The sequence below is a fragment of the Archangium gephyra genome (genome assembly GCF_049060025.1).
In the GTDB taxonomy this organism is placed as follows: Bacteria; Myxococcota; Myxococcia; order Myxococcales; family Myxococcaceae; genus Archangium; species Archangium gephyra_A.
This window is the reverse complement of the sequence record NZ_JBMEQQ010000002.1, coordinates 7219317-7265000: the sequence shown is the minus strand read 5'-3', so window position 1 is coordinate 7265000 and position 45684 is coordinate 7219317. Positions and strand designations below refer to the sequence as shown.

Below are 45684 nucleotides of genomic sequence, written 5' to 3'. Positions count from 1 at the left end.
TCGCCGAACTCCTGACCCGGTTGCATGACATGGGGCTGGTGTACACGGCCCCTCCCCCCGCAGACACCTTCGTCTCCGAGGACGTGCGCCACACGGAGCTGTGGCTCATCGTCGGCAACAACCTCCCGCCGCCAGCAGCCTTCTACACCCCCAGCTACCACACCCGAGCTCGTCCGCGGCCAACAAGCCACCCTCCACCCCCTCACCGATGCCCATGCCCTCGCGGTGCTCGTCTTCCAGATGCTGAAGTTGGTGCACCCGCTGCTTGGGGACTCCGTGGACGCGGGCGAGCCCGAGCTGCAGGAGCGGGCCCTCGCCGGGGACGAGACGTGCTCCTGGGTGGCGCATCACGAGGTTCGCCGCAACCCGGCTTCACGTGGCCTTGCGCGAGAGCTGGTGCTCACCACCCCGCTGCGCCAGTTGAGCCACGAGGCCCTGGGTCCGGGACTGGGCACACCCTCGAGCAGGCCGAGCGCGGCGCGGTGGGCCGAGGCCCTGCACGACGCGGCCACGCCGCCCCTGGAGTGCGGGCTGCGCACGGGCAGCTTCTATCTCAAGCGGGAGCGCGGCCCCTTCTACAACACGCCCCGGACCGCCTTCGTGCTGATGAAGTTCCGGCGGGAGGAGCCTTCCCGGAGCCAGGCTCCCAAGCGCATGGGGCCACACGTCGCCGTGTACACGCTCCCGGGCGAGGCCCCAGGTGCGTGTACCGCCCGCCTCACCGAGGGAGATACGGGCGGCGCGGGACAGCGGCCCCGCGTGGAGCTGACGAGCGCCGAGCACGGAGCACTCGCACCTGGTGTTTCCGGAAACGGGCCTCGCGCCCGTCACGCCCAGGCCCCGAGCACATCCTCCAGGGCAGCGTGCAACAGAGCCGCCGCGCACGCCGCAACACCGCTGGAGCCGTCCGCCCAGGATGCGTTGCCGGGTTCACCCTCCTACGCACCGTTAAGCGAGGCGCTGGTCCGCATGGAGAGCGCGCCACGGTGAGATCATCCCCCTGCGAGCGCGCGCTGCCCTCCCTGGGAGTTGGAGGGCGTCCTCTTCTGGTGGAGGCACAGAAGGCCGTCGAGCAACTGCTGATGCTGCTGCGCGAGCGACACCCGCCTCACGAGTGCTGGCGGAAGCTCACTGAAGACCGCGAATCAAACGCGCTGCTCTTCGAGGTCGATTACAACCTGGGATTCAAGACGCCGCTGCCCCGCTCGCTAGCCCAGGAGGACAGCGAAAGGTGATATGGGCTGCCCGCAAGGGGGGCAGTCGCTGCTGCCCCACCTGCTGGCCGCCAGCATTGATGGCACGCATCCGATCCATGCTGCGGCCCTCCCCCCCGAGCTGCTCGAGCGGCTTGGTGCGTTGGCGACTGCCCGCGACACAAATGCCGCACATGTCAGACGCCGCCCCGTTCCCCCGCTCACCGCGGAGCAGCTCCTCACCGTGATTTCCACTGTCTACGAAGCCGAGGAGGCGCTCCACGTGATTTCCACTGTCTACGAAGCCGAGGAGGCGCTCCACGGCATGCACCCCTGAACGAGACTTCCCATCCCATGAACAAGAAGAAGAACAACAAGTAAGCACCGCAGCGCGGTGATACGCCTCCGGCGCGCAGCCCGCCTCCACGAGCTAAACGCCTGACCCTTCCGGGAGCAGAATCGCTCCTACTTCTCCGAGTTGTCAGCGCCGTCATCGAGGCCGGCCGCACCGCGACCGAGGAGGCGCGAAGCGTCGCCCCCAGGCTCCCCGCGTCTGCGCCTCCAGAGAACGTGGATCTCGAAGCGGACCTGGCCCGCTGTCTCTGGGAGCCACAGCTCAAGCGAACCCAGGACGAGGAGCGCAAGGCCGATGCCGCACGCAGACGGTCGAGGAGGAGCGGAGCCGGCTCGACGAGCGGGAGCGGCAGCTCGAAGCACGGCGCAAGGAACTCGAGGAGCAGAAGAAGCAGCAGGAGCGGCTCGCTCAGGACGAGTTTGCGAAGCAGAAAGCGGAGGAGGACGCGCTGCAGGCAGAGCGCCGCGAGCTGCTCGCCCGACGAAAGGAATTGCAGTACCAGGAGGTCCAGCCGACCGAGGGGGGAGAACGTCCGGGCGGACTTCGTCGCCCAGCAGGGCTCCGCGCTCGCCGAGCTGCGGCGGCACAAAACCGAGCTGCAAGCCCTGCCCGCGAAACTCTCGGAGGTGCACGTCGGCTGGGTCAAGGACGTGGAGACCCTGCGGCAACGGCTGGGGAGGGGGAGGCGCGTCAGGCCCACGAGCAGCTCGCGACGGAGCTGGCCGATGGGCGCGACACCAAGCCGAACAGGCGCTGGAGCAGGAGCACTAGGAGCAAGACGTGGAGAGGGTGGAGGGCAAGGGCGTGGAGTGCTTTGTCGCCACCGGGCGCAGCAAGCATGGGGAGGAGGCGCCGCCAGCTCCTCGAGGACGCCCGCCAGCGGGACTGAGCTCCAAGGAGCGAATGAAGCGCAAACTGCTGACGAAGCGGGGGCGCCGAGCGTACGCGCGGCGCAAGGTGACAGCCGAGCCTGTGATTCGGCAGGTGAAGAATGGAATCCTGCCCCGCTTCTCGCTGCGGGGCCTCACCAAGGTGCGAGGAGAATTCTCGCTGGCGTGCGCCGTCCACAACCTCAAGAAGCTGTGGAAGCTGGGCTGTAAGCTTCCCAGCCTGGCCGCCCAGGCCCGTAGCAGAGACGCCGTCGCGGCCATGGCTCTACGGCCTCTGCGCATGTGGTGCCATATGGCGCCCGCTACGCACTACTGCACTTCTGGCCGATTCGCCGACAAGCTCCTAGTGCGTCCACAAGTCACTGGAGGCCTGGCGCGAGGACCTGGAGTCGCGCGAGGCCACCCAGGAGAAACAGCGCCAGAAGCTGCGCGAAGAGCGCATCCAACTGCGAGCAGACGAGGAGTTCCTGGAGGATGGGAAGCGGCTGCTGGAGAAGCGGGTGGAGCAGAAGGCCGCGGCGCGGGTGGAGTCGCTGCAAGCGGAGCTGGAGTCCACCCGGCTGCTGCTCGAAGACACGCGCCGGGCTCGAACCTCCTTCAGGAGGAGCTGCGCAAGCAGGAGGAGTCGAACCGCCTGTTCGAGCAGCGCAGTCCGTGCGAGGTACTGGAGCAGCTCCGGAGACTGGAGGAGCAGCGGAGGAAGCTGGAGCAGGAGCTAGCGACGCGGGCCAGCGAGCAGGAGAAATAAAACGCCTGCGGCATTGGACGCCGAGCACGAGCAGCGGGAAGCTGGTGCGGCTGCGGAGGGAGAATTCCGAGCTGAATGACCGCCTGGGAAACCACGCCATCGGCCGTTTCGGAAGCTCGAATCGCTCAAGCGGCAGAAGGAGGCGGCCAAGACCTACAACAAGGCACTGGGCAGCGCGCTCGAGAAATATGAGCGCAAGGTAGGCGAGCTCATCCATCGGGCCAAATCCCAGCCCGCCTTCCCCCGGTGTGCCGAAATGGAGGAGGACGCCGGCCTTCAGCTGGAGGTGTATCCACTCGGTGGAGCGGTGCAGAGGGGCGGCGCAGATGTGATAACGGGTGCGCCGCCCGCCGGTCTGCCGACGGGGATGGGCGGTGCTCAGGTCGCGGCAGAAGAGGTGGAGGGCATCTGCGCGGCAGCCGCGCGCGCGGCCTTCCACATGGGCGGCAGCAGTTCATCGAGACGGCGCTGCGGCCAGCCCTGGGCGAGCTTCTCCAGCACGTCAGCCAGGTACGCCCACGGCTCCACCCCGGCCAGCACGCACGTGGCCACCAGCGTGTACACGCACGCGGCGCGCTCGGCTCCCGCGTCGCTGCCGGCGAACAGGTAGTTCTTCCTGCCGACGGCAATCTCCCGCAGCCGCAGCTCCGAGGCGTTGTTGTGCAGCGGCAGGCGCGCGTCCTCCATGAAGCGCGTCAGCGACTTCCACTGGTTGATGGCGTAGCGGCACGCCCGCGCCAGCGGACTCTTGGGCGGCTCCCGGTTGTAGACTTCGGCCACCCAGCGCCCCAGGTGCTCCGTGACAGCGCGTGAGAGCGTGTCGCGCCTGCGCAGCCGCTCGGCCTCGTCCACCTGTTGCTCGTCGGCTTCGCGCTCCACCTCGAAGAGCCGGCCGATGAGAGAGAGCGGCAGCGCCGCTCGTGTGTCACCAGCGTCCAAGGCCTCGACGAAGTAGCGACGGGCATGGCTCCAGCACCCCACCTCCAGCGCGGTGGCGCCCTGGCGGGTAAACAGCTTGTCGTAGCCCTTGTACCCGTCCACCAGCAGCCAGCCCTCACGCTTGTCCAGGAAGGACAGGGGCCCTTCTTCCTTCCAGTCCGGCGTGTAGACGAAGGCCGCCCAGGTGGTGTCCCCCAAGTACACCCACATGTGCCCGCGCTTGAGGCCGTTGGGGTGCTCTCTGTCGAGCACCTTCAGGTGCGTGTCGTCGCTCTGCAACACGTGCGAGTCCAGCGCCCGCCGGGCCACCTCCCGGGCCAGCGGCTGGAGGGTGTCGGCGCCCGCGGCCACCCAGTCCGAGAGCGTCGAGGTACGCAGCTGCACGCCATGGCGCGCGTACATGCCGCTCAGCCGGTGCAGCGGCAGGTGGTCCTTGAATTTGGAAACGAGGATGTGGGCCACCAGGCCCGGTCCGGGCAATCCCCCCTCAATCACCCTGTCGGCGGGAGGAGCCACCACCAGCCCGTCACCACACGGCCGGCAGGCGTACTTGGGCCGTACCTCCTCAATCACCTTGAAGTGACCGGGCACCCACTCCAATGTCTCGCTCCTCTCCTCGCCACAGCACGTCTTGTCCCGCCCGCATGCCTCGCACCGCAGCGCCTCGGGCGGGGGCTGGTGGACGCGCTGCTCGCGCGGCAGGCTGGAGGGGAGCGGACGGCGCCCGTGCCCCTTGCGCTCCTTCTTTCGCGACTCCTCGTGTGGTGGCTTGGAGGGCGGCGTGGAGCCCGCCGCGACGCCTGCGTCCCTGGCCTCAGGCGCCGCCGCCTCTTGGGCCCCGGCGTTCTCCTGGCCCAGTTGCTCCAGGAACAGCGACAGTTGCTCGGCGGATAGCTTCTCGCTTTGGCGGCCAAACCGCTGGCGCATCTCCTTGCGCAGCCGCAACTCCAACTCGGTGTTCTTCTCCACCAACTGCGAGAGCAGGCCCACCACCAGCTCAATCACCTGCTCGTCCTGGCCCTCGGCCAGCAGCGTGCGCAACAGCGCCGCCACGCCGTGTACGTCCGTCGTCTTCTTGCCGGGGGCCGCGCCGCTCATGTCCCGGGACATGAGCCATGGAGCTGCCCCTGGACGCAAGAGGTATTCTCAAGCAGCCGACTTCAGAGGTGGGGGCTGCCAGCGAGGCCGGCGGACACTGGCCTTCAAATCAATCCCCTCCAGCAGCAGGGTGAGCTCCACCGCGTCCAGGGTGACGGCGCCCGTGTCCTCCGGTAGCGAGCGCGGCAGGCGGAAGCTGCCCTTCTCCAGGCGCTTGGAGAAGAGGCAGAAGCCACCGGAGTGCCACCACAACACCTTCACCATGTCGCGCGTGCGGTTGAAGAAGACGAAGAGGTGTCCACTCAAGGGGTCCTCCCGCAGTACCTGTCGCGTCAGCAAGGAGAGCCCGTCGAAGGACTTGCGCATGTCCACCGGCTGGCTCGCCAGGTGGATGCGCACCGAGGAGGGCAGTGTCAGCATGCTTCCTCCAGCACCCTCACCAGCCGCGCCAGCGCGTCCGCGTCGAAGCCCGGCTCCACACGGATGCGCCGGCCCCTGGCCAGTAGCACCTCCATGCTGGCTGTGCCCGGTGCCCGCTGTGCTTCTGTCGACGGTGGCGCCGCGACGTGCACCGGGACGAACGAGAGCGCCGGGCCCGCCTCCTCGGCCCGCCGCTTCTTCCACCACCTCAGCCGCTGCGGTGTAAGCCCATGGCGGCGGGCGAACTCCGCCACCGACAACCCGCTCTCCTCGTAGGCCTCGAGCACCTCCTGCGCTTCGGCCTCCGTCCAGTAGTTGCTTGCCGCGGCCCTCGCGAGCGTTGCGTCCACTTCTTCCGTGTTGCGTCCCATGTCTACACCTCCTGGAACGCGACGCTGAACGCCTCCTCCCTCACTCGGAAGGTGTGGTCCGCCGAGCGCTTACGTCGAGGAGCGGATGCCCAGGCTGGACGAATTCTGCGAGGATTTGAGGCACCGGCTGGCGTACGACCCACAGACGAAGCAGGAGCTGTACTACTCCGAGCTGGATGTGCGGGCCTTCGTGGCGGAGCTCGCCATGAGTCGGCTGCACCTGCTCCAGGGCATCAGCGGCACGGGCAAGACGAACCTCGCCCGCGCCGTCGGGGGAAACTTCACGCTCATCGAGGTGCAGGCGGGTTGGCGCGACCAGGACGATCTGCTGGGCTACTTCACCGAGGACGAGCGTCGCCAGCCGCGAGAGTTGGATGAGGAAGGGGTGGGCAATGCATGAGCTTTGTCTTCAGAAATCGCATCCACGGGGTGGAGCGTGAATCCATCACCTCGTTGGCCGTGTGGCCGTGCCTGGCCAATGGGTGCTGGAGGCGTCCGGTGACGCCTGTCACAACCGGAAGCTTGCCCGAACCTGGACTACCTGCTGCCGGACGGGCGGCCTGAGCGGAGCGTTCAGGACAACGAGACCCGGCATTCGATCCCGCGCTTCTCCCGAGTGAGCGCGACATCGCCCTGCCGGGGAGAGCAGGCCGGAGGGGTTCATCTGCCTGGGGTTGCCGCGTTTGCCCCAACGACGGCAAGGACTCGGGACAATGCCACCGGTGCAGGGGCTGACAGCGGGGCTTCGCGCTGCGCCGGCATGAGCAGGCGCGCGGGAGCCCGCAAAGGCGAAGGCCCCGAGTCCTCACGTGTGTGAGGACTCGGGGCCTTCAAAAAAATCCGGCAGCGACCTACTCTCCCGCGCGGTTTCCCGCGGAGTACCATCGGCTCTGGAGGGCTTAACTTCCGTGTTCGGGATGGGAACGGGTGGGACCCCTCCGACATTGCCACCGGAAAACTGTGACTTAGTACATACAAAGGGTAGTTTTCAATTTCTAGCTGGAGAAGCTGGTGCCTTCTTCCGGGCCCGGCGCCGCTCTTCGGGAGCGCGCTCGGGGCCTCGACCTTGGACTCGAATCCCTTGTTGCCCCCCCGTTGAGGTGGAGCTCGTGAGAGATTGAGGTAAAGTAAGCCGCACGACCAATTAGTACCGGTTAGCTCAACGCGTTACCGCGCTTACACACCCGGCCTATCAACGTCGTAGTCTTCGACGGGTCTTCAGGGGCTTGCGCCCGGGATACCTGTTCTTGAGGTCGGTTTCCCGCTTAGATGCTTTCAGCGGTTATCCAATCGACACATGGCTACCCAGCGATGCCTCTGGCGAGACAACTGGTACACCAGCGGTGTCTCCAACCCGGTCCTCTCGTACTAAGGTCAGAGCCTCTCAAGTATCCTACGCCCACAGCAGATAGGGACCAAACTGTCTCACGACGTTTTGAACCCAGCTCGCGTACCGCTTTAATTGGCGAACAGCCAAACCCTTGGGACCTGCTCCAGCCCCAGGATGCGATGAGCCGACATCGAGGTGCCAAACCTCCCCGTCGATGTGAACTCTTGGGGGAGATAAGCCTGTTATCCCCGGAGTACCTTTTATCCGTTGAGCGATGGCCCTTCCATTCAGGACCACCGGATCACTATGACCTGCTTTCGCACCTGCTCGACCTGTCGGTCTCGCAGTCAAGCTCCCTTATGCCATTGCACTCGACGCCCGGTTTCCAATCGGGCTGAGGGAACCATCGCGCGCCTCCGTTACATTTTGGGAGGCGACCGCCCCAGTCAAACTACCCACCAGACAGTGTCCCAACTCCCGCTAAAGGAGCATGGTTAGACACCAGAATCCGACAGGGTGGTATTTCACCGTTGCCTCCACCGAACCTAGCGGCCCGGCTTCAAAGGCTCCCACCTATCCTACACAGTCGAACCCTAGTGTCACTGTCAAGTTGTAGTAAAGGTTCACGGGGTCTTTCCGTCTTGCTGCGGGTAAACTGCATCGGCACAGCTATTTCAATTTCGCTGAGTCCCTCTCCGAGACAGTGCGGAAGTCGTTACTCCATTCGTGCAGGTCGGAACTTACCCGACAAGGAATTTCGCTACCTTAGGACCGTTATAGTTACGGCCGCCGTTTACTGGGGCTTCGGATCATCGCTTCGCCTTGCGGCTGACGAATCCCCTTAACCTTCCAGCACCGGGCAGGAGTCAGACCCTATACGTCGGCTTCTTGCCTTCGCAGAGTCCTGTGTTTTTGGTAAACAGTCGCTACCGCCATTTCTCTGCAACCTCTCTCGGCTTCGGCTGTACGCCTACACCTACCAGAGGCCCACCTTCTTCCGAAGTTACGGTGGAAATTTGCCTAGTTCCTTGGAGGAGAGTTCTCTCAAGCGCCTTAGGATTTTCTCCTCACCCACCTGTGTCGGTTTGCGGTACGGACACCCTGTAGACTCCCCGCGGAACTTTTCTTGGAAGCCGAGCATCAACGACTAATCCCTTGCGGGACGCCATGGGGTCTCGGGGATAGCTGCCGCGCCTTTTCATCGTACGCGACACCCCTACGCCTTTGGACTGGCACAACCACCGGCCAGCTCGTCTAGCTTTCTCCGTCCTTCCTCGGTTCAACGTCTACAAGATGGCGCAGGAATATTAACCTGCTTTCCATCACCTACGCCTTTCGGCCTCGGCTTAGGTTCCGGCTAACCCTGGGAAGATTAACTTGACCCAGGAAACCTTGGGTTTACGGCGAGGGGGTTTCTCACCCCCTTTATCGCTACTCATTTCGGCATCAGCACTCGCAACCACTCCAGCAGCCCTTGCGGTCTACCTTCGCCGTAGTTGCAACGCTCCCCTACCACTGCATACGCCTGACGTATGCAATCCGAAGCTTCGGCGCTAGTCTTGAGCCCCGTTACATTTTCGGCGCGGCCTGTCTCGACCAGTGAGCTATTACGCTTTCTTTAAAGGATGGCTGCTTCTAAGCCAACCTCCTGGTTGTCAATGACCTGCCACATCCTTTCTAGTGTTCACTTAGACTAGACTTGGGGGCCTTAGCTGTCGGTCTGGGTTATTCCCCTCTTGCCAATGGACGTTATCACCCACTGACTGCTTCCCGGGCTAACAATTACTGGCATTCGGAGTTTGGTACGGTTTGGTAATCTGGTGAGACCCCTAGCCGTTCCAGTGCTCTACCTCCAGTATTGAATTACCCAAGACGATACCTAAATATCTTTCGGGGAGAACCAGCTATCACGGAGTTTGATTGGCCTTTCACCCCTACACACAGCTCATCCCAGAAATTTTCAACTTTCATGAGTTCGGTCCTCCATGAGGTGTTACCCTCACTTCAACCTGGCCATGTGTAGATCACCCCGCTTCGGGTTATAATGCACGCAACTGTAGTCGCCCATTTAGGACTCGCTTTCGCTCCGGCTCCACCTATCGGCTTAGCCTCGCTACGTACATTAAGTCGCCGAATCATGATGCAAAAGGTACGCCCTCGCACTGGGTTGCCCCGTAGTGCTCGGACTGCTTGTAGACATGCGGTTTCAGGTTCTTTTAATTCCCCTCACTGGGGTTCTTTTCACCTTTCCCTCGCGGTACTAGTCCACTATCGGTCGCCAAGGAGTATTTAGCCTTACCGGATGGTCCCGGCTGATTCAGGCAGGATTGCACGTGTCCCGCCCTACTTGGGTAACCCGCTCGGCCTCCACCAGTTTTCGCGTACGAGACTGTCACTCTCTTTGGTGTACCTTTCCAGGTACTTCCGCTAACCGGCAAAGGTCCTACCGCGGACCCGCAACCCCGCTGCCACTTGCGTGACATCGGTTTAGGCTGTTCCCGTTTCGCTCGCCACTACTCCGGGAATCACTCATTGTTTTCTTTTCCTCAGGGTACTGAGATGTTTCACTTCCCCTGGTTCGCTCCTTCGGCCCTATGTATTCAGGCCGAGGTAATGCGGTTTTCACCGCACTGGGTTTCCCCATTCGGACATCTCCGGCTCAACGTTCGGTTGGCAACTCCCCGGAGCTTTTCGCAGCCACCCACGTCCTTCTTCGCCTCTTGGCACCTAGGCATCCACCGCACGCCCTTAGTAGCTTACTTACCTTAATCTCTCGCAAGCCCGCCTCACGGCGAGACTTCAACTGACTCGAGACCAAGGTCCAGGCCCCAGCTCTTCGCTGCGGACCCGGAAGAATGCATTTGCTTGAGCCCACCTGCTTCCAGCGCGCCTGGCCTCTCGGCTCAGTCTCGCTTTCGGCTGGTGAGTCGAACTTCTCTCAGCAGAAATTGAATTCTACCCTTCGTATGCACTTGTCAAAGAACGCTCTGAGGACTTCTCAGAAACTTGTGGAGCTGATCGGGATCGAACCGACGACATCTAGCTTGCAAAGCTAGCGCTCTCCCAGCTGAGCTACAGCCCCGGAAATGCGTCGTGGTACTCCAACCTGCCGGCTGTCATCGCTTCACCCGTCTTCCCCGCTGGGAAACTGGTGGGCCTAGGTGGACTTGAACCACCGACCTCGCGCTTATCAGGCGCGCGCTCTAGCCAGCTGAGCTATAGGCCCAGTTGGTGAGTTACCCGTTCAGCTACTTCTCTTTCAAAGAGCCAAGTCGCGTGGACTCGGTCCCTCAAAACCAAACAGCAAGCCCAAAACGATTGCGAAACGTTGACCTGGTCGACCTATGGCAGCTTGCGCTGCTGGTGCACCCTGCTGCGCCGAAGCGCGCGCCGTGCACCCGGTCTCCTTAGAAAGGAGGTGATCCAGCCGCAGGTTCCCCTACGGCTACCTTGTTACGACTTCACCCCAGTTACCGACCACTCCTTGGGCACCCCTTGGTGGGATGACTTCTGGAGCAATCGACTCCCATGGTGTGACGGGCGGTGTGTACAAGGCCCGGGAACGTATTCACCGCGGCGTGCTGATCCGCGATTACTAGCGATTCCGCCTTCATGGAGTCGAGTTGCAGACTCCAATCTGAACTGAGACCGGTTTTATGCGATTAGCTCCCCCTCGCGGGTTGGCGACGCGTTGTACCGGCCATTGTAGCACGTGTGTAGCCCTGGTCATAAAGGCCATGAGGACTTGACGTCATCCCCACCTTCCTCCGGTTTAACACCGGCAGTCCCTCTAGAGATCCGCTTGCGCGGCAACTAAAGGCGAGGGTTGCGCTCGTTGCGGGACTTAACCCAACATCTCACGACACGAGCTGACGACAGCCATGCAGCACCTGTCTCTTGGTTCCCTTGCGGGCACTCCCTCATCTCTGAGGGATTCCAAGGATGTCAAGACCAGGTAAGGTTCTGCGCGTTGCGTCGAATTAAACCACATGCTCCACCGCTTGTGCGGGCCCCCGTCAATTCCTTTGAGTTTTAGTCTTGCGACCGTACTTCCCAGGCGGAGAACTTAATGCGTTAGCTACGGCACCGCGGGGGTCAACACCCACGACACCTAGTTCTCATCGTTTACGGCGTGGACTACCAGGGTATCTAATCCTGTTTGCTCCCCACGCTTTCGCGTCTCAGCGTCAGTTACCGTCCAGGTGGCCGCCTTCGCCACCGGTGTTCCTCCCCATATCTACGAATTTCACCTCTACTTGGGGAATTCCGCCACCCTCTCCGGCACTCAAGCTCTGCAGTTTCGGGCGCACTTCCTCAGTTGAGCTGAGGGCTTTCACACCCGACTTGCAAAGCCGCCTACACGCGCTTTACGCCCAATAATTCCGAACAACGCTTGCACCCTCTGTATTACCGCGGCTGCTGGCACAGAGTTAGCCGGTGCTTCTTCTCCCGGTACCGTCAAGCCTGAGGATGTTAGCCTCAGGGTTTTCGTCCCGGTCGAAAGTGCTTTACAATCCGAAGACCTTCATCACACACGCGGCGTTGCTGCGTCAGGCTTTCGCCCATTGCGCAAAATTCCCCACTGCTGCCTCCCGTAGGAGTCTGGACCGTGTCTCAGTTCCAGTGTGGCTGATCGTCCTCTCAGACCAGCTACCCGTCGTTGCCTTGGTGGGCCATTACCCCGCCAACTAGCTGATGGGCCGCGGACTCATCTGGATGTGATAGCTTGTATACAGAGGCCACCTTTTCCCTCAGGAGCCGAAGCTCCCGGGGGCTTATCCGGTATTAGCCAATCTTTCGACTGGTTATCCCAGACACCCAGGCAGATTATCCACGTGTTACGCACCCGTGCGCCGCTCTACTAGGATTGCTCCATTCGCGCTCGACTTGCATGTGTTAGGCACGCCGCCAGCGTTCGTTCTGAGCCAGGATCAAACTCTCCAATTTTAATTTGAAGTGTTTTGAACCGGCATCGTCAGGGTCCGGCTAAGGAACTCCCGACTTCGCTGTTCAGGGCACCCCGGAATCGACTCACGCCGACTCTCTTGAGGTGCCATTTAGAATTGACTGCGGTTTCCGCAATCGTCTTCTTCTTGGGCTTGCTATTTGGTTTTCAAAGACCGAGCCGCTTGTTGCTGTTGCGACTGTGTGCTACCGTCCTGCTTGCTGCTGCGCTGCACCCCATTCAACCCCGGGGGCTGCACTCTTTATTTCGAAGCGGCTTTTCTGTCAAGCGGCCGTTGCCGCTTCGTTTTCACCGCTTCGCCTCGTCTGGATTCAACACCGCGCTTTCGCGCTTTGTTTCTTCCTTTCGAGCGGGGCGCGGAACCTACTTCGCTTCCGCTTCCCGTGTCAACTCGCTTCGTCGACTCCCTGCTTCCGCTTCGTCCCGGTGTGTCGCCTGCGCGACTTCGCCGCTTCGAGGGGAGGCGGCTTCTACCACCACCGCGTTGGGAGTCAACTTCGCTCGCCGACTTTCTATTTCGTCTTTCACTGCTTCGTCCGGGGCCTCCGTCGCCAGTGCGACGCCGCCTTTCCGTCCGAGGGGCGCGGCTTCTACCACCGCCGCGTTGGGAGTCAACCCCGTACTTCCGACTCCGTATTCCTTCTTTCAACCCGTCCGGGGGATCCCACCGCCAGCGCGGCTTCGTCTTCCCGTCCGAGGAGCGGCGTCGAACTTCCCCGCCACTCCAGCCCTTCGGCTCAAGTGGGTGGGCGCCGTTGCGCCAGCCCGTCGTGCGAAGGGAACCGATACCTAACGCCTTGTTGCGTTCCCGTCAAACCTTCTTCTTGAAGATTGATCCCGAGGAGCAGCTCAGCGCCGGGTTTCATTGGGTATAACCCTCCAGTACAGGTCTCCCCTTCCCACAAAGAAGATTTTCGCGGCCTCCACCTTCGATCTCACTGGTGGACCCGGCGACCCTCTTCTCTCAGTGAACCCGAGCGCACAGCAGGTCCATCCACACGGTGGCGCTCCTGGATTCGCTCTGCCCTATCGAGTGCGCCTGCAGTCCGTCGACTGCGGCACGAGCCTCTACCCACGCCTACCTGGTTTCCGGCGTGGTCGGCGGCGGGCCAGCGACATTCCCAGCCCACTCCCCATGAGGAGCTCCACCCTGGCGAAGAGGAAACCGACATCCCCGTCTGGCCCTTTGCCCCCAGGCAGGTCCTCGGCCCTCCCACTCAGCACCATTACCGTCTTCGCCAGGGTCAGACCGGACGGGCGCCGCCTCGCATCGCCCATAGCCCCTCCGCCTTCCGGATCATCGCCTCCCCAGCAGGCAGGGGAGCGACTTCCTCCCCTTCGCCCGAGCCGGTCTCGCGCCTATCGCAGCTCCGGGCTGCCACGGGCCTGCTACTCCTTCTTGAAGACCACGTAGCCCGCCGCCGGGATGTTCACCTTCGTGTTCCCGCCGCTCAGCTTCGCCCCGTAGTTGCCGAAGTTGTCTCCTCCGTACACCGCCGCGTCGCTGTTCAGCACTTCCTTCCAGTTCCCCGGCGGCAACGGCATCGTGTAGCCCTCCAGGTTCTCCCGGTTCAGGCTCCCCACCACCAGGTACTCCTCGCCTCCCGCCTTCCTCGTGAAGGCCATCACCGAGTCCTCATTGTGCGTGTACACCCGGTTCACCTCCGCGTCCGCGCGGAACGCCGGGCTCGAGTGCCTCAGTGCGATCGCGTCCTGGTAGAAGTGGAAGCTCTGCCGACGCGTGATGTCCAGCATCGCCTCCGTCCGCTGCTCCGCCGGCATCGCCGCCAGGCTCTCGAAGACCTTCCGGTCCTCTGCCGACAGCCCCCGGTACTCCCCATCCTTCGCCCGTGCCTCGGACGGCAGAGCGAACAGCCGCTCGTACGACGCCTTCCTCGCGTCGTTGAACGTCACCTTGTCCCAGTTCCAGTCCTTCCCCAGCGACTCCCAGCTCCAATCACTGTCCCACGTGGACGGGTTGCCCCACCGGAAGTCGTTCTGCGCTCCGAACTCGTCTCCCTGGAAGAACATCGGAATGCCCGGCCCCGCCATCCCCATCCCCGCCGCGAACCGTGCCGCGCTCCTCGACCACTGCTCCGGGAACTCCGTCGGCTTGTCCCCTTCCGCCGTGTTCATCGTCCGCTGCGCGTTCCCCACCTCGTCATGGTTCGAGATGATCGTCAGCGCCTTCTTCCACCCGTCCAGCCCCCGCGGGCTCGTCAGCATGGACATGAACGCGTCCATGTCCGTCTTCATCCCGCGCGCCGCCGCCTGGATCAGCCCCGGCTTGCTGTTGTCGTTCACCAGCCGGTGCTGGTACTCCGTGTACCACTGCGCATCGAAGCCCCCTCCCGTCCCGTCCTTCTGCGCCGGCTTCGTGATGCTCGGGTCGTAGTCGAACTGCTCCGCCACCGTCCACACGTCCGGGTTGAAGAAGTGGACCTGCCGGTTGATCTCCCGCAGCAGCTCCCACCCGTCCTTCCCTCCCACTCCCTTGATCGGCTCCGTGAAGTCGAAGCGCAGCCCGTCGAAGTGCAGCTCCTCCACCTGCGCCACCGCGTGGTCCACGAAGAACTGCTTCACCTTCGGGTTCGAATACGCCGGCACCGCTCCCCACGGCGTGTCCCGCTGCTCGAACTTCCCCGGCTCCTTCGACCAGTTGAAGAACGGGTTGTCCGGCCCTCCCAGACCCCACATCCCGTTGTAGTCCCCGTGCACGTGGTTGTAGACCACGTCCGAGATGACGTTCATCCCTCGCGCGTGAGCCTCGTCGATGAAGCGCTTCAACGCCTCCGTCCCGCTCACCCACTTCCCATCCGCATCCTCGAAGCCGAACGAGCTTCTCCACCGCCAAGCTGTTCACACCCAGGTAGCCCCAGTTCCGGTTCCCCTCCACCTCGTTCACCGGCAACAGCTCCAGCGTGTTCACCCCCAGCTTCTTGAAGTAGTCCAGCCTCGCCGTCAGATCCTCCAGCGTCGAGCGGTCCGCGTTCTTCGCCTCGCCCAGGAAGCTCCCCACGTGCAACTGGTACACCACCCACTTGCTCGGGTCCTTCTCCCGCGGCGCATTGTCGTGCTTCCACGTGTGGCTCGCCGGCTCCGTGATCACCGAACCCCGGAACGACACCCCGCTCGCCTCCGTGATGGTGTTGCTCCACGGATCGTTGTTCGGTGACTTCAGGCGCTCGCTCGCGCTCAACTTGCCGTCCCGGTTGCCGTCATCCCGCAGCCGCAGGTTGCCCTTCGCGTCCTTCTCGTAGACCTGGAACTCGTAGTGCAACCCCGTCAGCTTCTTCGGGTCGTTCACCAGCGCCGTCCACGCCCCTCCCGCATTTGTCATCCGGATGCGCCCGTCCGCCTCCACGTTCTTCGACCACAGGTCGTTGAACTTCCCGTCGTGCAGCTTGTCCACCAACGTGGCGTCGAAGTCCCCCAGCCGCGCCAACAGCTCGTCCCGGCTCAACTGCCGCCCACTCGCGTCCCTCAACACCAGGTACGCACTGTGCGCGTCCTCCTCGTCATCCACGTCGAAGCGCATCAGCTCGACGCTCTCCCCCGCGTAGCGGTTCACCTCCTTGCCCGTCTTCGCGTCCAGGTACATCCGCGACAGGCCCCGCTGCTCCCCCATCATCTCCCGCGCGTACGGGTCCGGCCGGTCACTCGTCACCCCCTCCGAGTCCACCACCTCGTAGACGTATGACTTGCCCACCAGGTCCTTCCAGCCCCCCTTCACCTTCGCCGACCAGTTGCCATCCTCTCCCCGCTCCATCGGGAAGCGCTGCACCCGCCCCTCCGCGTCCGTCACCTTCACCTGCACGCTCTTCGCGTTCCCCGCCCAGAACTTGAACGTCGCGTCCGTCCCCGACTTCCTCGAGCCCATCTCGTGGTACGTCGTCGGCGCGTACGTGGACGTCGCCTTCTTCACGTCCAGCTTCAGGTTGCCCTCCCCCATCACCGCCCACACACCCTTGCCCGTCGGGCCATCCGCCAGCACTCCCCACTCCCAGTCGTGGGGCTGGCCGTCGTCCAGCACCTCCACCGTCGCCGCCCACTTGCCGTCCCCCAGCGGCTTCATCGGAATGGTGCGCTCGTTCCACTGCGCGCTGTAGCGGCCCGCCGCGTCCCAGCTCCCCTTGAGCTGCAGATTCGTGAGCTCGGCGTGCGGCCCCGCGTCGTACACCAGCGTCACCGAGCGCTTCACCGGCGCTCCCACCGTCAGCGCATTCGCGCCCACCACTCCCGCGGCCCTCGTACCGAGCACGTTCGCCGCGGCCCCGCCACTCGTGGGCTCGAACGCGGAGCCCGCGCCCCGTGCACCCGCCGGGCGCGCCGCCGTCTCGAACGCCGAGTCCCTGCCCCGCGCCGACCCCGCCCGGGACTTCGTCTCGAAGGCGTCCCGTGCCTCGGGCGCTCCCGCCGGCGGCTTCCGCCCCGCCTCCGCCGCCGCGTCCTCCTTGCGCACCTCGCGGCTGCTCGTGGCGCTCTCGCTCTTCGGCCCGGGAACCGTGCTCTTCGGGGGCTGGTTGATTCGGGAAGTGCTCACGGACGTCTCCATCTGGCGCAGAGCCGGAAGTTGCGATGCCCAGCATTGTCGGGGCACCCACCCTCCGAGTTTCCTTCCACCAGACGTGACGCACTATGCGTCCTGCACTCCAGGCCACCCTCAGTGTGGGCTTTCGTTCATCCAGCCCTCAGGCCGCCGTTCTCAGCCCCAACCCGGCCCCTTCGAGCTCGCCGAGTGCCCCACCTCCGCTCCCCGGAAGTCTCCCCGCTGCACCCTCAGCGCGAACTTCTCCGCGTCGATCTCCTCGCGCGTGCGCAGCTTCCACCGCCGCAAGACCTCCACCGGCGGGCACCACCCCGATACCGCGTGCTGCAGCAGGAAGCCCGCCACCACTCCCGGCACCCAGAGCCACTTCCGGTCCCTCGTCACCCCCAGCACCAGCCCCACCCACGACAGCGTGGCCGCATTCGCCTGCAACACACGCTCGATGTCCCACTCGCGCTCCAGCTCCTCCAGGCGCCGCTCCACCTCGTCCTGCGGACGGTTCGCGTACCAGGCGATGCGCTCCCGCATCTCCCGCAGGATTTCCTCGTTCGCCTTCTCCGGCCCGTGCCGCCTCACCCGGTCATGACGGGGCGCGAGTAGCTGCTCCAGCCTGGCATCCATGCCGAACCTCCCTCGGGACACGTGCGCATCCCGCCGAAAGGTGGGGGCCCCGTCTCAGCGCGCCAAGGCAGTCCCTCCTCCCGGCCCTTCAAAGACAGACGGGCCACGGGGTGTCTCTCCCCGCAGCCCGCCTGACTGCCCTCTCACTCCAGGGCCTCGACGCTCCGCCTACCGCCGCCCCTTCACCTCGTCATCCGCGTCCTTGATGACCCGCTTCGCGTCCTCGATCTTCTCCTTCACCGCTCCCTTGAGCGTGTCCTTCTTCCCCTCCGCCTCCAGCTCACGGTCTCCCGTGGCCGTCCCCACCGTCTCCTTCACACGCCCCTTCAGCTTGTCCGTCCACTCACCCATGGCGTCCCTCCTTCGGTTGGTCGTCCCTGTGTCCAAACACCGACACCCCTGAAGCTACGTATTGGAGGGAGACACGGGCACTCCTCGAGCGCTCGCCCGCTCGGATGCCCTGCACAGGTCACTCCTCGCGCTGCGTGGCTCGTGGAACCGCAACCCGCCCACCGGCTATAAGCTCGTGCGCGTCCGCTTCGACCCGCAGGGCCGTCCGCTCGGCTTCGAGGACTTCGTACTTCGGCCGGCTCGTCGGAACCGCCGTGGCCGCCGATGGCTCGCTGCTGCTCACCGACGACTCCAACGGCGTCATCTCCCGCGTTTCCTACACCGGAAGCTGACCCTCCCCCGGCAACTCCCGTGAAGCCATACGCCGTGCCCGACGGACGGGAAGCCCGACACCTCCCGTCCGCCAGGCCCAGCGCTCCTTCCCCAAGGAGTCTTTTACGACGGTCTCAGCCGCAGACCGTCTCAAGCATGATGCGGCACACCTCGTACGGGTCGCAGTTGGCCGCCGGACGGCGGTCCTCGAAGTAGCCGCGGCCATCGTTCGCCGTGCCCAGCGGAATGCGGATGGACGAGCCGCGGTCGCTCACGCCCCAGCGGAACACCGTGATGGGCGCCGTCTCGTGCTGGCCCGTCAGGCGCTCCACGTTGTGCGCGCCGTACACCTGGATGTGCGCATCGTGCTTCACCCGCAGCTTCTCCATCGCCGCCTCGATGATCTTGAGGCCACCCGCCTCGCGCATCGACTTCGTGCTGAAGTTGGTGTGGCAGCCCGTGCCGTTCCAGTCACCCTTCACCGGCTTGGGGTGCAGCGTCGCGCTGATGCCGTACTCCTCGCCCATCCGGTACAGCAGCCAGCGCGCCAGCCACAGCTCGTCCGCCATCTCCAGCGCCGGCAGGGGGCCAATCTGGAACTCCCACTGCGACGGCATCACCTCGGCGTTCGTTCCACCCAGCTTGATGCCCGCGCGGAGGCACGCCTCGGCGTGCGACTCCACCAGCTTGCGGCCGAACACCTCGTCACTGCCCACGCCGCAGTAATAGCCCCCCTGCGGCGCCGGGAAGCCCTTGTCCGGCCAGCCCAGCGGACGGTTTCCCTCGAAGAGCGTGTACTCCTGCTCCATGCCGAACCACGCCTCCTCGGAAGCATGCTTCTCGGCCACCTGGCGCAGCGGCGCGCGCGTGTTGCTCCAGTGCGGGCTGCCATCCGGGTTCATCACCTCGCACAGCACCAGGATGTCCTTCGTCCCCGGCTTGAGCGGGTTGGAGATGAAGCGCACCGGCCTCAGCATCAGGTCGCTCTTCTTGCCCTCCGCCTGGTAGGTGCTCGAGCCGTCGAAGCTCCAGTCAGGCAAATCAGAGAGACTCCGGACCTCCGCCACCTCCACCACCTTCATCTTCGAGCGCAGCTTCGCAGTCGGCCGCTGCCCGTCGACCCAGATGTACTCCGCCATGACCTTGCTCATCGCCACTTCCTCCAAGGGGCCCCCACCGGGCCGGTTTTCTCGCGGCCCTCACCGGGCCTGACGCCAGGACCCTTTTGCAGATGCGGTGCCAACCGGCCCCCTCCGAGGGGGCCTCGACGGAAACCCTCGAAATGGCTCGGAACGGGCCTCGCACCCCTCGCAAGGGCCTCCCGAGATTCCGACAAATTCGTAGGAGATGAGCGAGCTTCCTACAAATTTGTCAGAATTGGTCCGGCTCCCCCCTGGTCCCGGGGCAGCGTCGGCCGCTCCCGGGCAACGAAGTACCCCCGTTGGGCACGCCAGGCCGCTCTTGATGACCGGAATCCGACGCAGGATGCCGCTCCAAGAGTAGGGCCCTGGACGCTTCGCCGCCTGCCTGCTCTCGGAACACATGACAGCCCCGCCTACAATTTTGTAGGCCTCTGGCCTGGAACCGACAAAAATGTCGGAACCGCCCGGACCCTCTTGGGACCGGCTTCGTGGGAGCACCTTCGCATGGCGAAACGGACGGAAGAGCAGACGGGCAGGCATGCCACCCTCGCCAGCCTCCTGGAGGTGAGCCAGGCCCTCGCCGACGCCCAGGACCTCCGGGCCGCCCTCCACCGCGTCCTGGAGCGGCTCGAGCGCTACCACGGTGTGGTCCGCGGCGCCGTCACGCTCACCGACCCCGACACCGGCGACCTCTACATCGAGGCCTCCATCGGCTTGAGCGCCGACGGCCGCAAGGCCCGCTACAAGCTGGGCGAGGGCATCACCGGCCGCGTCGTCCAGAGCGGCAAGCCCATCGTCGTGCCCGAAATCAGCCGCGAGCCCCTCTTCCTCCACCGCGCCTTCCTCGGCCGGCGCACGGCCAGCCAGGAGCTTCTCCTTCATCTGCGTCCCCATCGTCCTGCACCGCAAGCCCGTGGGCACCCTGGGCGTGGACCTCGCCTACCACAAGGACCGCGACTACCAGGAGGAGAGCCGCCTCTTCGGCGTCGTCGCCTCGATGATCGGCCAGGCCCTCGCCGCCCACCGCCACCTCGAGGACGAGCGCAAGAAGCTCCTCGAGGAGAACACCACCCTGCGCCAGGAGCTGCGCGAGCGCTACGACTTCTCCAACATCATCGGCACCTCCGGCCCCATGCGGCAGGTGTACGAGCAGATCCACCAGGTGGCCCGCACCACCACCACCGTCCTCATCCGCGGCGAGTCCGGCACCGGCAAGGAGCTCATCGCCCACGCCATCCACTACAACTCCACCCGCGCCAAGAAGCCCTTCATCCGGGTCAACTGCGCCGCCCTCCCCGAGACCCTCATCGAGTCCGAGCTCTTCGGCTACGAGAAGGGCGCCTTCACCGGGGCCCAGGCCCGCAAGCGCGGCCGCTTCGAGCTCGCCGAGGGCGGCACCCTCTTCCTGGATGAGATTGGTGAAATCAATCCCTCCACCCAGGTGAAGCTGCTGCGCGTCCTCCAGGAGCGCGAGTTCGAGCGCGTCGGCGGCACCGAGACCCTCAAGGCCAACGTCCGCCTCATCGCCGCCACCAACAAGGACCTGGAGACCGCCATCTCCGAGAAGGCCTTCCGCGAGGACCTCTACTACCGCCTCAACGTCTTCACCCTCTTCATCCCGCCCCTGCGCGAGCGCAAGAGCGATCTCCTCCTGCTCGCCGACCACTTCGTCGCCAAGTACTCTCGCGAGCACGGCAAGAACATCCGCCGCATCTCCACCCCCGCCATCGACATGCTCGTCAGCTACCACTGGCCCGGCAACGTGCGCGAGCTGGAGAACATCATCGAGCGCTCCGTCCTCGTCTGCGACGGCAACGCCATCCACGGCCACCACCTTCCTCCCACCCTCCAGACCGCCGAGGCCTCCGAGACCGTCACGAGCAACTCGCTCACCGACTCCGTCCAGCAGTTCGAGAAGGATTTGATCGCCGATGCCCTGAAGACCACCCGCGGCAATCGCGCCAAGGCCGCCCGGCTCCTCCAGACCACCGAGCGCATCATCAACTACAAGGTCTCCAAGTATGAGATCGACTGCTCACGCTTCCGTGCGTAGGGAGACGGCATGTCCGGCGAGACGAACCTCGGCGTATTGCTGAAGTCCATGCGGCCCGTGCTCCGCGACGGTGAGTTCGTCTTCCTCACCACCCGGCGCTCCCTGCTCGAGGTGGCCTCTCTCGCGCCCCTCGGGCTCTTCCAGGAGGAGGAGGGCCTCACCCTCATCCTCCCCCGGGAGAAGGCCGAGGCCGCCGGGCTGCCGTACACGGCCGTCTTCCGGATGCTCACCCTCTCCGTCCACTCCAGCCTCGAGGCCGTGGGCTTTCTCGCCGCCATCACGAACCGGCTCGCCTCCCGGGGCATCAGCGTGAACCCCGTCTCGGCGTACTTCCATGATCACCTCTTCGTCCCCTCCGCCCGGGCCGAGGAGGCGCTGGCCCTGCTCGTCGAGCTCGCGGGCTACGCCGCGGCCCCGGCCTGACGCCGCTTCACCTTCATCCTCAAGCCCTCGACCCCCAGCGTGATGAGCGCCCTCGGCTTCACCTCCACCCCGGGCGCCAGCTCCAGCTCGTAGCGCTGCGCGATCGCCGCGACGAGCAACTGCGCCTCCATCAGCGCGAAGCGGTTGCCGATGCACAGGTGCGTGCCCCCACCGAATGGCAGGTACGCCGGGAGTTGTCTGTCTTCCACTCCCAGGAAGCGCTCGGGCCAGAAGCGCTCGGGCTGCTCGAAGAAGCGTCCGTCCCGGTGGGTCACGTACACGCTGATGATGATCGGCGCGTGCGCGGGAATCCTGTACCCGCCGAGCTCCGTGTCCTCGAGCGGCGCTCGCTCCGCGTACCAGGCCGGCGGGTAGACACGCAGCGTCTCCCTCACCACGCTCTCCGTGTATTTGAGCTTCGGCAGGTCCGCCACCGACGGCGGGCGCCCGCCCAGCACCCTGTCCACTTCCTCCTGCAGCTTGTGGCGGATGTCCGGGTTGCGCGACAGCAACAGCCACGTCCAGCTCAGCAGGTTCGCCGTCGTCTCGTGCCCCGCGAAGAGCAGCGAGAGCGTCTGCGCCCCCACCTGCTCGTCCGTCATCCCCGTGCCGTCCTCGTCCCTCGCCATCAGCAGCATCGAGAGCAGGTCTCCCCGGTCCGTCTCCGACGCTCGCCGCTCCTGGATGATGGTCCTCGTGATGCCCTTCAGCGCCTCCACCGCCCGCCGGCTCGCTCCCCATCGCTTCACCGGCACCCACGCCGGCAGCACGGTGTAGAGCGGGTACTCCTTGTTGATTGCCCTCATGATCGCCGTGAACGCCTCGCCCACCCGGCTCGCCTCCTCCCCCGTGTCCGCGTCGAACAGCGTCTTCGACACGATCTCGAACGTCAGCCGCATCATGTCGTGCGAGATGTCCCGCGTCTCCCCGTCCTTCCACCCCTCCAGCATCCTCGTGGCGTAGCCCTCCATCACCGCGCCGTAGCCCTCGATGCGCTTGTGGTGGAAGGCCGGCTGCATCAGCCTCCTCTGCCGCAGGTGGTTCTCCCCCTCCTGCGAGAACAAGCCCCTCCCGAGGAACGACTCCATCAGATTCCGCGAGAGCACCGTCCGCACGTAGTTCTGGCTCGTGAGAATCTTCCGGATCAGCTCCGGGTGGTTCACGAAATAGAAGCGCTTGCGGCCCAGGTGGAAGCTGCTGACGTCTCCGTAGCTTCCCAGTCCCGCGAAGAAGTCGAGCTCGCTCTTCGCCACCGACAAGATGTTGCCCAACAGCGCGTTGCCCCGTGGCCCTGGAGGATGCGTGGAAGTCATATGGCCGCGAGATTAGGCCAGGGGGCGCTGGACGTCAGGGTACAACCCGGGGACCGTGGCACCCTCACCCCGTCCCTCTCCCGGGGGGAGAGGGGTATTTGGGGTGGTTGGGTGGTTGGGTGTCATGCGCTCACGGGTTTCGAGTCCTCGCTCCGCTTCATCGGCTGCGCCTTCCCGTATGTCAGCGAACGCCAGACCCACTCCACCGGCCCGAATCGGTACCTCGCCAGCCACCAGTGGCTCCACGCTACCTGCATACAGAACAGGCCCACCGTCAGCGCGATCGTCGCCGCAGGACCCGTTTTTCCCATCAGCCCCAGGCCCACCCCGCTGAACACCAGCACGCCCAGCACCGACTGCGACACATAGTTCGTCGCCGCCATCCGCCCCGCCGGGGCCAGCACCCACAACACCCTTCTCCACTTCTCCCGCTGGAACAGCAGCGCGAGGCTCGTCACGTAGAACGTCGCCAGCCCCACCGCCCCCAGCTCCCTCACCGGCGTCAGCACCAGCGTCCACGGTGCCTGCGAATCCAGCAGCTTCTTCTTCATCAGGACGCTCGCCACCACCGCCAACCCACTCCCCAGCAGCCCCACCCCCAGCCCCCAACCCCACAGCTTCCGCAACAGCCCCCGGTGCTTCTCCACGTCGTGGAAGAGCCCTCTCCTCCCCGCCCACAGCCCCAGCGTGAAGCGCCCCACCGTCGTCGCGATGTGCGAGAACATCATCGGACTGAAGAACAGCAGGAAGTACGCCTCCGTATTCGCTCGCAGCCATCTCAGATAGCCGCCGCTCGACAGGCCCTCGAAGATTCCCGCCTTCGTCTCCGCCATCGCCTTCGCCGCCGCTTTCGCCGCCGCCCTCGCGGCCTCCTGCGCCTCCGGCCCGTGCAGCAGCAGCGTCCCGTACCTCAGCAGCACCTGCGCCACCAGCGCCGGTCCGAACATCAGCACGCCCGCACACACCAGCAGCGTCCGGTCCTTCCGCGCCCGGAACAGCAACAGCAACATCCCCGCCACCGCGTACATGTTCAGCACGTCCCCGTACCAGACGCCGTACAGGTGCACGAGGCCGATCAGGTACATCACCAGCAACCGCCTCGCGTACACCGGCACCACCGTCGTGCCCCGCTTCTCCGCCCTCATCATCTGCACCGAGAAGCCCAGCCCGAACAGGAACGAGAAGATGGGCATGAACCTCCCGTTCACGAAGCCCTGGAAGAGCTCGTTCGCCGCCTGGTTCATCCACGAGGACGCCGTCTGCGCCTGCACCGCCGCCCCCCGCATCAACACCCGGCCGCTCATCCACACGTAGACGTTCGAGACGAACACCCCGCCCAGCGCGAACCCGCGCAGCACGTCCAGCACTTCCAGGCGCTCGCCCGCGTCCACAGGCCGCGCCTCGGGCACCCCTTCCACCGCCGACGGCTGGCTCATGTCAGTTGTTCCGCGCCCGCTCCGCCATCGCCCGCTCCACTTCCCGCTCCAACTCCCCTTCCTCCAGCGCGCCTTCCCTCCGCGGCGCCTCCCAGGGCGTCCGCACCGTCTCGCGCGGCTCCATCCGCTGCTGCCTCATCTGCCCGCTCGTCTCGATGGCCAGCCGCGTCGCCCGCTCCGTCAGCTTCAGGATTCCCTGCGCATCCACCACGTTCGTCGGATCCAACTGGTCCAGCGGCGTCTGCTCCAGCCTCCCCAGCGACATCCGCTCCAGCCGGAAGCCCAGCAGCTCGTTCCCCACCTCCATCATCACGTGGTCGATGAAGAGGCTCCGGTCCGCCACCAGCTCGTCGAAGTTGAACGTGCTCGCCGCGTTCGCCAGCGCGCATGCGAAGCGCTCCTCCAGCAACGCCTGCACCTCCTCCGGCCGGTTCGCCCTCGCGCACCCCACCTCCCTCGCCACCCGCAGCACCGCCGCCTCCACCCGCTCCACCTTCACCAGGAACGTTCCCCTCACGTCCACCCGGATGCCGTCCAGGCACGACAGGCCCAGCTTCCCCCTCCGCTCCACCACCACCTTGCGCACCGACAGGTCCAAGACCTCCCCGCGTTGCACCATCGGCAGCACCAGCCCGCTCCCAAACCGCACCCGCGTCGGCCCCCCTCCCCGCTCAATCACCAGCGCCTCTCCCGGGCCCACCCGGCGGTAGCTCGTCAGCAACACCCCGCCACACACCAGGCAGGCGGCGGCCACTCCAGCAAGCGCGAGCAGGACGGGCATCTCCACGTTGGAACGGCTCCAGTCAGGGGGGGCCGAGACTCCAGCACGCCCCCCACCCCTCACGCCAGGGGCCATCCTCTCCCCCTGGCCCCCTGGTGTAGCCTCTTCACCATGCGTCCTATCGATATCTGCACTGCGGTCCTCGTCACCACCGGCAACCGAGCCCTGCGCGAGCCCTCGAAGACCCGCTGGGATGCCATCGAGGAGCTGCTCGGAATCCGCCTCCGCCCCCACAGCCCCTTCGACTCCCGCGTCACCTTCGTCGACGTCGGCGGCGAGCACGTGTCCTTCGAGGAGTGGTTGGAAAACCGTCCCGCTCCCACCGCCCGCCTATGGCTCGCCCCCTTCCCCCAGGACCCCTCCACCGACTCCAGTCTCCAGGGGCTCCCCGAGGACGTCCGCGAGGCCATCGACAGCGGCGGCCTCGGCTTCCTCGTCTACTCCGACGGCCAGCGCCTCGAGCGGTTCGTCCCCCGCGAGGTGCAGCCCCTGACCTACGAGATTTCCGGCCCCCAGCTCTACGCCTTCATCCTCGGCCGCCGCAACGCCTCCGCCCTCTCCGAGGCCCTCGCCACCGAGCTCGGTGTCCCCCTCGAGCAGCTCGAGCCCCACCTCGCCTCCTGCTCGCCCGATGACATGCAGGACGTCATCCCCCGCTTCATGTCCGCCGGCGCCGACATCGAGCACTCCTCCTCCGGGGAGGACGGGCCCGACGAGGCGGACGTCGACACCTGGAACGCCTTCTTCTCCCCCTCCGCCTCCGACTCCGGCCTCTCCTTCGAGCTCCTCTACGCCGGGCCCGGCTCCGAGGCCGACCTCGAGCGCGACCTCGACTCCGCCCGCGCCTCCCTCGCCTCCGCCCTCGAGGCCATCCACGAGTTCGCCCACGCCCAGGGCCTCCGCTCCTGGGAGAAGCACTTCCGCCGCGCCCTCCTCCGCCTCTCCCTCGAGCCCCAGCCCCTCGAGGACCTCGTCGAGCTCCTCCTCCTCAACGCCCTCCCCACCCCCGCCATCCAGCTCGCCCTCGCCGCCGCCGCTTCCGATGTCTTCGGCGGCATGGGCTCCTGGAATGACATGTCCTTCGACGGCCAGACCGGCGAGCTCTACGTCTCCCTCTCCGATCGCCTCTTCTCCGCTACCCGCTCCGCACTCCGCACCAGCCTCAACCGCTCCGCTCTTTGAGCTGGGGCTGAGTGGGTCCTCACTTGGGGACCCGAGTGGGGTTCAGCTCGAGGCCCGGATACCCTCACCCCGACCCTCTCCCGGGGGGAGAGGGAGTGGATGCGCGGGGTGGATGCGGCAGCGGGGTTGAGCCTCCGCCCTCCGCTACTCCTTCTTCGCGTCCTTCGCTTCCTTGCGCCGGCTCATCATCTTCTGCAGCTTCTTCATCTTCTCCAGGATGAGGCTCCTCTTCAGGTTCGAGAGGTGATCCACGAAGACGTGCCCATCCAGGTGATCGATCTCGTGCTGCAGCACGTGCGCCAGCCGCCCCTCGGCCTCCAGCTCGTGCCACTCCCCCACACGGTCCTGGTACTTCACCTTCACCTTGTGGAAGCGCGGCGTCTTCTCGTACTGGTCCGGCACCGACAGGCACCCCTCCTCCAGCGTCACCGGCCCCGATTTCTCCAGAATCTGCGGGTTGATGATCTCGAAGAACGTCCCGTCCTCCCTCCCCACCCACGAGCACCTCAGCGATACCCCGATCTGGTTCGCCGCGATCCCAATCCCCTCCGCCTCCTTCATCGACTCGAGCATCTCGTCCAGCAGACTGGTGAGCTTCTCGCTGAAGTCCGTCACCGGCTTCGTCGGCGTGTTGAGGACCTTGTTCGGCCAGATGACGATGTCCCGTGCCATTCGGTGTCTCTTCTCCCTGCGTGAGCGCGTGAACCGCCCTTCTACACCGGGCCCGCCCGCTCGCCAGCCCCGAGTGTCACCCTCCTGTCTCCACCTCGACGCCCCACCCCCTTGAGCCCACGGGGTGCGTGTCTGCTACACCCCCGGTATGCACCCCAACGCCCAGCTCCTCACCGACTTCTACGCCGCCTTCGCCCGCCGCGACGGCGACGCCATGGCCACCGCCTACCACCCCGACGCCGAGTTCTCCGACCCCGTCTTCCCCGGCCTGCGCCACGCCCGCACCACCTCCATGTGGCGCATGCTCTGCGAGCGCGGCACCGACCTCGAGCTCACCCTCAAGGACGTCCAGGCCGATGACCGCTCCGGCCGCGCCCAGTGGGAGGCCCGCTACACCTTCAGCACCTCCGGCAGGAAGGTCCTCAACCGCGTCACCTCCGAGTTCGAATTCAAGGACGGCAAGATTCTCCGCCAGACCGACCGCTTCGACTTCTGGACCTGGGCCCGCCAGGCCATCGGCCCCGCGGGCCTCCTCCTCGGCTGGACCCCCCTCGTGCGCAACAAGGTCCAGTCCCAGGCCCGCCGCTCGCTCGACAAATACATGGAACAGCGTGGAATCAAGGGAGCGTAAGGCTTTCCCTAATTCCTTTCATTGTCCTTCCAGAGCCCGACAAGTCTTCTGACCCTGGAGGAACAGCACACCGGCGGCCCGTTGCGTGGAGCGGGCCCCGGTGGCCGGTCACCTGGCACCCACCAGGGTCCTTCCCCACCCCTCACCCGAGGGATTTTCCCTCTGGAAATCCCGCCTCTCCCCCTCCCACCGCCATCGCCCCACAGACCGCCCGGATGCCCGGCATGAGCGTGGAAAGATGTATCAACGCCACACTTCAATGACGAACATCACGTGGTATCAATGCAAGATTTCAGCAGCAACATTCCATTTGTATTTGCCGCTGAGAATTCGTATTGGTTTATCTGCGTGAGTTCACGCGGGCCAGATGGGCCTCGAGCGAAGCGAAATATTTCCGCTCCCGGTGCAGAAACCAGGATGAAAGGAAATGAACCTTCGAGGAGATCCCACCCGGTCCCGTCGTATCAACGTCTCGTGAAGGAGCACTCCAGAGAGAGTGCGGGAGGCATCATGAGGGCAGTGCTGAACCACATCTCCGAGCGTCAGTCCCGAATCGCCGAGCACCACGTGTTCGAGGGTCTTCAGCAGGAGGGGCCGCTGGAGAAGGTGCTCGGGTTCGCCCCTCGCCTGGCCTTCTGGGTGATGAGCTTCCAGGACGTGCTGCGCCTCAACGCCCAGCGGATGCAGGACCCGGAGCTGGCCATGCTCATGCTGCGCCACCGCCAGGAGGAGCGCGGACATGACAACTGGTTCTTCGAGGACGCCGCCCAGCTCATGGGGCGCCCCTTCAAGCTCACCGAGCCGTGGAGCCGCGGCCATGAGGCCATCCGGGACGCCAGCTACTCCATCCTCGCCGAGGTGATGCGTCCGATGGATGACAGGCTGCGCATCGTGCTGGTGCTGACGCTGGAGTCCACCAGCCACGCCTTCTTCAGCCGCACCGCCAACCTCCCGCAGACGCTCAGCCAGGGCAAGCGCCTCAAGTACTTCTCCAACCACCACATGGAGGCCGAGGAGCAGCACGAGGTCTTCGAGGAGCAGATGGAGGCGATGCTGCTGGGCATGGAGCTGAGCCCCGAGCTGCGCGCCGAGGCCATCGCGCTGGTGGACCGCCTCTACGCGGCCTTCCACTCCATGTTCGATGGGTTGAAGGCGGAGCAGCCGCAGGCCGCGGTCCAGCCCGAGCTCCACAAGCGTCCGGCCGTCACCGCCAAGCGGGCCCTGGCCGCCGCCGCTCCCTGAGCGCTCGCTTCCCGCGCTCCACGCCGTTCCGCGTCACGTCGTTCCGGGTGCTCCCGAGCACCCCCTTCTTCAACGGCCGCCGGCAGCTCGTCGCGCCGGCCACTCCCGGGGGCCCTACGGGGCCTCGACGGTGTTGAAGAAGGACTTGATGACCTCCTTGCCCTTCACCTCCCACACGATGACCTGGCCCTGGCGGATGAAGTAGCTGTCCCCGGCCTTGTACTTGTGGGTGTTGCCCGCCTCGTCCGTCAGCGTGACCTCGCCCTCGAGGATGGTGGCGTGCTCGGTGAAGGGGAAGTGGATGCGGATCTTGCCCTTCGTCGCCTTGAAGAGGCCCGCCGCCACGGGGCCCCGGGCGTAGTCGATGCGGGCGAAAATCTGGGGGTTGCCCTCCAGCACCCTGCCCCCCAGCCCCTCCGGCGCGCCCAGCGACACGAAACCGTCCTCGCTCACCTTGCCCTTGAGCGAGTAGACGATCATCGCCTTCGCGGAGGCCCCGGCGCTGTCCGCGCCCTCCAACGCCGCCGAGGTGCTCCCGAAACCGTCCGCCTGCTGCTCCGCCCCACCACACGCCGTCAGGAAGCCCGCGAGAACGACAGCGCCGAGGTTCAGCATGCGGTGGAGGCAAGCGCGACGGAACATGAACACTCCCGGTTTCGTTGTTCGCAAAGATTTATGCCACCCCCTGAATCCAATGTCTATGCAAATTCAGCGTGGGACGCGAAAAACAAACCGGAAGTCGCTCTTTTGACTCTCACCCTCAGCGCTGTCTGTCTACCATTGGCTCCGTCTGTCTACCATTGGCCCCGTCTGCCTTACCACTTGAGGTGGTAGGTGCAGACGCGGCCTCCCTTGGTGCGGCAGGACGAAGCGTCGTGGTCGATGCGCAGGCGGATGGAGCCCTTGGGCTGGAAGCGGTCGTAGAGGGCTTCCATGATTCCCTGGTCGAACTCGCAGGGGTACGGGTTGTCGGCCATCATGCGGGCGGAGCGGTCCCCCTCGGGGGTGAAGCGGTAGCTGCCGATGTCGCCCTTGCCGCGGTGGTTCATCCGGTAGGCCACGTCCAGCGAGCCCAGCGCCGAGCCGAACGAGTCGATTCCCGGAGGGAAAACCGCGCTCTTGGGCACCGCGCGGCCGATGGCCCGGGTGGTGTTGGGCCCCACCTGCTTGAGGATGTCGTCGAAGCTGTCGAGGACGCTGGGCATCGGGTACCACTTCTCCGGATCCAACGGCTCGATGCCGTGAGAGGCCAGCACCCGTTGCGCCTTGAGCTTGAGGAACTCCATGGCGTTGATCAGTGCCTGTACGCTCTTCCCATACACTTCGACATGACCTGAAAGTGCGTTGCGCGTCATGAACACTCCTTACTCTGGCTCTCGCGAGCATTACCCAAACACGAGGCAGCGGGGATTCTCCCTCAAGCGCCCGCCCTCAGGCGAGACGCGTCGGCGCTTGATTCGAGAATTCCACCTCAATCAATTATTTTCCGCGCGGCTGTCCAAACCCAGCCGTGTGTCACACATTGCGCGGGAAATTCCATGGCAATCCATTATTTTCCGTGTGGCTGTCCAACCTCTGGCGTCGGATTGCCATTGCGCAGTGCGTCCATGAGCAAGGTGTGTGCATTCAGCTCCGTGCGGCGCACGTTGCCCGCCAAAGACAGCGCTTCCTTGTAGCCGCCGGCCACGAACGCCTGGAAATCCAGCGTCGCCACCCGGTACACCGCCTCGGGTTTCACCGGCTCGTCCCCCGCCGCCGGGTGGGAGGGCTCCTTCAACACCCGCAGGCGCACCGGCCTCCCGTCCTCCACCTCATAGCGGATGCCACTGCGCTGGCTGTAGCCGTCCGTCCCCCGCTTGGACTCGCTCAGGGCCACCCAGTCCGCGAGCTGCGCTCCCGTCAGCTCCGCCGTCACCAGGAAGTTGCGGTACGGCACCGCTCCATGGAAGTCCTCCACCGTCACCTCCCCCGCGGGCAACCCGCCCCGGAAGCTCGCCGACAGCGCGAAGAAGGCGTGCGCCCCGGCCGCCCGGCGCCACACCTCCGTGGCCCACGTGCCCACCTCCGCCGCCCCCTCCGTGAGGCCCTCGTCCCGCAGCGGCCTGTCCAGACGCCCCAGCACCTCGAAGCGCTCCGGCCTCTTCGCCACCAGCTCGCGCTGCAGCCGCGCCACCTCCGCCGCCGCCTCCGGCTCCTCCCGCTTCGTGCCGTCCAGCTTCACCAGCCCTCCCTCCACCCGCTCCAGCCGCCGGCCCCGGAAACGCAGCCGCACCTCCGAGAGGTAGGCGAGGTACTGGTACGGCGAGAGGTACCAGGTGCGCGTTCCCGGCAGCACGCCCAGCTCCACCTTCTGGTGCGAGTGCGAGCCCATGATGAGGTCGATGCCTGACACCTCCCGCGCCAGCGCCTCGTCGTCCTCGCGCAACTGGTGCCCCAGCAGCACCACCGCGTCCACGTGCTCCTCCTCGCGCAGGGCCTTCACCACCGCGCGCGCCGCCTCCGTCGCGTCCGTCCACCGCGTCCCGGGCGGCAGGTGCTCCGCCTTCACCAGCCGCTGCATGTCCGGCCCCGCCACCGCGAAGAAGCCCAGGCGCACGCCCCCCACCTCCTTCACCAGGTACGGTCTTCCCTCCACCCGCAGGTAGGGTGCGCCGTCCGCCCCCACCAGGTTCGCGCTCAGCACGGGGTAGTCCGCGCCCGCACGGCACCGCTCGAAGGCCACCGCCCCGTAGTCCAGGTCGTGGTTGCCCAACGCCATCACGTCCAGCACGCCGTTGAACCACGGCCACTCCACGCACCCGTACTCGTCACTCCACGTGGGCACGCCCTTGTTCAACGTGTCCCCACCCGACACCACCAGCGTGTCCGGCTTCGCCTTCGCGTCCCGGAGGTACGCCAGGGCCCGCGCCACCCCGCCCTGCCCGGGCTCTCCCTCCGAATAGAAGGGCACCGCGTGCGAGTGGTAGTCCGTCATCCCCACCAGCGTCACCGTACGCGTCGTCTGGCAGGCGGGAAGCAACAGCAGGCTCGTGACAAGGGCGAAAGGCTTCTTCATGTGCGAGGGGCTCCTGCTCCAGCCCTTCACACTCCCCGACTCGGGACGTCAAGCCGGGCTCCACGCCCCTCCCGGGCGCGGTCTCAAGCAACTGGTCCGATTGTTGGACCAGCCGGGCCGCGCACCTGTCTGCCTGCCCCCCGGCCTGACGGGGGCCGTGGTTCGTGCCGCTCCGGCACGCAAGCCGCACCATCGCCAACCTTCCGAGCGAGACAGTTGAAGGGGAGGAAGGCATGGGAATGGATGCCATCGCGCTCTTGAAGGCGGACCACAAAACCGTGGAGACGCTCTTCCGCAAGTTCGAGCAGGCCGGCCGCAACGCGAAGAAGCTCAAGCGCAAGCTCGTGGATCAGATCGTCCGCGAGCTCGCCGTCCACGCCGTCATCGAGGAACAGGTCCTCTATCCGTCCATTCGCGCCAAGGCCACGGCGCTCGAGGACCAGGTGCTCGAGGCCCTCGAGGAACACCACGTGGCCAAGTGGCTCCTCAAGGAGCTGGAGAACCTCCCCCCCGAGGCCGAGCGCTTCGAGGCCAAGGTGAAGGTCCTCATCGAGAACGTCCGCACCCACGTCCGGGAAGAGGAGCGCGAGCTCTTTCCCCAGGTGCGCAAGGCCTTCAGCCCCCAGGAGCTCCGCGACATGGCCGAGGCCCTGGTGCTCGCCAGGCGCGCCGCGCCCACCCGGCCCCATCCTCGCGCTCCGGATACTCCGCCCGGCAACCTCGTCGCGGGCGCCATGTCCGCCGTGCTCGACATGGGCAAGGACGCCCTGCGCGCCGCCCGCCGCAAGGCCGAGGGTCTGTCTCCCTCTCCCGCTCCTCGCGCCGGCAAGCGCTCGCGCAAGACGCGCGACATCCAGCAGGAAGGCAATGGCTCCGTGGAGGACATGGCCACCGAGTCCTCCTACCTGATGTGAGCCGGGTGTTGAGCCCCGGCCCTCGGGGAGTCGGGTCCCCCCAGGCTCCCCGGGGCCTCCCTCACGGGAACGCGGGCAGCGGGGAGACGTCCGGCGCCACCCACTCGCGCCGCGCCGCCTCCCCCTCCAGTGTTTCCTTGCGGTAGTGCCGCTCCAGCAGCTTGCCGTCCCTCAGCCCCGGGTGCGCCTCCTGGAAGGCCGTGAAGGGCTCCAGCTCCGGCGTCTCCTTCAGGGCGCGGTACACGTGCGCGCTCCACGCCCGCGTCACCGTCTCGTGGTACTTGCCCGCCGCTCCCAGCGCCGTCGCGTAGCGCTGGATGGTGCCGCGGATCCGCTCGTACCCCTCCTCCGGCCCGTGGCGGCGCAGGTACAGCCACGCCAACCTCACGTGCTCCCGGTGCCCGAAGCGCTCTCCCGGCCACTCCGCCCGCTCCACCGCCGACTGGAATTCGTCGTCTCCCGCTGTCTCCGGATTCATGTCCGCGTCTCCTGGCCCTCGGGGCGGGAAGCCTACTCCCAGGCGAACGCGAACCCTCCATCCAACCCCTCCACCCACTCGCGCTTCACCCAGACGCGCCGTCCTCCCGTCGCGCCCAGCAGCGCCTCCAGCGCTCCCTCCTGGCACGCCGCGGGCAGGAAGTCTCCCCGCCTCACCACCAGGCCACTGCTCAACCCCGTCCACTCCACCGACACCGCTCCGAAGCTCATCGTCTGCCGGTGGATGTCCGGGGCGCTCTCCATCATCCGCCGCGGGCTCCCGTGCGTCAGCACCTTCACCGCCCGGCCCAGCGGCGACGCCAGGTAGTCCGCGTTCGCCCGCCGGCCCAGTGCCCTCAGCGCCTGCTCTCCGCTTCCGTACCTCGGCGCCAACTGCCTCGCCGCGCACGCCAGCATCTTCAGCAACGAGCGGATGGGATAGCTGAAGACATCCACGAAATGCGTCTCGCCACTCGCTTCCATGCAGCCGCGCACCGCCGACTCGTCTCCCAGCCCGCGCACCGCCTCCAGCGTTCCCTTGAACAGCACCCCTCGCGCCGTGTCCTCCGCTCCCGCCAGGGACAGCCTCCACTCCAGGTCCCGCTCCCAATCGCCCGGCGAATCCTTCAGCGCCACCGCCTGCATGCTCATTGGCCGTACCTCGGTGCTGTGAAGTCCGCGAAGACCTGTCGGCGTCATGGGTGACCCAGGCTGCACCGCCCATGCCGTGAGGGCCTCCGCCCACCCCTTCCGTCCGCCACGCCACACTTGCTCGTCCCCCAGTACGACGGCCTCGCTCCCACCGTCCGCTGGCCGACACGCCCCGCTCCTTCGACGCGCAAACCCTGCGTGGTCCCCATCGACCCGCGGGCGCAAAACCTGCGCCTCTCACTCCCAGGTGACAAGGTACTCGCTGTCGAGCACCTCCAGGCGCGAGCAACTCACCCGCACCGCACGCGCCTTCATCCCCTCGAGCGCCGCCAGCAGCACGCCCTCGTGCCAGGCGCACGGCATGAAGTCGCGCCTCATCAGGATGCGGCCCCGCGTGGGCCCCTCCAACGTCACCGTGCGCTCACCGAAGTTCACCGCCGCCCGGTACGCCGAGGGCATGTTCGTCAGCAGCCGCCACGTCTCGCCCTTGGACAACATCAGCAGCGCCTTGCCCGCCGCCGACTTCAGCATGTCCGCCGTGGCCCGCCGCCCCAACTGCCGCTGCGCCTCCGCCCAGCTCCCGCACCGGCGCTCCAGCAGCCCCGCCGCCGCCTCGCTCACCTTCAGCCAGGCCCCCACCGGATAGTTGAAGAACTCCACGAAGCGCGGCTCGCCCCCCGCCTCCACGCACTGGCGCACCCCTTCCTCCCCCTCCAACGCCCGCACCGCCTCCAACGCGCCCAGGAAGAACGTGCCCCGCACCGTGTCCGTGGGCGTCGCCAGCGCCAGCCGCTGCTCCAGGTCCTCGCGCAAATCCTGCGCTTCCTCCACTTCGGCCTCGCACGTGCTCATGCTCATGGCACCGCCCCTCCACGTCATCCACCCTAACCACGGCCTCCCAGACCCCCCGCCCCCGCCTCCCCACGCGTCGGCTGGCCGACGTCTCCCCTTTCCCCGACTGCTCGCTCCCTCACAGTGACGCCCCCTCGCAACCCCCATGCCCGCGCGACGCCTACAATCGCCGTCACTGTATGCCCCGCCTCCCTCCGCCCCTCCCCCCGCGCCTTGCTTCGAAAATGAAGCAGCGTGCCTCGCCGCCCCACGAGCCGGCAACCCCCCTCCCCTCGCTCCCCCCTCTGGACCAGAGGCCACTTTCTTGATTTCTCTGGAAATCCTACAAGGCTTCACGAGTGAAGCGGAAGCGCATCAGAGATGACGGTCACCCTGGACAGCCCCACCCTCCCGCGTAGCGAACGCAAGCCCCTGTACGTACAGGTGGTCACCCAGCCCGCCCTCCACGGGTGCTGGGCCGTCAACATCAGCGAGACGGGCATCGGGCTGATCGCCACCCCGAGCGGGCCGGCCGAAGGGCCCCGGGAGGGCGAGGACCTGGAGATGGCCTTCACGCTGCCGGACACGCGCACGCGCATCCGGGTGCGCGGCGTGGTGCGCTGGAGGCACGACCCGGAGGAGCAGGACGAGGGCGCGGTGACGGCCCTGGGCGTGAGCTTCCACGGCTTCGAGGGCTCCGACGGGGTGACGCTCAAGCGCTACCTGCTGGACCACCAGCTCTACGTGGCGGTGGTGTACGCCGAGGAGTCGGAGCTGCGAGGCCTGCGCGAGGCGCTGGAGAGCCACGTGCGGCTGCGCTTCATGCCCGCCCCCGAGGACATGGACGCGCTGCTGGGCCGCGGGGACATCAGCGCGCTGCTGGTGTGCGGACGCGACGAGGCCCGCGCCGTGGCCCTGGTGGAGCGGCTGGCCGCCCGGCGCGCCGAGGCGGACCCCACCGGCGCGGGGCCCGCGAGCGACCTGTCTCCCCGCATCCTTTATTGCGCCCCGGCCGTGCCCACGCGGCTGGTGGAGCTGTTCAACCAGGGGAAGATATTCAGGGCGCTCGTGCCGCCCTTCGAGCCGGTGGCGCTGCGCCAGGCGGTGCTCCAGGCCAGCCGCGAGCTGGGCCTGCGCACCGAGCAGCGCCGGGCCGCCCTGGAGCTCGAGCGCAACCTGCTGCGCGAGCGCGCCCGGGAAGCGCCCTCGCGCCCCCCCGGCGCGGGCGTGGGCAACGAGCCCGGCTTCCGCAGCCCCGTCATGCGCCAGGTGCTGGAGATGGTGCGCGTGGCCGCTCCCCACCGCGTCGCCGTGCTGCTCCAGGGCGAGACGGGCACCGGCAAGGAGGTGCTCGCCCGCGTCATCCACCGGCTGAGCGGACGCAGCGACCAGGCCCTCGTGGTGCAGGACTGCGGCGCCCTCACCGAGACCCTCCTGGAGAGCGAGCTCTTCGGCCACGTGAAGGGCGCATTCACCGGCGCCGTGGCCGATCACCCCGGCCTCTTCGTGCTCGCCGACGGCGGCACCATCTTCCTGGATGAGATCGAGAACACCACCCCCAACCTCCAGTCCAAGCTGCTGCGCGTGCTGGAGAGCGGGGATGTGCGGCCGGTGGGTGGCACGCAAATCCGCCGGGTGGACGTGCGCATCATCGCCGCCAGCAACCGCGACCTCGCCGAGGAGGTGCGCGCCGGACGCTTCCGCAGCGATCTCTTCTACCGGCTCAACAGCTTCACCATCGACCTGCCCCCGCTGCGCGAGCGCCCCGAGGACATCCTCGACCTGGCGCGCTACTTCCTCGGCCACTTCAACCGCATCCTGCGGCGCTCGGCCAGCGGGCTGTCCGCGGAGGCCGAGCAACTGCTCCTGGCGGCCAGGTGGCCGGGCAACGTGCGCGAGCTGCGCAACTGCATCGAGCGCGCCGTGCTGCTGTCCTCGGACGAGGAGTTGGTGACCCGGCGCCACCTGCCTCCGGCCCTCGTGAGCAGCACGGAGAGCACGCGGCCGCCCGTGCGCGTGAGCGGCGGCGGCGCGGGCTCCCTGAGGGACAGGCTGGAGCAGATGGAGAAGGAGATCATCCGCGAGGCGCTCGAGCGCCACGGCGGCGTGGTCCGGCGCGCGGCCGCCGCCCTGGAGATGGACCCGGTGACGCTCGGCCGCCGGGTGCGCCGTCACGGACTGCTCAGCAAGGAGCAGTGAGGCGAGCCGTGAGGGCCCGCCTCAAATCTCGTGCGCCGTCTGCTCGTAGACGATGACCTTGTACGAGCGGGGGAACAGGATGACGTGCAGCGTGCGCCAGTTGTCCCCGTTCGGGCCCGTCGAGAACTGGCGGGCGTAGCGCTTCACCTGCACGTTCTCGAGGGGGCTGCCGTACGCGGCCAGGATGTCCGCGTGCAGCGGCTGGTAGTTCCAGTACATGCTCGACTTGAACTGCTCCCAGGTGAGCACCGCGGGCGCGGGGTCCGCGCGGTAGCCCTCGTAGAGGCCCTGGGAGAGCACCGCCGAGGCCGCCGCGTCCAACGACGCCTCGGTCGAGTACGGCCAGAGGAAGTCGAACCGGCGCAGGTAGGAGTAGAGCATCTCGTACTGGGCGTTGCCCGTGTCCAGCGTCGACTGGAGCCCCGGGGTGATGCGCTGCTCCACCAGCCCGAGCGCGTACACGGACGGGGCCGGCTGCGGCTGCGACACGCACGTGCCTCCCACGCAGTCCACCTGCACCCGGTAGTGCTTCTGCGCCGCGTTCCCCCAGCCCACCACCACCAGGTACTCGCCACCCTTCGACAGCGTCGCGAACTCAATCTTGCTCAGCTCGCCGTAGCCCGAGTCGTCGTCCTGGGCCAGCACCTGGGAGCCGTAGTTGCCGCTGGCGTCCTTCGGGCCGTAGATGAACAGCCCCGTGTCCAGGTACATGGAGCTGCCCAGGTGCGTCACCTCCACCTTCACCTGCGCGCCCGCCGGCACCTGCACCTTGTAGCCGTCATACCCGGGCCGGGTGCCACACTCCGACTGCATCGAGCCGCCCAGCGCCAGGGGCCTCGCATAGGTGCTGATGCCGCTCATGGCCGGAGCCGCCGGCGGAGAGGTCCAGGCGCCCAGCACGGACACCGGCAGCAGCCACAGCAACGCCTTCAGCAGATTGCGACGCATCGTCTCGTCCTCACGGCAGGAGGACGGCGGCCCACGAGCCGGCCACCGCCCCGGATTGGTGTGCTCCACCCTGTGCCACCCCGAGGCGGGTAATTCAAGCAAACATGGAGAAACGAAATGGGGCCTAGTGAACCCCGAGCTGTCGATCCCAGGCATAGAGCAGCGCGAGCAGTTCCGACGTGCAAGCACCGGACACCCGCTCGAAAGCCCGCGGCTCGAGCGCGACGATGCGCTGACGCTGGAGCGTGGGATCCGCCACCACGTCCTGGTGCTTCAGGCCGCGCGCGGAGGTGAGGGCACGGGGCATCTGCCGGAGGATGGCCTCAATGCTGTCCTCCCGGGTCGCGCGGGCCATGCGCGCCGCCGCCATCTCCAGGCGCGCGCGCACCGGGCCTTCGCCCACCGGACACCACGCCTCCATGACCCAGGCACAGGAATCCCTCATCAGCTCCTCCAGGGTGAGCGCGGCGCTCGGAGCGCTGAAGAGGTAGCGCACGGACTGGAGCGGCTCCCAGAAGCGCAGCACCGCCTGGAGGCGCTGCGCCATGCGCTCCGCGCTCTTCGGCGCTGTTCGCGCAGTCGCGAAGTACAGCGCGCCCCAGGCTGTTTCACGGCAGAACGCCTCGTAGGCATCCCTCGCGGGAAAGGTGTTCTGCCCTTCCATGGCTTCGGACAGACCGCGCATGACGGCCGACACCATGTACAACCGCCAGGCCGGGCGCTCGCGCTGGAAGTCGACCACCTCGTGCGCTACCACCACTTCACCGTGCGGCACCTCCAGCAGCTGCCGCACAGCGGGGAAGGAGCCGTCCTCACGGTACTGCGCGCCGCACCGCAGTCCCTCCGTCCTCGCCTTCTGGTCGACCGCTGGGTAGCTGCCATGCAGGAAGGATGGCAGTCGCAGCGAAGAAGCGTGTCCAGGCGCCATGGAGCGCGTCCTATCAAAGCGAGCCCTCATCGAGAAAGGGATGTGCCCGCTGCGGCGGGAACGTGTGCCGGGGGCACGGTGGGTGGAGGCCGCGCAGGGAAGGGGATGACCTGTCCACCTCCCTGTGCAGGGGGTTTCTTTGCCCCCGGGCCCGAGCCCATTCGACCGAAGATCGCCCCCGAGAAGAAGACCGTCGCGGCTCTACCCACCACCTCGATGCCGATGCCAACGGCTCCGCTGAGGGTGGCGAGCCGCTCGCGCCGGGCGATCATCCCGTCCACGGCCTGGCCCACCCATCCACCGTACTGCCGCATCTCCTGCTCGGTGAGATCCACCCACTGGCCAGCCGTATATGCCGCGGCCTCCGATGCGAAGCGCTGCTGACTGCGGGTCCATCTGTACTGGATCACTCCTGGCTCGTGGGTCTTCCACTCCAGGCGCCAGATGAACTGGCCCTGGGCGAAGCGGATCAAGATTTCTCCATGGAAGTCCGTCCCCCCCAGGAAGCTCATTTCCGGCGCTACCGCCCGATTCAGCGCCAACAGGTAGAGTTGCACTTCCCGTCGGCCCTCCTCGAGGCCCTGGTCATTCCAGGGTTTGATCTCGAAGACGTACAGCGCAGCAACATCCGTGATGTCCGGGCGCCGATTGCGCTCGTTCGGAAGAAGACGAGATGGTTCTCCGAGCCTCGCGTCCTCGAGGATGGAGAAGAGGGTCTCGGTGTTGTAATAGACTTGGTGATGCGGGTGGTTCACCTTGTACATGTATGCAATCAGCCGGTGCGCGGCGTTGCCGAGGAAGAACTCCCAGGGCATCCGCGAGTCCGGCTTCCGGCCGGGAACGGTGTAGCCCCGCACCGCCGGGCCGCCAGGCTCCCCACCCATTGCTGGACCGTCACTCATGGCCAACAGTCTTCGCGGCGCTGGAGTGGGGGTGGATGCCAGGCTGAATCTGCTCGCCGGGGACGTGCTACAGCCCGCGAGGACCCACGAGAGCAGCAGGACCCCCCACCACCGTGCGGCCCGAAATATGGACAGACCTCCGGCGGCAACACGCACGGACACCTCCCACTCCGCTCACCCAGGCGGGTTCGAAGTCAGGACGCAGTAGAGGCCAGCGGTCGCGGGAAGACGAGGCCCCCTGAAGTCCGGTAGTGCGAGACGCCCCGCCCTCGAGAGGAAGCGGGCTCTACTCGAGCACGCAGCCGTCGCGCTCGCTGACGAAGCGGGCCTTCTCGCCCCACAGCAACGCCGCGGCCGTCTGCACGCTGCGCTCCTTGTAGTCCACCGTCAGCGTCGCCACCGCCGGGCTCGCCGCCGTCCAGCGCCGACAGTACTCCTCGCTCATCTCCATCACGAAGACGCACGAGCAGAAGTCCTTCGCCGTGTACGAGGTCACGAGCTGCAGGTCATTGTTGTCGTAGGGGCGCCGCACCGTGTCCCCCCTGTCGCAGGACAGGGCCGCGGCACACGCGAGCACCAGCAGTGCACGGCTCGGGCTCATGGCTGCTCCTCCACCACCGCGAGGGCCAGCTTCAGGAAGGTGTCCAACGAGAACGAACCGTCCCGGTCATCCGCCGTACGCACCACGATGAGTTCCTTGGAGGGAATGATGGAGATGGACTGGCCCCAGTGCCCCCGCGCCGCGTAGGCACCCTCGGGCACGCTGGGGAAGGGGAGCTCTGTCTGCACATGGGGGATGGGGCGATTGAGCCACCACTGCCAGCCCTGCACGTCGTCCCGGCCCCGCTCGTAGGCCTTGCGCTGGATGGGCTCGGACACCTGCGTCGAGCGCATCACCCAGTCCGGGGGCAACACCTCCTCGCCCGCCCAGCAGCCGTTGTTCAGATAGAAGTAGCCGAACTTCGCCAGGTCCCTCGGCGTGGCGTGCAGGTACGAGGAGCCCACCACCACGCCCTTGCCGTCCCGCTCCCACGTGGCGCTCTTCATCCCCAGCTTGTCGAGCAGCAACACCCACGGCCAATCCTTGCCCAGCGAGGGTTTCAGCGCCGCGTCCAGCACCCCGGCCAGCAGCGTGGCGTCCCCCGACGAGTACCTCCACGACGTGCCCGGCTCATCGGTCCGCTCGTGCGCGGTGATGAAGGACACCATGTCCCCGCGGCCCTCGCCGTACAGCATCGCCAGCACCGAGGACGTCTGGTACGTGCCGCCGTTCTCGTAGTCCTCCCGCCAGTCCAGCCCCGAGGCGAACTCCAGCAGGTGGCGCACCGTGATGGCGCAGTTGTCCTGCCGCTTCGCCTTCACGTACTGGCAGATGGAGTCGTCCAGCTTCAGCGATCCCCGCTTCTCCGCGATGCCCACCAGCGCGCTGGTGAAGCTCTTCGACATCGACCAGGCCAGGTGCCGCTTGCTCGCGTCGAAGCCGCGCCCGTAGCGCTCGTACACCACCCGGCCCTTGTGGATGATGACGACGCCATCCGTGCGCACACCCTTGCGCTCCTCATCCTTCCCCTGGAGCGTGAAGGCGTAGTCCTCCAGCGCCTGGATTTGCGCCGCCCTCGCTGCGGCGACCTCCGCCCGGGCGTCGGGCCAGGTCTCCGTCGGCCAGGGGGTGGATGTGGGGGGGCACTCGGCCTGGGCCGGAAGCGCGAGCGCCAGGGCCGTGGCCAGGAACAGGGGAGTCATTCCGCGAAGTCGATGCATGGGAGGAACCGGTCAGAAGGTGTAACGCAGCAGGGGAACCACCACGGCCCGCGAGGCCGTGGCCTCCTCCAGGGAGCGCGGGCGCTCGAGGACTCGCGAGAGCGTGGGCGGCGGCACCGGAGCCGTCGCGCGCATCGTCAGCGTCACCGCCGTGGGCAGCACCAGCGCCTCCACCAGCGTGAAGAGCGCCGCGTCTCCCAAGTCATCCACCGTCGCCCCCAGCAACACCGCCCCCGTCACCGCCAGCACATGCACCCCGAGCGCCACCCAGACCGCCGGTTGGAAGCGCACGCTGCCCGGTTGCAACGCATTGCCCACCAGCCACTGCGCCCCCGTCACCGCCAGCGGCGGCAACGCCAACAGCAGCACCATCGCCGGAGCCGCCGCCAGCACCAGATTCGACGACAGCGAGCCCACCCACGCGCTCAGCGCCAGTGTCGCCGGCACCGCCACCACCGCCGCCCCCGCCCCCGTGCCCAGCTCCAGCGCCATCCACTTCGCCGGGTGCTCCGTCATCATCCCCGCCGGCAACAGCCGTGCCGATTCCGGCGCCGCCCGGGCCGTCATCGGCACCATCCACAACACCAGCGCCAGCGCCAGTACCCACACATCCGCTCTCGAGGGGAACATGGGCCCGTGTCATATCATCGACACGGCGCCCCCGCGCCTCCCACCCCGGGGGCTTTCCGCCGCCCTTCGCTTCGTGCCACCGTGGCAGCGACGGCGGGTAACGCGTGCCAGACTCCAAGCACATCCTCCAACGCTGGCCTCCGCTCGGACGGCTGGCCCTGTTCGCACTCGTGTTCTGCGCCAGCACCCACCTGGGCATGCGGCTCAGCTCTCCGGACGAGCACTTCTCCGTCCTGTGGCCCCCCAGCGGCGTGCTGCTCGCCGCGCTGCTGCTCTCCCGCTTCCGCGACTGGCCCGCCCTCCTGCTCCTGGCCGTCCTCCTCAAGCCCTTCATCGCCTTCCCGGGAAAGCTGCCGCACCTGCCCGGCTTCCTCGTCGCCACCGGCAGCGCCCTGGAGGCACTCGCCGGAGCCTTCCTGCTGCGCCGCTACGCCGGTTTCCGTCCCTCCCTGGAGCGCGTCCGCGATGTGCTCATGCTGGTGGGACTCGGCGCCCTGCTGAGCACCGTGCTCGGCGCCACCCCGGGCGTCACCCTCCTGGCCTTCCAGGGAAAAATCTCCTGGGTGGACTGGGGCAACCAGTGGCGCGTCTTCTGGGTCGGCGATGCCATGGGCGTGCTGCTGGTCACCCCCGTCCTGCTCTCCTGGTCCACGCGCGGCCTCGAGGGCTGGAGCCGCGCGCGCCAGGCGGAGCTCGCCGTGCTGCTGGGGGTGCTCGTCTACACCGTGCACTCCGGCTTCCACTGGGAGCTGACCACCTCCAACCTCTACCACCCCGTCAGCTACCTGGCCTTCCCCTTCATCCTCTGGGCCGCGCTGCGCTTCGAGGCCCGCGGCACCGCGGCGGCCATGCTCGCCCTGACGGCCGTGGCCCTCCAGCACACCCTCGCGGGCAGCGGCCCCTTCGCCCTCGAGTCCGGGGACCGCGCCACCCCCGAGCGCCTCGTCTTCCTCCAGTCCTTCCTGGCCGCCGTGGGCGTCTCCGGGCTGCTGCTCGCCGCCGCCCTCGGTGAGCGCCGGCGCGCCCAGGAGATGGCCACCCTCCTCAACCGCGAGCTGCGCCAGTCCCTGTATGCCCTGGCCACCGCCCAGCAGGAGCTGGTGCGCCGCGAGCGTCTGGCCGCCCTCGGCGAGCTGTCCGCCAGCGTCGCCCACGAGGTGCGCAACCCCCTGGGCGTCATCGCCAACTCGGTGGCCGCCCTCACCCGCCTGTCCCGCCCCGAGCACACCACTTCCTGGGAGCTGCTCGGCGTCATGAGCGAGGAGGTCGCCCGGTTGGACCACCTCATCAACGGACTGCTGGACTTCGCCCGTCCCCAGGAGCCCCGCCTCCTGCCCCAGCCGCTCGGCTCCGTGGTGGATGGTGCCCTGGAGGCCTCCCTGCGCTCCCAGCCGCACACCCCGCGCGTGCAGGTGACGCGCGAAATGGCCCCGAACCTGCCCGACATCCCCCTGGACGCGCAGCTCCTGCACCTGGCGCTCAGCAACCTCTTCACCAACGCCCTGCAGGCCATGCCCCAGGGCGGCACCCTGCGCGTCGAGCTGGGCCTCGGCCAGTCCCGCGGCGGCACACCCCAGGCCCGCGTCTCCATCACCGACTCGGGCCCGGGCATCGCCCCCGAGGTCATGGCGCGCCTCTTCCAGCCCTTCTACACCACCAAGGCCTCGGGCACCGGCCTGGGGCTCGCCATCGTGCGGCGCATCGTCGAGGCCCACCAGGGGCTCGTCGAGGTGCGCTCCACCCCGGACCAGGGGACGACCTTCATCGTCCTCCTGCCCCTGGCCCGGGCCGCCTCCTCCGCCGCCTGAGCCGCGCCCGCTCCGTCAGAACGGGATGCCGTTGTCGTCGTCCCCGCCGCCGCCGCTGAAGTCGTCGTCCCCGTGCGGAGGCGGCCCGTCCTCGCCCCCACCCCCGTCGCCACCACCCCGCTGCCGGGCGATCTCCGCCTCGATGGCCGCCAGGAGCTGCCGCTCCCGGTCGTGCCACCGCGACTTGCTCGGGTCGTTCAGCGAACGCCTCGCGCCATTGGCGTAGTACTCCAGGTCCCCCATGCTCGCGCCACGGATGGGGCCTCCCTTGCTGCGGCCGTAGTTCGGGAACACCTCTCCCGCACCGCCACCGCCTCCTCCGCCACCCGAGGCCGCCGCGCGACGAGGCGCCGCCGCCGCGTCCGGCGTCGCGCCAATGCTCATCTCTCCCAGCTTCAGCGAGAAACCGTCCCCATTGCGGAACGCCGTCCCCACCCGCACCTGCTCCACGCGCCCGTCCGGGCGCCTCACTGCCACCGTCACCGGATAACCCTGATCGCTCATTCCCGCCGGAAATCACTCTCGCCCCACCGTGTCAACGACTCCGGGGGGCCGAGGTGCTCGGGCCAACCCGCCTCAGGAGCAGGCAGGCGTCTCGACGGCGGGACGGCGTTCACGGGTGGAACCTCGGTGGGCCCCGGCCCGGGCTCAGCCCCGGCTCAGCTCGACGCGCTCCTTGCCACCCTTCTTGCGCACCCACGCCTTGGGCTTCGGCGGGGCCGCCGGCTCCGGCCTCTGCGGCGCGGCCTCGGCCAACGCCTTCGACGCCGCACGGCCCCTCGGCAACACCACCTCCGGCACCGACTGCGGCGACGCGTCGTCCACCCACTTGTCCGGCCGCCGGTTCGACTTCACCAGCAACCGCAGCTTCTGGTAGTGCGCCGAGCAGTACCCCTTCGAGCGCGCCGGCCGCTTGCACCCCATCACCGCGCACCGCCGCTCATCCCCCGTCCGCGCCGCGGGAGGACGGCCCCGGCGCGCCGGTACCACCTCGGCCGCCTGCTGCACGCCCCTCGCCGCCGGCACCGCCGCGCCCCGGCCTCGCGTCACTCCCGGCAGCGTGATGCCCGGCAACGCGAGCTGCAGCGACTGCATCCGCGTCGCCAGGGGCGCCAGCCGCTGGACGATGTCCACCAGCTCCTCGATGACTTCCAGCCGCTCACCCATGCGCGTGATGGCCTTGTGCATGGGACCCAGCCGGCCCCGAAGCTCCGCCTGGACCATCTCCCGCAACGGTTTTTCGATCGACATGCGCGCACCATATGCCACTCAGTGGCTCCTACCGCCAGTCCCTCGGACCCCCGCTCTGTCGACCCGGCCACGCCTCGCCCCCTCGCCGTCCACCTCCGCGCATCCCATGCCGAATGCTGCGGCGCTCCCGCCCCGCTTCGGGCATGGTGCAGGGTCCGCGGGCACGAGGACTCCCAGACATGACCCACGATTCGACCGATTGGCTTTGCATCAATACCATCCGCACCCTCTCCATGGACGCGGTGGAACAGGCCCACTCGGGCCACCCGGGCGCCCCCATGGCGCTGGCGCCCGTGGCCTACCAGCTCTGG

Annotated in this window: 40 protein-coding genes, 2 tRNA genes, 3 rRNA genes and 2 pseudogenes (1 of these 47 cut by a window edge); 14 read left to right on the top strand and 33 right to left on the bottom strand. The window is 67.0% G+C overall.

The window, feature by feature from the left end:
* Positions 1 to 240 precede the first annotated feature (240 nt).
* The 4 genes and pseudogenes from ACN28I_RS31735 to ACN28I_RS31720 all read left to right on the top strand — a co-directional run.
* Positions 241 to 990: a hypothetical protein gene (locus tag ACN28I_RS31735; protein WP_420945648.1), complete on the top strand. Its 750-nt coding sequence runs from the start codon at positions 241 to 243 to the stop codon at positions 988 to 990.
* Positions 987 to 1235: a hypothetical protein gene (locus ACN28I_RS31730; RefSeq protein WP_420945647.1), complete on the top strand. Its 249-nt coding sequence runs from the start codon at positions 987 to 989 to the stop codon at positions 1233 to 1235. Before ACN28I_RS31735 ends, ACN28I_RS31730 begins: the two co-directional genes overlap by 4 nt.
* A 1-nt stretch (position 1236) precedes the next feature.
* Positions 1237 to 1530: a hypothetical protein gene (locus ACN28I_RS31725; RefSeq protein WP_420945646.1), complete on the top strand. Its 294-nt coding sequence runs from the start codon at positions 1237 to 1239 to the stop codon at positions 1528 to 1530.
* 921 nt (positions 1531 to 2451) lie between these two features.
* Positions 2452 to 2622, top strand: a pseudogene (locus ACN28I_RS31720) (transposase); the annotation flags it as partial.
* Between the two features lie 175 nt (positions 2623 to 2797).
* Here the strand turns inward: ACN28I_RS31720 and ACN28I_RS31715 are convergent.
* The 4 genes from ACN28I_RS31715 to tnpA all read right to left on the bottom strand — a co-directional run bounded on the left by ACN28I_RS31715 (position 2798) and on the right by tnpA (position 6014).
* Positions 2798 to 2977 carry a hypothetical protein gene (locus tag ACN28I_RS31715; RefSeq protein WP_420948909.1) on the bottom strand — a complete coding sequence of 60 codons (180 nt, stop codon included), beginning with the start codon at positions 2975 to 2977 and terminating at the stop codon, positions 2798 to 2800.
* 587 nt (positions 2978 to 3564) lie between these two features.
* Positions 3565 to 5235: an IS66 family transposase gene (gene tnpC / locus ACN28I_RS31710; protein ID WP_420942789.1), complete on the bottom strand. Its 1671-nt coding sequence runs from the start codon at positions 5233 to 5235 to the stop codon at positions 3565 to 3567.
* Between the two features lie 36 nt (positions 5236 to 5271).
* Entirely contained in the window at positions 5272 to 5643 is a 372-nt protein-coding gene (gene tnpB / locus ACN28I_RS31705) for an IS66 family insertion sequence element accessory protein TnpB (protein WP_420941580.1), read from the bottom strand.
* Positions 5637 to 6014 carry an IS66 family insertion sequence element accessory protein TnpA gene (gene tnpA, locus ACN28I_RS31700; RefSeq protein ID WP_420941581.1) on the bottom strand — a complete coding sequence of 126 codons (378 nt, stop codon included), beginning with the start codon at positions 6012 to 6014 and terminating at the stop codon, positions 5637 to 5639. Before tnpA ends, tnpB begins: the two co-directional genes overlap by 7 nt.
* A gap of 85 nt (positions 6015 to 6099) precedes the next feature.
* Between tnpA and ACN28I_RS31695 the strand changes: the two genes are divergently transcribed.
* Complete coding sequence (locus ACN28I_RS31695; RefSeq protein ID WP_420945645.1) at positions 6100 to 6414, top strand: hypothetical protein; 315 nt, start codon at positions 6100 to 6102, stop codon at positions 6412 to 6414.
* Positions 6415 to 6852: 438 nt separating this feature from the next.
* Here ACN28I_RS31695 and rrf read toward each other — a convergent pair.
* From rrf to ACN28I_RS31640, 11 genes and pseudogenes are all read right to left on the bottom strand, one after another.
* Positions 6853 to 6969 (bottom strand): 5S ribosomal RNA (gene rrf / locus ACN28I_RS31690).
* Positions 6970 to 7137: 168 nt separating this feature from the next.
* Positions 7138 to 10106, bottom strand: a 23S ribosomal RNA gene (locus ACN28I_RS31685).
* Positions 10107 to 10353: 247 nt separating this feature from the next.
* Positions 10354 to 10426, bottom strand: a tRNA-Ala gene (locus tag ACN28I_RS31680).
* A 67-nt stretch (positions 10427 to 10493) separates the two neighbouring features.
* Positions 10494 to 10570, bottom strand: a tRNA-Ile gene (locus ACN28I_RS31675).
* A 185-nt stretch (positions 10571 to 10755) separates the two neighbouring features.
* Positions 10756 to 12291: ribosomal RNA gene (locus ACN28I_RS31670) — 16S ribosomal RNA — on the bottom strand.
* The 16S, 23S and 5S rRNA genes sit together here with 2 tRNA genes alongside, the layout of an rRNA operon.
* A 1408-nt stretch (positions 12292 to 13699) precedes the next feature.
* Complete coding sequence (locus ACN28I_RS31665; RefSeq protein ID WP_420945644.1) at positions 13700 to 15061, bottom strand: alpha amylase C-terminal domain-containing protein; 1362 nt, start codon at positions 15059 to 15061, stop codon at positions 13700 to 13702.
* 946 nt (positions 15062 to 16007) lie between these two features.
* A pseudogene (locus tag ACN28I_RS31660) lies at positions 16008 to 16190 on the bottom strand (hypothetical protein); the annotation flags it as partial.
* 825 nt (positions 16191 to 17015) lie between these two features.
* Positions 17016 to 17480, bottom strand: coding sequence for a YgaP family membrane protein (locus tag ACN28I_RS31655; protein WP_420945643.1), 465 nt, complete (start codon positions 17478 to 17480; stop codon positions 17016 to 17018).
* A 168-nt stretch (positions 17481 to 17648) separates the two neighbouring features.
* A complete protein-coding gene (locus ACN28I_RS31650; RefSeq protein WP_047853824.1) occupies positions 17649 to 17831 on the bottom strand; it encodes a CsbD family protein in 183 nt (60 codons plus the stop codon).
* A gap of 118 nt (positions 17832 to 17949) precedes the next feature.
* The gene (locus ACN28I_RS31645) at positions 17950 to 18135 is read right to left on the bottom strand and encodes a hypothetical protein (protein ID WP_420945642.1); all 186 of its coding nucleotides are present in this window, start codon (positions 18133 to 18135) and stop codon (positions 17950 to 17952) included.
* A 142-nt stretch (positions 18136 to 18277) separates the two neighbouring features.
* Positions 18278 to 19294, bottom strand: coding sequence for a glutamine synthetase beta-grasp domain-containing protein (locus tag ACN28I_RS31640; RefSeq protein WP_420945641.1), 1017 nt, complete (start codon positions 19292 to 19294; stop codon positions 18278 to 18280).
* A 904-nt stretch (positions 19295 to 20198) separates the two neighbouring features.
* Here ACN28I_RS31640 and ACN28I_RS31635 point away from each other — a divergent pair.
* Both ACN28I_RS31635 and ACN28I_RS31630 read left to right on the top strand, forming a co-directional pair.
* On the top strand, positions 20199 to 21338 hold the full coding sequence (locus tag ACN28I_RS31635) for a sigma-54 interaction domain-containing protein (protein ID WP_420945640.1): 1140 nt from the start codon (positions 20199 to 20201) through the stop codon (positions 21336 to 21338).
* 9 nt (positions 21339 to 21347) lie between these two features.
* Positions 21348 to 21761: an ACT domain-containing protein gene (locus ACN28I_RS31630; RefSeq protein ID WP_420945639.1), complete on the top strand. Its 414-nt coding sequence runs from the start codon at positions 21348 to 21350 to the stop codon at positions 21759 to 21761.
* Here ACN28I_RS31630 and ACN28I_RS31625 read toward each other — a convergent pair.
* The 3 genes from ACN28I_RS31625 to ACN28I_RS31615 all read right to left on the bottom strand — a co-directional run bounded on the left by ACN28I_RS31625 (position 21740) and on the right by ACN28I_RS31615 (position 25291).
* A complete protein-coding gene (locus tag ACN28I_RS31625; protein WP_420945638.1) occupies positions 21740 to 23074 on the bottom strand; it encodes a cytochrome P450 in 1335 nt (444 codons plus the stop codon). The genes ACN28I_RS31630 and ACN28I_RS31625 overlap by 22 nt on opposite strands.
* A 122-nt stretch (positions 23075 to 23196) precedes the next feature.
* Positions 23197 to 24510, bottom strand: coding sequence for a DUF418 domain-containing protein (locus ACN28I_RS31620; protein WP_420945637.1), 1314 nt, complete (start codon positions 24508 to 24510; stop codon positions 23197 to 23199).
* A gap of 1 nt (position 24511) precedes the next feature.
* Positions 24512 to 25291 (bottom strand): SPFH domain-containing protein, encoded by a 780-nt coding sequence (locus tag ACN28I_RS31615; RefSeq protein WP_420948755.1) that lies wholly within the window; start codon positions 25289 to 25291, stop codon positions 24512 to 24514.
* Between the two features lie 111 nt (positions 25292 to 25402).
* Here ACN28I_RS31615 and ACN28I_RS31610 point away from each other — a divergent pair, with 111 nt between their 5' ends.
* On the top strand, positions 25403 to 26473 hold the full coding sequence (locus ACN28I_RS31610) for a hypothetical protein (RefSeq protein WP_420945636.1): 1071 nt from the start codon (positions 25403 to 25405) through the stop codon (positions 26471 to 26473).
* Between the two features lie 144 nt (positions 26474 to 26617).
* Here ACN28I_RS31610 and def read toward each other — a convergent pair whose 3' ends face one another.
* A complete protein-coding gene (gene def / locus ACN28I_RS31605; RefSeq protein ID WP_420945635.1) occupies positions 26618 to 27145 on the bottom strand; it encodes a peptide deformylase in 528 nt (175 codons plus the stop codon).
* Positions 27146 to 27269: 124 nt separating this feature from the next.
* Between def and ACN28I_RS31600 the strand changes: the two genes are divergently transcribed.
* Entirely contained in the window at positions 27270 to 27776 is a 507-nt protein-coding gene (locus ACN28I_RS31600; protein ID WP_420945634.1) for a nuclear transport factor 2 family protein, read from the top strand.
* 510 nt (positions 27777 to 28286) lie between these two features.
* Complete coding sequence (locus ACN28I_RS31595; RefSeq protein ID WP_420945633.1) at positions 28287 to 29018, top strand: hypothetical protein; 732 nt, start codon at positions 28287 to 28289, stop codon at positions 29016 to 29018.
* Between the two features lie 114 nt (positions 29019 to 29132).
* On the opposite strand, the gene ACN28I_RS31590 is transcribed toward ACN28I_RS31595, so the two are convergent.
* The 3 genes from ACN28I_RS31590 to ACN28I_RS31580 all read right to left on the bottom strand — a co-directional run bounded on the left by ACN28I_RS31590 (position 29133) and on the right by ACN28I_RS31580 (position 32073).
* A complete protein-coding gene (locus ACN28I_RS31590; protein ID WP_420945632.1) occupies positions 29133 to 29660 on the bottom strand; it encodes a cupin domain-containing protein in 528 nt (175 codons plus the stop codon).
* Positions 29661 to 29833: 173 nt separating this feature from the next.
* On the bottom strand, positions 29834 to 30373 hold the full coding sequence (locus tag ACN28I_RS31585) for a hypothetical protein (protein WP_420945631.1): 540 nt from the start codon (positions 30371 to 30373) through the stop codon (positions 29834 to 29836).
* A 194-nt stretch (positions 30374 to 30567) separates the two neighbouring features.
* Positions 30568 to 32073 carry a bifunctional metallophosphatase/5'-nucleotidase gene (locus ACN28I_RS31580; RefSeq protein ID WP_420945630.1) on the bottom strand — a complete coding sequence of 502 codons (1506 nt, stop codon included), beginning with the start codon at positions 32071 to 32073 and terminating at the stop codon, positions 30568 to 30570.
* Positions 32074 to 32312: 239 nt separating this feature from the next.
* On the opposite strand from ACN28I_RS31580, the gene ACN28I_RS31575 reads away from it, so the two are divergent.
* Positions 32313 to 32987, top strand: coding sequence for a hemerythrin domain-containing protein (locus ACN28I_RS31575; protein WP_420948754.1), 675 nt, complete (start codon positions 32313 to 32315; stop codon positions 32985 to 32987).
* A gap of 61 nt (positions 32988 to 33048) precedes the next feature.
* Here ACN28I_RS31575 and ACN28I_RS31570 read toward each other — a convergent pair whose 3' ends face one another.
* The 3 genes from ACN28I_RS31570 to ACN28I_RS31560 form a co-directional block, all read right to left on the bottom strand.
* Entirely contained in the window at positions 33049 to 33465 is a 417-nt protein-coding gene (locus ACN28I_RS31570) for a hypothetical protein (RefSeq protein ID WP_420945629.1), read from the bottom strand.
* Positions 33466 to 33497: 32 nt separating this feature from the next.
* The gene (locus ACN28I_RS31565; RefSeq protein ID WP_420945628.1) at positions 33498 to 34115 is read right to left on the bottom strand and encodes a TIGR02265 family protein; all 618 of its coding nucleotides are present in this window, start codon (positions 34113 to 34115) and stop codon (positions 33498 to 33500) included.
* 237 nt (positions 34116 to 34352) lie between these two features.
* Positions 34353 to 34973, bottom strand: coding sequence for a DUF2378 family protein (locus ACN28I_RS31560; RefSeq protein ID WP_420945627.1), 621 nt, complete (start codon positions 34971 to 34973; stop codon positions 34353 to 34355).
* A gap of 354 nt (positions 34974 to 35327) precedes the next feature.
* Here ACN28I_RS31560 and ACN28I_RS31555 point away from each other — a divergent pair, with 354 nt between their 5' ends.
* A complete protein-coding gene (locus tag ACN28I_RS31555; protein ID WP_420945626.1) occupies positions 35328 to 37145 on the top strand; it encodes a sigma 54-interacting transcriptional regulator in 1818 nt (605 codons plus the stop codon).
* A gap of 21 nt (positions 37146 to 37166) precedes the next feature.
* On the opposite strand, the gene ACN28I_RS31550 is transcribed toward ACN28I_RS31555, so the two are convergent.
* From ACN28I_RS31550 to ACN28I_RS31525, 6 genes are all read right to left on the bottom strand, one after another.
* A complete protein-coding gene (locus ACN28I_RS31550; RefSeq protein ID WP_420945625.1) occupies positions 37167 to 38093 on the bottom strand; it encodes a hypothetical protein in 927 nt (308 codons plus the stop codon).
* A 124-nt stretch (positions 38094 to 38217) separates the two neighbouring features.
* Positions 38218 to 39021: a hypothetical protein gene (locus tag ACN28I_RS31545; protein WP_420945624.1), complete on the bottom strand. Its 804-nt coding sequence runs from the start codon at positions 39019 to 39021 to the stop codon at positions 38218 to 38220.
* A 26-nt stretch (positions 39022 to 39047) separates the two neighbouring features.
* Positions 39048 to 39923, bottom strand: coding sequence for a hypothetical protein (locus ACN28I_RS31540; RefSeq protein WP_420945623.1), 876 nt, complete (start codon positions 39921 to 39923; stop codon positions 39048 to 39050).
* A 286-nt stretch (positions 39924 to 40209) separates the two neighbouring features.
* Complete coding sequence (locus ACN28I_RS31535) at positions 40210 to 40524, bottom strand: hypothetical protein (RefSeq protein WP_420945622.1); 315 nt, start codon at positions 40522 to 40524, stop codon at positions 40210 to 40212.
* On the bottom strand, positions 40521 to 41666 hold the full coding sequence (locus ACN28I_RS31530) for a serine hydrolase domain-containing protein (RefSeq protein WP_420945621.1): 1146 nt from the start codon (positions 41664 to 41666) through the stop codon (positions 40521 to 40523). The genes ACN28I_RS31535 and ACN28I_RS31530 overlap by 4 nt, the downstream gene beginning before the upstream one ends.
* Positions 41667 to 41696: 30 nt before the next feature.
* Positions 41697 to 42314, bottom strand: a complete 618-nt coding sequence (locus ACN28I_RS31525) for a hypothetical protein (RefSeq protein ID WP_420945620.1) — start codon at positions 42312 to 42314, stop codon at positions 41697 to 41699.
* Between the two features lie 104 nt (positions 42315 to 42418).
* Between ACN28I_RS31525 and ACN28I_RS31520 the strand changes: the two genes are divergently transcribed.
* Positions 42419 to 44122 carry an MASE1 domain-containing protein gene (locus ACN28I_RS31520; protein ID WP_420945619.1) on the top strand — a complete coding sequence of 568 codons (1704 nt, stop codon included), beginning with the start codon at positions 42419 to 42421 and terminating at the stop codon, positions 44120 to 44122.
* Between the two features lie 15 nt (positions 44123 to 44137).
* On the opposite strand, the gene ACN28I_RS31515 is transcribed toward ACN28I_RS31520, so the two are convergent.
* Together ACN28I_RS31515 and ACN28I_RS31510 are read right to left on the bottom strand one after the other, a co-directional pair.
* Positions 44138 to 44626: a hypothetical protein gene (locus tag ACN28I_RS31515; RefSeq protein WP_420945618.1), complete on the bottom strand. Its 489-nt coding sequence runs from the start codon at positions 44624 to 44626 to the stop codon at positions 44138 to 44140.
* Positions 44627 to 44770: 144 nt separating this feature from the next.
* The gene (locus ACN28I_RS31510; RefSeq protein WP_420945617.1) at positions 44771 to 45373 is read right to left on the bottom strand and encodes a hypothetical protein; all 603 of its coding nucleotides are present in this window, start codon (positions 45371 to 45373) and stop codon (positions 44771 to 44773) included.
* Positions 45374 to 45552: 179 nt separating this feature from the next.
* On the opposite strand from ACN28I_RS31510, the gene tkt reads away from it, so the two are divergent.
* Positions 45553 to 45684 carry the start of a transketolase gene (tkt, locus tag ACN28I_RS31505; protein ID WP_420945616.1) on the top strand. It continues 1923 nt past the right edge of the window, so only the first 132 of its 2055 coding nucleotides appear in the window; the start codon lies at positions 45553 to 45555; its stop codon lies off the right edge, out of view.

Bases quoted from the DNA above. Each gene is read 5' to 3' on its own strand.
- ACN28I_RS31735 (WP_420945648.1), top strand. From the start codon at position 241: ATGCTGAAGTTGGTGCACCCGCTGCTTGGGGACTCCGTGGACGCGGGC.
- ACN28I_RS31725 (WP_420945646.1), top strand. From the start codon at position 1,237: ATGGGCTGCCCGCAAGGGGGGCAGTCGCTGCTGCCCCACCTGCTGGCC.
- tnpC (WP_420942789.1), bottom strand. From the start codon at position 5,235: ATGTCCCGGGACATGAGCGGCGCGGCCCCCGGCAAGAAGACGACGGAC.
- tnpB (WP_420941580.1), bottom strand. From the start codon at position 5,643: ATGCTGACACTGCCCTCCTCGGTGCGCATCCACCTGGCGAGCCAGCCG.
- tnpA (WP_420941581.1), bottom strand. From the start codon at position 6,014: ATGGGACGCAACACGGAAGAAGTGGACGCAACGCTCGCGAGGGCCGCG.
- ACN28I_RS31695 (WP_420945645.1), top strand. From the start codon at position 6,100: ATGCCCAGGCTGGACGAATTCTGCGAGGATTTGAGGCACCGGCTGGCG.
- ACN28I_RS31665 (WP_420945644.1), bottom strand. From the start codon at position 15,061: ATGAACGTCATCTCGGACGTGGTCTACAACCACGTGCACGGGGACTAC.
- ACN28I_RS31655 (WP_420945643.1), bottom strand. From the start codon at position 17,480: ATGGATGCCAGGCTGGAGCAGCTACTCGCGCCCCGTCATGACCGGGTG.
- ACN28I_RS31650 (WP_047853824.1), bottom strand. From the start codon at position 17,831: ATGGGTGAGTGGACGGACAAGCTGAAGGGGCGTGTGAAGGAGACGGTG.
- ACN28I_RS31645 (WP_420945642.1), bottom strand. From the start codon at position 18,135: ATGACGCCGTTGGAGTCGTCGGTGAGCAGCAGCGAGCCATCGGCGGCC.
- ACN28I_RS31640 (WP_420945641.1), bottom strand. From the start codon at position 19,294: ATGAGCAAGGTCATGGCGGAGTACATCTGGGTCGACGGGCAGCGGCCG.
- ACN28I_RS31630 (WP_420945639.1), top strand. From the start codon at position 21,348: ATGTCCGGCGAGACGAACCTCGGCGTATTGCTGAAGTCCATGCGGCCC.
- ACN28I_RS31625 (WP_420945638.1), bottom strand. From the start codon at position 23,074: ATGACTTCCACGCATCCTCCAGGGCCACGGGGCAACGCGCTGTTGGGC.
- ACN28I_RS31620 (WP_420945637.1), bottom strand. From the start codon at position 24,510: ATGAGCCAGCCGTCGGCGGTGGAAGGGGTGCCCGAGGCGCGGCCTGTG.
- ACN28I_RS31615 (WP_420948755.1), bottom strand. From the start codon at position 25,291: ATGCCCGTCCTGCTCGCGCTTGCTGGAGTGGCCGCCGCCTGCCTGGTG.
- ACN28I_RS31610 (WP_420945636.1), top strand. From the start codon at position 25,403: ATGCGTCCTATCGATATCTGCACTGCGGTCCTCGTCACCACCGGCAAC.
- def (WP_420945635.1), bottom strand. From the start codon at position 27,145: ATGGCACGGGACATCGTCATCTGGCCGAACAAGGTCCTCAACACGCCG.
- ACN28I_RS31595 (WP_420945633.1), top strand. From the start codon at position 28,287: ATGAGGGCAGTGCTGAACCACATCTCCGAGCGTCAGTCCCGAATCGCC.
- ACN28I_RS31590 (WP_420945632.1), bottom strand. From the start codon at position 29,660: ATGTTCCGTCGCGCTTGCCTCCACCGCATGCTGAACCTCGGCGCTGTC.
- ACN28I_RS31585 (WP_420945631.1), bottom strand. From the start codon at position 30,373: ATGACGCGCAACGCACTTTCAGGTCATGTCGAAGTGTATGGGAAGAGC.
- ACN28I_RS31580 (WP_420945630.1), bottom strand. From the start codon at position 32,073: ATGAAGAAGCCTTTCGCCCTTGTCACGAGCCTGCTGTTGCTTCCCGCC.
- ACN28I_RS31575 (WP_420948754.1), top strand. From the start codon at position 32,313: ATGGATGCCATCGCGCTCTTGAAGGCGGACCACAAAACCGTGGAGACG.
- ACN28I_RS31570 (WP_420945629.1), bottom strand. From the start codon at position 33,465: ATGAATCCGGAGACAGCGGGAGACGACGAATTCCAGTCGGCGGTGGAG.
- ACN28I_RS31565 (WP_420945628.1), bottom strand. From the start codon at position 34,115: ATGAGCATGCAGGCGGTGGCGCTGAAGGATTCGCCGGGCGATTGGGAG.
- ACN28I_RS31560 (WP_420945627.1), bottom strand. From the start codon at position 34,973: ATGAGCATGAGCACGTGCGAGGCCGAAGTGGAGGAAGCGCAGGATTTG.
- ACN28I_RS31555 (WP_420945626.1), top strand. From the start codon at position 35,328: ATGACGGTCACCCTGGACAGCCCCACCCTCCCGCGTAGCGAACGCAAG.
- ACN28I_RS31550 (WP_420945625.1), bottom strand. From the start codon at position 38,093: ATGCGTCGCAATCTGCTGAAGGCGTTGCTGTGGCTGCTGCCGGTGTCC.
- ACN28I_RS31545 (WP_420945624.1), bottom strand. From the start codon at position 39,021: ATGGCGCCTGGACACGCTTCTTCGCTGCGACTGCCATCCTTCCTGCAT.
- ACN28I_RS31540 (WP_420945623.1), bottom strand. From the start codon at position 39,923: ATGAGTGACGGTCCAGCAATGGGTGGGGAGCCTGGCGGCCCGGCGGTG.
- ACN28I_RS31535 (WP_420945622.1), bottom strand. From the start codon at position 40,524: ATGAGCCCGAGCCGTGCACTGCTGGTGCTCGCGTGTGCCGCGGCCCTG.
- ACN28I_RS31530 (WP_420945621.1), bottom strand. From the start codon at position 41,666: ATGACTCCCCTGTTCCTGGCCACGGCCCTGGCGCTCGCGCTTCCGGCC.
- ACN28I_RS31525 (WP_420945620.1), bottom strand. From the start codon at position 42,314: ATGTTCCCCTCGAGAGCGGATGTGTGGGTACTGGCGCTGGCGCTGGTG.
- ACN28I_RS31515 (WP_420945618.1), bottom strand. From the start codon at position 44,626: ATGAGCGATCAGGGTTATCCGGTGACGGTGGCAGTGAGGCGCCCGGAC.
- ACN28I_RS31510 (WP_420945617.1), bottom strand. From the start codon at position 45,373: ATGTCGATCGAAAAACCGTTGCGGGAGATGGTCCAGGCGGAGCTTCGG.